At 69.5% G+C, this 54,635-nt stretch carries 60 protein-coding genes and 1 pseudogene (2 of these 61 only partly in view); 25 read left to right on the top strand and 36 right to left on the bottom strand.

Annotated elements, in window-relative coordinates; genetic code table 11:
* Positions 1-479 carry the 5' portion of a glutathione peroxidase gene (locus ACZ7L1_RS11485; RefSeq protein WP_471436218.1) on the bottom strand. Its footprint begins 34 nt before the window's first position, so 479 of the gene's 513 nt are visible here — the first part of the coding sequence; its start codon is at positions 477-479; the stop codon falls past the left edge of the window.
* Positions 480-524: 45 nt separating this feature from the next.
* The gene (locus ACZ7L1_RS11480; RefSeq protein ID WP_471436217.1) at positions 525-1,493 is read right to left on the bottom strand and encodes an ArsR/SmtB family transcription factor; all 969 of its coding nucleotides are present in this window, start codon (positions 1,491-1,493) and stop codon (positions 525-527) included.
* Positions 1,494-1,581: 88 nt separating this feature from the next.
* Here ACZ7L1_RS11480 and ACZ7L1_RS11475 point away from each other — a divergent pair, with 88 nt between their 5' ends.
* Positions 1,582-2,814 carry an MFS transporter gene (locus ACZ7L1_RS11475; protein ID WP_471436215.1) on the top strand — a complete coding sequence of 411 codons (1,233 nt, stop codon included), beginning with the start codon at positions 1,582-1,584 and terminating at the stop codon, positions 2,812-2,814.
* On the opposite strand, the gene ACZ7L1_RS11470 is transcribed toward ACZ7L1_RS11475, so the two are convergent.
* The 12 genes from ACZ7L1_RS11470 to ACZ7L1_RS11415 form a co-directional block, all read right to left on the bottom strand.
* Positions 2,759-2,941 (bottom strand): DUF397 domain-containing protein, encoded by a 183-nt coding sequence (locus ACZ7L1_RS11470; protein WP_471436213.1) that lies wholly within the window; start codon positions 2,939-2,941, stop codon positions 2,759-2,761. The two genes, ACZ7L1_RS11475 and ACZ7L1_RS11470, sit on opposite strands and share 56 nt — an antisense overlap.
* Positions 2,938-3,765, bottom strand: a complete 828-nt coding sequence (locus ACZ7L1_RS11465) for a Scr1 family TA system antitoxin-like transcriptional regulator (RefSeq protein ID WP_471436212.1) — start codon at positions 3,763-3,765, stop codon at positions 2,938-2,940. The genes ACZ7L1_RS11470 and ACZ7L1_RS11465 overlap by 4 nt, the downstream gene beginning before the upstream one ends.
* A 144-nt stretch (positions 3,766-3,909) precedes the next feature.
* Entirely contained in the window at positions 3,910-5,151 is a 1,242-nt protein-coding gene (locus ACZ7L1_RS11460; RefSeq protein ID WP_471436210.1) for a glycosyltransferase family 4 protein, read from the bottom strand.
* Positions 5,152-5,185: 34 nt separating this feature from the next.
* The gene (locus ACZ7L1_RS11455) at positions 5,186-6,499 is read right to left on the bottom strand and encodes a lipopolysaccharide biosynthesis protein (RefSeq protein ID WP_471436209.1); all 1,314 of its coding nucleotides are present in this window, start codon (positions 6,497-6,499) and stop codon (positions 5,186-5,188) included.
* Positions 6,486-7,328 (bottom strand): hypothetical protein, encoded by an 843-nt coding sequence (locus ACZ7L1_RS11450; RefSeq protein ID WP_471436208.1) that lies wholly within the window; start codon positions 7,326-7,328, stop codon positions 6,486-6,488. The genes ACZ7L1_RS11455 and ACZ7L1_RS11450 overlap by 14 nt, the downstream gene beginning before the upstream one ends.
* A complete protein-coding gene (locus ACZ7L1_RS11445) occupies positions 7,325-9,265 on the bottom strand; it encodes a hypothetical protein (protein ID WP_471436207.1) in 1,941 nt (646 codons plus the stop codon). Before ACZ7L1_RS11445 ends, ACZ7L1_RS11450 begins: the two co-directional genes overlap by 4 nt.
* Positions 9,262-10,383, bottom strand: a complete 1,122-nt coding sequence (locus tag ACZ7L1_RS11440; protein WP_471436206.1) for a glycosyltransferase family 4 protein — start codon at positions 10,381-10,383, stop codon at positions 9,262-9,264. The genes ACZ7L1_RS11445 and ACZ7L1_RS11440 overlap by 4 nt, the downstream gene beginning before the upstream one ends.
* Complete coding sequence (locus ACZ7L1_RS11435) at positions 10,380-11,546, bottom strand: glycosyltransferase (RefSeq protein ID WP_471436205.1); 1,167 nt, start codon at positions 11,544-11,546, stop codon at positions 10,380-10,382. Before ACZ7L1_RS11435 ends, ACZ7L1_RS11440 begins: the two co-directional genes overlap by 4 nt.
* Entirely contained in the window at positions 11,539-12,804 is a 1,266-nt protein-coding gene (locus tag ACZ7L1_RS11430) for a GNAT family N-acetyltransferase (protein WP_471436203.1), read from the bottom strand. The genes ACZ7L1_RS11435 and ACZ7L1_RS11430 overlap by 8 nt, the downstream gene beginning before the upstream one ends.
* Positions 12,805-12,836: 32 nt before the next feature.
* Complete coding sequence (locus tag ACZ7L1_RS11425) at positions 12,837-13,709, bottom strand: glycosyltransferase family 2 protein (RefSeq protein ID WP_471436202.1); 873 nt, start codon at positions 13,707-13,709, stop codon at positions 12,837-12,839.
* 193 nt (positions 13,710-13,902) lie between these two features.
* Positions 13,903-15,228, bottom strand: coding sequence for a UDP-glucose dehydrogenase family protein (locus ACZ7L1_RS11420; protein WP_471436405.1), 1,326 nt, complete (start codon positions 15,226-15,228; stop codon positions 13,903-13,905).
* An 841-nt stretch (positions 15,229-16,069) separates the two neighbouring features.
* The gene (locus ACZ7L1_RS11415; RefSeq protein ID WP_471436201.1) at positions 16,070-16,741 is read right to left on the bottom strand and encodes a nucleotidyl transferase AbiEii/AbiGii toxin family protein; all 672 of its coding nucleotides are present in this window, start codon (positions 16,739-16,741) and stop codon (positions 16,070-16,072) included.
* A gap of 215 nt (positions 16,742-16,956) precedes the next feature.
* Between ACZ7L1_RS11415 and ACZ7L1_RS11410 the strand changes: the two genes are divergently transcribed.
* From ACZ7L1_RS11410 to ACZ7L1_RS11400, 3 genes are all read left to right on the top strand, one after another.
* A complete protein-coding gene (locus tag ACZ7L1_RS11410; RefSeq protein ID WP_471436200.1) occupies positions 16,957-17,526 on the top strand; it encodes a DinB family protein in 570 nt (189 codons plus the stop codon).
* 291 nt (positions 17,527-17,817) lie between these two features.
* Complete coding sequence (locus ACZ7L1_RS11405) at positions 17,818-18,315, top strand: SigE family RNA polymerase sigma factor (RefSeq protein WP_471436198.1); 498 nt, start codon at positions 17,818-17,820, stop codon at positions 18,313-18,315.
* Between the two features lie 73 nt (positions 18,316-18,388).
* Positions 18,389-19,678 carry a hypothetical protein gene (locus ACZ7L1_RS11400; protein WP_471436197.1) on the top strand — a complete coding sequence of 430 codons (1,290 nt, stop codon included), beginning with the start codon at positions 18,389-18,391 and terminating at the stop codon, positions 19,676-19,678.
* Between the two features lie 57 nt (positions 19,679-19,735).
* Here ACZ7L1_RS11400 and ACZ7L1_RS11395 read toward each other — a convergent pair whose 3' ends face one another.
* The 4 genes from ACZ7L1_RS11395 to ACZ7L1_RS11380 all read right to left on the bottom strand — a co-directional run bounded on the left by ACZ7L1_RS11395 (position 19,736) and on the right by ACZ7L1_RS11380 (position 23,804).
* Positions 19,736-20,767 carry a LacI family DNA-binding transcriptional regulator gene (locus ACZ7L1_RS11395; RefSeq protein WP_471436196.1) on the bottom strand — a complete coding sequence of 344 codons (1,032 nt, stop codon included), beginning with the start codon at positions 20,765-20,767 and terminating at the stop codon, positions 19,736-19,738.
* A 69-nt stretch (positions 20,768-20,836) separates the two neighbouring features.
* Entirely contained in the window at positions 20,837-21,670 is an 834-nt protein-coding gene (locus tag ACZ7L1_RS11390; protein WP_471436195.1) for an ATP-binding cassette domain-containing protein, read from the bottom strand.
* On the bottom strand, positions 21,667-22,668 hold the full coding sequence (locus ACZ7L1_RS11385) for an ABC transporter permease (RefSeq protein ID WP_471436194.1): 1,002 nt from the start codon (positions 22,666-22,668) through the stop codon (positions 21,667-21,669). Before ACZ7L1_RS11385 ends, ACZ7L1_RS11390 begins: the two co-directional genes overlap by 4 nt.
* Before the next feature lie 110 nt (positions 22,669-22,778).
* Positions 22,779-23,804: a substrate-binding domain-containing protein gene (locus ACZ7L1_RS11380; protein WP_471436192.1), complete on the bottom strand. Its 1,026-nt coding sequence runs from the start codon at positions 23,802-23,804 to the stop codon at positions 22,779-22,781.
* A gap of 470 nt (positions 23,805-24,274) precedes the next feature.
* Between ACZ7L1_RS11380 and ACZ7L1_RS11375 the strand changes: the two genes are divergently transcribed.
* Both ACZ7L1_RS11375 and ACZ7L1_RS11370 read left to right on the top strand, forming a co-directional pair.
* A complete protein-coding gene (locus tag ACZ7L1_RS11375) occupies positions 24,275-24,568 on the top strand; it encodes a putative quinol monooxygenase (protein WP_471436191.1) in 294 nt (97 codons plus the stop codon).
* A 149-nt stretch (positions 24,569-24,717) separates the two neighbouring features.
* Entirely contained in the window at positions 24,718-25,071 is a 354-nt protein-coding gene (locus ACZ7L1_RS11370) for a VOC family protein (RefSeq protein ID WP_471436190.1), read from the top strand.
* Between the two features lie 369 nt (positions 25,072-25,440).
* On the opposite strand, the gene ACZ7L1_RS11365 is transcribed toward ACZ7L1_RS11370, so the two are convergent.
* Positions 25,441-26,823, bottom strand: a complete 1,383-nt coding sequence (locus ACZ7L1_RS11365) for a helix-turn-helix domain-containing protein (RefSeq protein WP_471436188.1) — start codon at positions 26,821-26,823, stop codon at positions 25,441-25,443.
* Positions 26,824-27,010: 187 nt separating this feature from the next.
* Between ACZ7L1_RS11365 and ACZ7L1_RS11360 the strand changes: the two genes are divergently transcribed.
* The 3 genes from ACZ7L1_RS11360 (at position 27,011) to ACZ7L1_RS11350 (ending at position 28,647) form a co-directional block, all read left to right on the top strand.
* Positions 27,011-27,781 (top strand): DUF4232 domain-containing protein, encoded by a 771-nt coding sequence (locus ACZ7L1_RS11360; protein WP_471436187.1) that lies wholly within the window; start codon positions 27,011-27,013, stop codon positions 27,779-27,781.
* Positions 27,782-27,866: 85 nt separating this feature from the next.
* Positions 27,867-27,998 carry a hypothetical protein gene (locus ACZ7L1_RS11355; protein ID WP_471436185.1) on the top strand — a complete coding sequence of 44 codons (132 nt, stop codon included), beginning with the start codon at positions 27,867-27,869 and terminating at the stop codon, positions 27,996-27,998.
* Positions 27,999-28,164: 166 nt separating this feature from the next.
* Positions 28,165-28,647: a DUF5994 family protein gene (locus ACZ7L1_RS11350; protein WP_471436183.1), complete on the top strand. Its 483-nt coding sequence runs from the start codon at positions 28,165-28,167 to the stop codon at positions 28,645-28,647.
* 53 nt (positions 28,648-28,700) lie between these two features.
* Here the strand turns inward: ACZ7L1_RS11350 and ACZ7L1_RS11345 are convergent, their stop codons facing one another.
* The 3 genes from ACZ7L1_RS11345 to ACZ7L1_RS11335 all read right to left on the bottom strand — a co-directional run bounded on the left by ACZ7L1_RS11345 (position 28,701) and on the right by ACZ7L1_RS11335 (position 31,406).
* Positions 28,701-29,894: a PP2C family protein-serine/threonine phosphatase gene (locus ACZ7L1_RS11345; protein ID WP_471436403.1), complete on the bottom strand. Its 1,194-nt coding sequence runs from the start codon at positions 29,892-29,894 to the stop codon at positions 28,701-28,703.
* Positions 29,895-30,032: 138 nt separating this feature from the next.
* Complete coding sequence (locus ACZ7L1_RS11340) at positions 30,033-30,545, bottom strand: DUF5994 family protein (RefSeq protein WP_471436182.1); 513 nt, start codon at positions 30,543-30,545, stop codon at positions 30,033-30,035.
* Between the two features lie 651 nt (positions 30,546-31,196).
* A complete protein-coding gene (locus ACZ7L1_RS11335) occupies positions 31,197-31,406 on the bottom strand; it encodes a hypothetical protein (RefSeq protein WP_471436180.1) in 210 nt (69 codons plus the stop codon).
* On the opposite strand from ACZ7L1_RS11335, the gene ACZ7L1_RS11330 reads away from it, so the two are divergent.
* Complete coding sequence (locus ACZ7L1_RS11330) at positions 31,397-31,774, top strand: hypothetical protein (RefSeq protein ID WP_471436178.1); 378 nt, start codon at positions 31,397-31,399, stop codon at positions 31,772-31,774. The two genes, ACZ7L1_RS11335 and ACZ7L1_RS11330, sit on opposite strands and share 10 nt — an antisense overlap.
* Before the next feature lie 101 nt (positions 31,775-31,875).
* The gene (locus ACZ7L1_RS11325; protein ID WP_471436176.1) at positions 31,876-33,546 is read left to right on the top strand and encodes a hypothetical protein; all 1,671 of its coding nucleotides are present in this window, start codon (positions 31,876-31,878) and stop codon (positions 33,544-33,546) included.
* Here the strand turns inward: ACZ7L1_RS11325 and ACZ7L1_RS11320 are convergent.
* Together ACZ7L1_RS11320 and ACZ7L1_RS11315 are read right to left on the bottom strand one after the other, a co-directional pair.
* Positions 33,536-34,156, bottom strand: a complete 621-nt coding sequence (locus ACZ7L1_RS11320) for a hypothetical protein (protein WP_471436174.1) — start codon at positions 34,154-34,156, stop codon at positions 33,536-33,538. The genes ACZ7L1_RS11325 and ACZ7L1_RS11320 overlap by 11 nt on opposite strands.
* A 464-nt stretch (positions 34,157-34,620) precedes the next feature.
* Positions 34,621-35,145, bottom strand: a complete 525-nt coding sequence (locus ACZ7L1_RS11315) for a hypothetical protein (protein ID WP_471436172.1) — start codon at positions 35,143-35,145, stop codon at positions 34,621-34,623.
* A gap of 1,009 nt (positions 35,146-36,154) precedes the next feature.
* Here ACZ7L1_RS11315 and ACZ7L1_RS11310 point away from each other — a divergent pair.
* The 12 genes and pseudogenes from ACZ7L1_RS11310 (at position 36,155) to ACZ7L1_RS11255 (ending at position 43,798) form a co-directional block, all read left to right on the top strand.
* Positions 36,155-37,696 carry a helix-turn-helix domain-containing protein gene (locus tag ACZ7L1_RS11310; RefSeq protein ID WP_471436171.1) on the top strand — a complete coding sequence of 514 codons (1,542 nt, stop codon included), beginning with the start codon at positions 36,155-36,157 and terminating at the stop codon, positions 37,694-37,696.
* A gap of 1 nt (position 37,697) precedes the next feature.
* A pseudogene (locus ACZ7L1_RS11305) lies at positions 37,698-38,222 on the top strand (transposase); the annotation flags it as partial.
* 401 nt (positions 38,223-38,623) lie between these two features.
* Positions 38,624-38,938 carry a hypothetical protein gene (locus ACZ7L1_RS11300; RefSeq protein WP_471436169.1) on the top strand — a complete coding sequence of 105 codons (315 nt, stop codon included), beginning with the start codon at positions 38,624-38,626 and terminating at the stop codon, positions 38,936-38,938.
* A 20-nt stretch (positions 38,939-38,958) separates the two neighbouring features.
* Positions 38,959-39,108, top strand: coding sequence for a hypothetical protein (locus ACZ7L1_RS11295; protein WP_471436168.1), 150 nt, complete (start codon positions 38,959-38,961; stop codon positions 39,106-39,108).
* The gene (locus ACZ7L1_RS11290; RefSeq protein ID WP_471436166.1) at positions 39,108-39,320 is read left to right on the top strand and encodes a hypothetical protein; all 213 of its coding nucleotides are present in this window, start codon (positions 39,108-39,110) and stop codon (positions 39,318-39,320) included. The genes ACZ7L1_RS11295 and ACZ7L1_RS11290 overlap by 1 nt, the downstream gene beginning before the upstream one ends.
* On the top strand, positions 39,317-39,679 hold the full coding sequence (locus tag ACZ7L1_RS11285; protein ID WP_471436163.1) for a DUF6907 domain-containing protein: 363 nt from the start codon (positions 39,317-39,319) through the stop codon (positions 39,677-39,679). The genes ACZ7L1_RS11290 and ACZ7L1_RS11285 overlap by 4 nt, the downstream gene beginning before the upstream one ends.
* Complete coding sequence (locus ACZ7L1_RS11280) at positions 39,676-39,876, top strand: hypothetical protein (RefSeq protein ID WP_471436162.1); 201 nt, start codon at positions 39,676-39,678, stop codon at positions 39,874-39,876. The genes ACZ7L1_RS11285 and ACZ7L1_RS11280 overlap by 4 nt, the downstream gene beginning before the upstream one ends.
* On the top strand, positions 39,873-40,820 hold the full coding sequence (locus ACZ7L1_RS11275) for a hypothetical protein (RefSeq protein WP_471436160.1): 948 nt from the start codon (positions 39,873-39,875) through the stop codon (positions 40,818-40,820). Before ACZ7L1_RS11280 ends, ACZ7L1_RS11275 begins: the two co-directional genes overlap by 4 nt.
* Positions 40,817-41,116 carry a hypothetical protein gene (locus ACZ7L1_RS11270; protein WP_471436159.1) on the top strand — a complete coding sequence of 100 codons (300 nt, stop codon included), beginning with the start codon at positions 40,817-40,819 and terminating at the stop codon, positions 41,114-41,116. The genes ACZ7L1_RS11275 and ACZ7L1_RS11270 overlap by 4 nt, the downstream gene beginning before the upstream one ends.
* Positions 41,117-41,132: 16 nt before the next feature.
* On the top strand, positions 41,133-41,291 hold the full coding sequence (locus tag ACZ7L1_RS11265) for a hypothetical protein (RefSeq protein WP_471436157.1): 159 nt from the start codon (positions 41,133-41,135) through the stop codon (positions 41,289-41,291).
* Positions 41,292-41,325: 34 nt separating this feature from the next.
* Positions 41,326-41,505 (top strand): DUF6257 family protein, encoded by a 180-nt coding sequence (locus tag ACZ7L1_RS11260; protein ID WP_471436155.1) that lies wholly within the window; start codon positions 41,326-41,328, stop codon positions 41,503-41,505.
* A gap of 88 nt (positions 41,506-41,593) precedes the next feature.
* Entirely contained in the window at positions 41,594-43,798 is a 2,205-nt protein-coding gene (locus ACZ7L1_RS11255) for an FtsK/SpoIIIE domain-containing protein (protein WP_471436153.1), read from the top strand.
* Between the two features lie 127 nt (positions 43,799-43,925).
* Here ACZ7L1_RS11255 and ACZ7L1_RS11250 read toward each other — a convergent pair whose 3' ends face one another.
* From ACZ7L1_RS11250 to ACZ7L1_RS11195, 12 genes are all read right to left on the bottom strand, one after another.
* Entirely contained in the window at positions 43,926-47,777 is a 3,852-nt protein-coding gene (locus ACZ7L1_RS11250) for a transglycosylase SLT domain-containing protein (RefSeq protein WP_471436151.1), read from the bottom strand.
* A 126-nt stretch (positions 47,778-47,903) separates the two neighbouring features.
* The gene (locus ACZ7L1_RS11245) at positions 47,904-48,389 is read right to left on the bottom strand and encodes a P27 family phage terminase small subunit (protein WP_471436149.1); all 486 of its coding nucleotides are present in this window, start codon (positions 48,387-48,389) and stop codon (positions 47,904-47,906) included.
* A 276-nt stretch (positions 48,390-48,665) separates the two neighbouring features.
* Entirely contained in the window at positions 48,666-49,349 is a 684-nt protein-coding gene (locus ACZ7L1_RS11240; protein WP_471436147.1) for a hypothetical protein, read from the bottom strand.
* A 10-nt stretch (positions 49,350-49,359) separates the two neighbouring features.
* Positions 49,360-49,548: a hypothetical protein gene (locus tag ACZ7L1_RS11235; RefSeq protein WP_471436146.1), complete on the bottom strand. Its 189-nt coding sequence runs from the start codon at positions 49,546-49,548 to the stop codon at positions 49,360-49,362.
* Positions 49,545-49,796, bottom strand: coding sequence for a hypothetical protein (locus ACZ7L1_RS11230; protein WP_471436144.1), 252 nt, complete (start codon positions 49,794-49,796; stop codon positions 49,545-49,547). Before ACZ7L1_RS11230 ends, ACZ7L1_RS11235 begins: the two co-directional genes overlap by 4 nt.
* Before the next feature lie 11 nt (positions 49,797-49,807).
* Positions 49,808-50,425, bottom strand: a complete 618-nt coding sequence (locus ACZ7L1_RS11225; protein WP_471436142.1) for a hypothetical protein — start codon at positions 50,423-50,425, stop codon at positions 49,808-49,810.
* Positions 50,422-50,592 (bottom strand): hypothetical protein, encoded by a 171-nt coding sequence (locus tag ACZ7L1_RS11220; RefSeq protein ID WP_471436140.1) that lies wholly within the window; start codon positions 50,590-50,592, stop codon positions 50,422-50,424. The genes ACZ7L1_RS11225 and ACZ7L1_RS11220 overlap by 4 nt, the downstream gene beginning before the upstream one ends.
* Positions 50,589-50,897 (bottom strand): hypothetical protein, encoded by a 309-nt coding sequence (locus ACZ7L1_RS11215; protein WP_471436139.1) that lies wholly within the window; start codon positions 50,895-50,897, stop codon positions 50,589-50,591. Before ACZ7L1_RS11215 ends, ACZ7L1_RS11220 begins: the two co-directional genes overlap by 4 nt.
* A complete protein-coding gene (locus ACZ7L1_RS11210) occupies positions 50,894-51,889 on the bottom strand; it encodes an AAA family ATPase (protein WP_471436137.1) in 996 nt (331 codons plus the stop codon). Before ACZ7L1_RS11210 ends, ACZ7L1_RS11215 begins: the two co-directional genes overlap by 4 nt.
* Positions 51,890-52,059: 170 nt before the next feature.
* The gene (locus ACZ7L1_RS11205) at positions 52,060-52,893 is read right to left on the bottom strand and encodes a bifunctional DNA primase/polymerase (RefSeq protein WP_471436135.1); all 834 of its coding nucleotides are present in this window, start codon (positions 52,891-52,893) and stop codon (positions 52,060-52,062) included.
* Positions 52,890-53,189 carry a hypothetical protein gene (locus tag ACZ7L1_RS11200; RefSeq protein WP_471436133.1) on the bottom strand — a complete coding sequence of 100 codons (300 nt, stop codon included), beginning with the start codon at positions 53,187-53,189 and terminating at the stop codon, positions 52,890-52,892. Before ACZ7L1_RS11200 ends, ACZ7L1_RS11205 begins: the two co-directional genes overlap by 4 nt.
* The gene (locus ACZ7L1_RS11195; RefSeq protein ID WP_471436131.1) at positions 53,186-53,422 is read right to left on the bottom strand and encodes a DNA-binding protein; all 237 of its coding nucleotides are present in this window, start codon (positions 53,420-53,422) and stop codon (positions 53,186-53,188) included. Before ACZ7L1_RS11195 ends, ACZ7L1_RS11200 begins: the two co-directional genes overlap by 4 nt.
* A 60-nt stretch (positions 53,423-53,482) precedes the next feature.
* On the opposite strand from ACZ7L1_RS11195, the gene ACZ7L1_RS11190 reads away from it, so the two are divergent.
* Positions 53,483-54,166 carry a helix-turn-helix domain-containing protein gene (locus ACZ7L1_RS11190; protein WP_471436129.1) on the top strand — a complete coding sequence of 228 codons (684 nt, stop codon included), beginning with the start codon at positions 53,483-53,485 and terminating at the stop codon, positions 54,164-54,166.
* Positions 54,147-54,635, top strand: partial view of a tyrosine-type recombinase/integrase gene (locus ACZ7L1_RS11185; protein WP_471436127.1) — the beginning only. 714 nt of this gene lie beyond the right edge of the window; the window shows 489 of its 1,203 coding nt (coding positions 1-489); the start codon lies at positions 54,147-54,149; the stop codon falls past the right edge of the window. The genes ACZ7L1_RS11190 and ACZ7L1_RS11185 overlap by 20 nt, the downstream gene beginning before the upstream one ends.

The following is a 54,635-nucleotide window of genomic DNA, read 5'->3' as shown; positions in this document are numbered from 1 at the left end:
TCGGCCGCCTCCGGCTCCGTCTGCGGCGAGAAGCGGGCGACGACCTTGCCGTCCTTCCCGATCAGGAACTTCTCGAAGTTCCAGCGGATGTCCCCGCTGTGCCCGTCGGCATCCGCGTGGCCGACCAGGCGCTCGTACAGCGGGTGCCGTCCCTCCCCGTTCACCTCGATCTTCTCCGTCATCGGGAAGGTCACGCCGTACGTCGCCGAGCAGAACTCCGCGATCTCCTCGGCGCTGCCGGGCTCCTGCCCGAGGAACTGGTTGCAGGGCACCCCGAGCACGGTGAAGCCCAGCGGCGCGTACCGCTCCTGCAGCCGCTCCAGACCCGCGTACTGCGGCGTCAGCCCGCACTTGGAGGCCACGTTCACCACGAGGACGGCCTTGCCCGCGTACTGGGACAGATCCGCGGAACCGCCCTGCAGAGCACCGATCCCGACATCGAGGACAGAGGCACCCGCACTGTTGTCAGTAGTCGTCATGGCCGGATGCTAACTCCGTCGCCCCGCCACCGGGTGACGCGCCCGTCACCCCCGCTGCGCTGTGACGAGCACCTCACCGGCGGCGGTACGCGAATACAGCACCGACCGTCCCGCACGCCGCCGCTCCACCAGCCGCCCGTCCAGCAGCACCTTGAGGTGGCGCCCGACCGAGCCGAGCCCCTGGCCGGTCACGGCGACCAACTGGCTGGTGCTCATCGGGGAGTCCAGCAAGACGAGCACGCGGGCCCGGGCGGGCCCGAGCAGCGCGCCGAGACTCCCCGGCACCACCGTGCGCCTCCCGTCCGCCAGCACGCCCGCGGCAGGGTAGACGAGGGCGTACCGGTCGGGCTCCTCCCAGGACACCCAGCCGGCCCGCTGCGGGGTGACGGGGACGAAGACGAGCTGGGCGCCGGTGATCTCGCGCGGCGGGTACTCGTGGAGGTTGACCTGGAGCCGGTTCCCGCCGAGCCAGCGGGTCCGGCCCGGCCGCAGGGTGTCCAGCGCGGCCGCCCAGCCGCCCCGGCTCAGCTGCGCGGTCCGGGCGACGACATCGGCCTCCAGGACGCGCCGCCGCCGGTCCCAGTACGGCCGTACGGTCTGCATCCACACGTGGGTGAGCAGGTCGGCCGCGCGTTCGGGCAGGTCGTCACGGTCGAGGGCGGCGGGGAGCGGTCCGCGCAGGGACACGGTCAGGTGGGCCCGGGCGTCGGCGGGGGAGGCGGAGCGCACCCGCTCCACGCCCTCCTCGAAGGTCTCCCCGTCCCTGGGCGTGGGCGTGAGGAAGTCGGCGATCCACTCCGGGCCGAGCCCGCTGCGGACGAGCAGCCCGGTGACGGGGTCGCCGGCCAGCCGCGCCCGGTACGCGGGGAGGTGGGCGTCCAGCCAGGCCCGTTCCCCGGGGTGGGAGGCGGTGCCGGCGTGCAGCAGCTTCAGAGCGGCGAACACCTCGGCGAGCGGCGAGAGCAGGAACCGGCTGCCGGCGAGGGTGTCGGCGCTGACGTACCAGAGGCCCATGGGCGCCTTCACACTCGGGATCGGCGGACGTTTCGCACGTACGCGAAACAATAACGACCACCCGGGACTCCCTGCCCACACTCCACGCATGCGCAGCTACGCCGACCTGTTCCGCACGCGCGAGTTCGCCCCACTGTTCCTGTCCACCGCCCTCCAGACGGCCGCCTCGACGCTCGGCGGCCTGGCCCTCGGCACGTTGGTCTACCGAGCCACCGACTCGCCCCTGCTGTCCGCGGTGAGCATGTTCGGCCCGCAACTCGCCCAGGTCGTGGGCGCGACGACCCTGCTGTCGGCGGCCGACCGGCTGCCCCCGCGCGCGACGACGGCGGGCATCGCGAGCGCCTTCGCGGTCGGCACGGCGGTGATGGCGACGCCCGGCCTTCCGGTGGGGGCGATCTTCGCGCTGATCCTCCTGCTCGGCCTGATCCAGTCGCTCGGCGGCGGAGTCCGCTGGGGCCTGCTCAACGAGATCCTCTCCAAGGACGGCTATCTCCTGGGCCGTTCGGCCTTCAACGTCGTGAACGGCCTGATGCAGATCACCGGTTACGCGACGGGTGGCCTCCTGCTGGCGGTGCTGTCCCCGCGCCCGACGCTGCTGACGGCGTCCGCGCTGTACCTGGCGGCGGCCGCGACGGCCCGCTTCGGTCTGACCCGCCGGGCGCCGCGCAGCTCGGGCCGCCCCTCCGTCGCGCAGACCTGGCGCACCAACGCGCTGCTGTGGTCGTCACCGGAGCGCCGCACGACCTACCTCCTGATGTGGATCCCCAACGGCCTGGTGGTGGGCTGCGAATCGCTCTACGTCTCCTACGCACCGCAGCACGCCGGCGCGCTGTTCGCGTGCGCGGCGTTCGGCATGTTCGTCGGTGACGTGACGACGGGCCGCCTGCTCCCGCCCGCGCTGCGCCGCCGCCTCGGCATCCCGTTCCTGCTGGTCCTCGCCACCCCGTACCTGCTGTTCGCCCTGCACCCCTCGGTGCCGGTGGCGGCGGCCTGTGCGGCCCTGGCGTCGGTCGGCTTCGCGGCGAGCCTGATCCAGCAGGAGCACCTGATGGCGCTGACCCCACCGGACCTGAGCGGTCACGCCCTCGGCCTGCACTCGGCGGGCATGCTCACCATGCAGGGGGTGAGCGCGACCCTGGCGGGAACGGCGGCTCAACTGACGTCACCGGGGCGGGCGATGGCGATGATGGCGGGGGCGTCCCTGACGGTGACGCTGACCCTGGCCGCGACTCACCGACGGCGCCCTTCCGTGCCTGAGGCCGAGGTCAGCTTCGACGAGCGAGAACCAGGAAGCCGGCCCAGGAGTCTCGGGGGACGGTGAGGGTGGGGCCGGAGGTGTGCTTGGAGTCGCGGATGTGGATGGCGTCGGGGGTGGGGGCGAACTCCAGGCAGGCGCCGCCCTGCTCGCTGCTGTAGCTGGACTTGAACCACTGAAGTTCGGTGTTCACGGCTCTCCTAGTCGCCGGTCCAACAGGTCCCTGGTCTCACGCGGGTTGAGTGCCTGTGTCCGCAGCATCGCATACTTGCGCTCCAGGACGGAGACCTCGTGAGGATCGGCGATCAACCAGCCACGGCGCTGCCCCTCGACGTAAGAGATGCGCTGATGGTCGGGTGTCTCGATGAGGATGAACGGTCCGGCGAGCCCGGCATGGAAGTCACGCCCGACGGGCATCACTTGCACCGTGATACCGGGCAGGTCGATCCACTTGCGCAGTTGCCGCACCTGCTCGCGGTAGACCTCGTCTCCGCCGAGCCGATCCATCAGGACGGACTCGGAGATGACAAAACTGATGCTGGGCGGAACCGGTCGCTGGAGGATCTCCTGTCGCTCGATGCGCGCCGCTACCCGCTGCTCGATCTCACCCTCGGTGAGCGCGGGAACCTCGTTGAGGAAGACCGCTCGGGCATACGCGGGAGTCTGCAGCAGCCCGGGCAACACCTGGTTGTCGTACCACGACAAGGCCAGCGCCTCGCGCTCGAGATCGATGAACTCCTCCGCCCACCGCGGAAACAGATCCACCTCGGGCATGTGAGCCACCGCGACCGCCAGCGCGCCTTTGGTGTCCAGCACGTCGTCCAACGTGTGGGCCAGGTCCTCCTTCAGCATGCGCCGACCCTGCTCGATGGAAGCAATGGTCTCCTCATCCACGAGGACCTCATGGGCGAGGGACCGTTGGGTGTGGCCGACCGCCTTCCGGAACGTGCCGAGGAGCCCCCCGACCATCTTCATGGCGGAGGCGTTCTTCCTGCGGCGGTTGCCATCGATGCCCATGCTGCAGAACTCCCCCTGCCCTCACCTAGGTTCGCCAGGCCCCCGCAGGCCCATGGTGGGCACCAAGCGTCACTGCCGTCCTGGGAACGCCGGGACGTCACCGGTGGTACGGGGGTACGGAGGGGGCGCGCAGGACGTCGGTCGTCAAAGGACTGCTCGTCGTGCTGTCAGAACGCGGTCGAAGACCTCGAGCACCTGTGGAGCGACGACTCCGACGGTGAAACGCCGCGCTCGTTGCCGGCCGGCATCGCCCATCCGGCGGCGACGTGCCGGATCGGCGAGCAGGGAGTCGATGGCCGCGGCCAGGGCGCCGGGGTCACGGGGAGGCACGAGCAAGCCGGTGACCTGGTCCTGGACGACATCACGCAGCCCCCCGGCGTCGGAGGCGACCACGGGTCGTCCGGCGAGCATCGCCTCCACGGCGACCTGGCCCATGGGTTCGTCCCAGGCGGACGGCACGACCGCCACGGCACAGTGCCGCCATGCCGACATCACCTGGGCGGAGGGAATGTCACGGGCGACGACGACGTCGTCGTCCAGGATCGGCGGCGTGTCCGCCCGGGGCGTGCCGATCAGCACGAGCGGGACCCGGTGCTTCAGCCGCCGGTGGGCGTCCAGCAGGATGTCGAGGCCTTTGTGCGGCCCGAGTGCGCCCACGAAGAGCAGGTACCCGTCGTCCTTCGGAAGGAAGTCCGGGCGGGCCGTGCGGACGGCGAGTTCGGCCATTCCGTCGGGCACCATACTTGGGACCACCTCGACCTCGGTGTCTGCCGGGAGTGCCGGGCGGGCGGCCTGTGCCACCGCCGAACTGACCGCGAGATAGGCGTCGGCTCTGCTGTGCAGCGGGCGGCTGGCCCTGAGTCCGGCAGCCAGCGCGACGCCCTTGAGCAGCCCGTAGTCGCGGCCGGCGCAGCCCAGGCACTTGGCCAGGGAAGGCCCACTGCAGCGACGCGAGTTGTACTGGTTGGTCTTCTTCGCGCATCCCAGCCCGTAGTCGTGCAGCGTGACGACGTGCCCTGGAGCGTCGGCCGCCGGGGAGTACAGCGGGAAGTAGGAGTACTGCAGCCAACTGTGGCTGTGCACGATGTCGGGACGTATGTCACGGACGATCCGGCGCAGTGCCGCCAACGCCCCTGGGTCGGGCGCGGTCGGGTGAAACGGCCGGGATGCGTCCGCGTACAGGGCGGTGGCCCGGCCGGTCCAGCTGCCGAGGCGGATCACTCGCACGCCGTCGATCCATTCCGCCTCGGGCCGGTCACCGATCCGGAGCGTGGCGACCGTGACGTCGTGGCCCAGTCGGACCATTTCCCTGGACAGCGTCTCCACGTGGCGTTCCAGGCCGCCGATGGTGGGACGGTAGAAGTCGGAGAGCTGCAGGATGCGCACGTGGGCCTCTCACTTGGTGCGTCGTGGTCGGTGGTCACGTCTGTGGCAGCAGACGGCGCCGGAGGACAAGGACGGTGAGGGCGCCTACGGTCTGGGCGCCCAGCCAGGCCAGTCCGGCGCCGAGGATGCCGAGACCGGGAGTGGCCAGCCAGGCGCCGACCAGGGCGACCACCGCAATGAGCAGGTTCAGTGCGGCGGCTCGGCCGAGCAGACCGCGCACCCGCAGTGTCGCCACCGTCGCGTTGCTCACCGTGTCGGGGAAGGCGGACAGCACGAGTGCGATGAGCATGGAGTAGCCGACGGTGTAGCCGGAGCCGAACAACGCGAGCACATCGCGTCCGATCAGGCACAGTGCGGCGGACGGCGGGACGAGTGCGGCCAGGGTGATCAGCGACGCTCGTCGGGCCAGTTGATGCAGCCTCGCACTCGCGTGACTGCCCTCGGCGAACAGGGCGGAGGACACCGCCGGACTGATCATGAAGACTGCGCTGCCGATCATCCAGGTCGTGTAGAAGTAGGCGTTCGCAGCGGCTCCCAGACGGGCCGTCACCGCCACCGGCAGCAGGTAGGTGGGCAGCAGCCCGCACACGCTGATCGCGTGGTGGCCCAGCGAAGGACGCAGCAGGCTGGTCAGCTCTCGGCCCATGGAGCGCAGCGGCACGCGGGCCAGCGGGTGCAGGCACCGGTGGCAGAGCGCGAGGCCCACCACGGTGCCTACCAGGCCGGAGGCCGCCCAGGTTGCCAGGATGGCCGCGGCGCCGACGGGCCGGGTGGCGGTGGCGAGCAGACCCAGACCGCCGAGCTTGGCGACGGCTGTGGAGGCATTGCGGGCCAGCATCAGGTCGCTGCGGCGCTCGGCGATGAAGACGTAGTCGAGCACCCCCGACCCGGTCCAGGCGGTGGCGCCCAGCACGAACCAGGCCGCGGTGTCCCAGCGGCCCGTGAGCACCCGCAGCGGGGTCACCACCGACCCCAATGGGACCAGGGCGGCCGATGCTACGACAAGGGTGACGAGCGCGGTGGCCAGCAGTGTCGCGATGACGGTGAGCCGCCACTGCTCGGGTGTGGCGCGCCCGGGCAGGCGGGCGATCAATCCGCTTCCGGCGCCGAGATGCACCGCCAACGAGATGATCACCAGCGCCGAGGTGGCCGCCGAGCCGAGTCCCACCTGCACCGTCGGCATCACACCTGCGGCCAGCACCCAGTAGCCGTAACCGAGTAGGGCGTTGACGACGCTGGTGGCCATGATGCCGCCGCTGTTACGGGCCAGCGACCGCATGGCCCTGGCCGGTGCGGCGTCCGAAGACGTGGGGGAGGGCCCGGTCGCGGAGGCCTCAGTGGCGGACACAGCTCGCCACGCCCTGCAGACGGAGGTAGACGTCGACGCTGCGCAACTCCTTGCCGCCCTGGGTGAGTCGAAGCAGGACCCGGTGTTCGCAGCCGCGGGGCACACGCACCTGGACGGAGGCGTCACCGCGGTCGGCTCCGGAGGCCACCACCGGAACCGGTGTGCCGACCGTCTTGCCGTCCATCTCAGTGGTCACCGACAGGTCCGCGGGCAGCGCCTTCGGCGCGGATGCCGCGACCGTCACGGGGATGGTCAGCCGCTGTCCGGCCTGCGCCGGTAGCACCCCGCTGATCCGCGTGTAGGAGCCGGCCAGCGAGAAGGACAGGTACGGCTGCTGCGCGGTGGTGGGAAGGTGAGCGACCACCAGGGACAGGAGCGCCGCGGAGGCCGTACCGGCCAAGCCGAACAGAGCGACCGGGCGTGCCGTCGCCGTCAGCGTGAGGGGGACGGGGTGTTCGTCCCGCCACTCTCGGAGGTTCAGGGGCAGCAGCAGGGCACTCACCCACAGCGGCAGTTGCGCCATGGGTATGTGGCCTGCGGCCAACTGGCACAGCAGCCCTGCGGCGATCAACGCCACGAGGCTCAGGGCGACGGACAGCGGGGCGGTGTATCGGCCCGCCGCCCGGCCGACTCCCAGTCCCGCCACGAGACTGCGGCCCGGCACCCACAACAGCGCCGGGGCGACCAGAATGGCGCGCAGCGGGCCGGCCGGGGCCAGCATGTGCCCGGCGACCGCGAGCGCCACAAGGGCGATCGGCAGACTCAGGTGGACGACGGCCGCTCCGGTCCGGCGCCGGACGTGCAGCGGCGTGTGCGGCGTTGCGTTCACCGGGCCTCCTCGGGAACGGTGTCGTGGATCGCGTCGAAGTCGAAGCGGTAGATCGAGTACGAGTTGCTGTCGTAGACCTTGGTCGTCCACGGGAGGCTGTCGTACCGAGCCAGTTTCTGGCGGGTGACGGGGTTGTCGTCACCGTGCGCGAACGGTTCGTCCGGCTCGAAGAACACCCCGATGGCGGGCAGCTCGGTCGCCATGCGCTTGTCGATGATCAAGTAGGTGTAGTCCGAGGAACTCAGCTCGTGTATCAGGTAGGCCGATGGCGGTGCCGAGTCGAAGTACAGGTCATAAGTCTGGAAGCCCTTGCCCGGCGCGGCGGGCAGTGCGTCGGCGTCCCTGACCAGGATGAGTCCGGTGTACCGGTCGGACACCACGTGTTTCCGGGGGCCGATGTTGCCGCGGAACCAGGTGGCGGTGCCCACCAGTTCCGCGGTGACGGACCTGGTGTCGGAGCCGAAGACGAACGGTCCAGGGAAGCGGTAGTCCGTGTCCAGGCCGGCTGCCACGTTGCCCACCAGGACGTCGCAGCCCACCAGCATGGCCGCGAGACACCCCGCCACGGCGGCGCGTCCATGGGCCCGCCGGACACGGTCGACAGCCGCCAGGACCACCGGTGTGACCAGTCCCGCCACCCCGATGTACGTGAACCCCCAGGTGCGGCGGGCGCCTTCGGCGCCGAACTGCACCAGGATGAACGGCAGGGAGGGGAAGTAGAGCAGGCCGAAAACGGTCAGCGCCCGGCGCATCGGCTGGGCCCGGCGATCGGCGATCGGCACCCGGCGCCACGACATGATCGCCACGACCGCCGCCAGGAAGACCAACGGTGGCACGCTGAACGCCGCAACCTTCTCGTACAGCGGTTCGGTGCTGGCGTGGAACAGCGTCCGGCTGCCGCTCTTGTCGGAGAACATGTGCAGTAGCTGGGAAGCTCCTCCGCCCAGGTAGGGGGAGAGGTAGGCGAAGGTGGCCGGTGCCGCCTCGACGAGCCAGACGACGGCCGCTCCCGCCACGGTGGCGGTCACCGCCGCAGTGACCGCCACCGTCGCCGACGACGTCCCGCCGCGGGCGGCGCAGACCAGGGTGACGGTCGTGATCAGCAGGAGCAGCACCCCGAGGATGACGGTCGTGAGGTGATGGGTCGGCACCGCACCGAGACCGGCCAGCACGGCTCCGGCCGCCCAGGCGGCCCGTTCCCTCCACCGGTCGCTGCGCTGGGCCCGCGCCAGACACGCCAGGCACCACAGGAACAACGGCATGGCCAGCGACTCGTAGGCGAACTCGGTGTCGAAGTACATGAAGCTGGAATTGAGACCGTAGACCAGCGCCACCACCGCACCGGCCCGAGCGGAGCCCAGCACCGTCTCGCCTAGGGCGTAGGCGCCGCAGACCGCCAGGACGTGTGCCGCGACCATGACGCACACCGCGCTCTGCCACACGGTCAGACCGGTGCTGTCACTGATCGTTGCGGTCAGGATGTGAAGTCCGGGAAAGTCGGCGACGATGCCGATCAGGTGGTTCGGCTGGAAGAGCCGACCACTGGTGGCGAGGTCGGCGGACTGCCGCCAGTGCGCGATCTCGTCGTGGAAGAGCGGCTGTCCGGGGTTGCGCAGCAGTTTCGGCAGGTAGGTGAAGACCGCGTAGGCCAGCATCCACGCGTACCGGGTCCCGGCGCCGGCGCGGCGGCTGACCGCGACCGCCGCAGTGGGCACGAAGACCACCAGGACACCGAGCCAGAAGACGGCGTAGTGCAGCGTGTCCGCGCTGTCGGTGGCGGACAGCGCGTAGGAGACAGCGATGAGGAGCGCGCCGACAGTGCCGGCGAGCCACAACACCGTCCAGCCGGCCGGCGAACCGCTGAACGTCGCCCAACGACGGGGCGAGCCACCCAGCGGCAGCGGACCGGCCAGGGTGGGAGCCGCCGTCTGCGTCATGCCGGCACCTTCGTTCCGGTCGCCCCGGCCTGTTCGTACACGTCGATCAGGCGCGCGGCGATCTCATCCCAGCCGGGAATCGTGACGCAGGCGGCGGCCGGCGAGGCGGCCAGCGCGTCGGTGAGAGCCGCCGCCGTCTCGGCGACCCCCGCCCTGAAGCCGACCAGGCGCACCCCGTCCGACGCTGCCCATGAGCGGTGCGCCGGGATGTCCGACAGCACCACCCGCGCCCCGGCGGCCAGCGCCTCCGCGGGGGCGAGCCCGTAGGCCTCGTGCTCCGACAGGCTGCACAGCACTCGTGCGGTCCGCAGCCAGCGGTGCAGCGTCTCGTCGTCGACGCGGCCCAGGAAACGGACGCGGTCGGCGAGCCCTGCGCGGGCCGCTACCGACTCCAGCCGCGATCGGTCCGGTCCGGTGCCGATCACCACGAGCTGCGGCTCTTGACCGGACGTCGGAAGCCCCGACCGGCCGAATGCTTCGATGAGCAGGTCGACACGCTTGTACGGCTCCAGACGTCCGACACTGATCACGGTCGGTGGCTCGTCGTCGAAAGGACGGGCCGCACGGATGGCCGCATGGTCCACGGCGTTGGGTATCACGGTGATCTTTCTTGCGACAGTGGGGAAATCGGCACCAAGAAGTTCCGCTTCCGGCCGGCTGACGCACAGCACCGCTCGGGAAGCCTCCAGCGCACGCCGTGCGACGGGCGTGTAGAGGTGGTGCAGCAGCACGCGCGCACGCGTGTGACCGGTGCCGTGGTAGTGGGGAGTGAACACGTACGGTGTGGAACTCCTCGAGACCCCGAGCGACAGCGCCGCCGCCACCCCCGTCAGCGCGTGGTAACTGTGCCCGTGCACGAGGTCGTAGCAGCCATGGACGCGTGCCAGATGGCGATACAGCAGCGGGGCGGTGCGGTAGGTGCCGGCTTGGTTGCTGGTGAACCGCCGGACCAGCACGCCGTCCTCGGTGGAGATGCGTGGGAGGTCCCGCCGCCGCTCCTGGGCCAGCACCTCCACCGACAGCCCCGCTCGCGCCAGGGCTCTGGCGGTGTGTCCCACGACGTTCTCGACGCCTCCGGGGGCCGGTGGGTAGCCCGGTGTGACGATCGCGATCTTCATGTTGCGCCTGCCTGCCGGTTGCCGTCCAGATGAGCGAGCACGGCCCGGGCGTTGCGGTCCCAGGAGTGCGGATCGGGGAAGTGCGCCCCGGCCATGGTCCGGGCCTTCACCAGTGCTTCGGCGAGCGCTTCCGCATCGGCAGGCGGGACGAACACGGCTCCCGGGTAGTCATCGGCGGCCTCCACCAGTCCGCCCACCGCACTGAGCACGACGGGAAGGCCGTTGCTCATCGCGATGTGCAGTGGCCCGCTGGCCGAGGACCGCAGGTAGGGCAGTACGAGTGCGTCGGCGTGGGCGAAGTGCTGCTTGGCCTCGGCGTCGGTGACGTATCGGTTGACCAGGGTGATGAGGTCCCGACGGGGCGATGCGGCGATCCTGCTGATCGGCTCCGTGCACCCTTCCCAGGTCTCGCCCACCACGGTGAGCCGGAATCCCGCAGCCTCCTCGTCGCTGAGCCGTTCGATGGCGTCGATGAGGTGCTCCAACCCCTTGTACGGGCGGATCAGGCCGAAGAACAGCAGCCGGAAGGTACCGTCCGGAGACGGTGTGCGTTCCACTGTGTAATGGTCGAACGGGCCGTGCGGCGCAACGGTCACCGGGCGCGCCGACAAGTCGAAGATGCCGCCGAGCAGTTGGCGGTCGTGCTCGGAGTGCACCACGAACGCGTCCGAGCGGCGCACCAGCGCACGCAGCAGTCGCCGCGTGTACGCGGCCACGAACGGCACACGGATCTCTCCGGTGTCCTGCACCTCGTGGAACTCCACCACGACCGTCGCGCCGACCGACCGGGCCACCAGGGCGAGCAGCAGATAGGTGTGCGCCACCGTCCCGGTCCACCATTGGAAGACGACGGCTTCCGGCCGGCTGCGGCGCAGGAGGCGTGCGGCGCCGAACAGGGAGGGCAGCCAGTACCAGTCGACTCCGTCGTATACCTCGACTCGGTCGTCGTAGTCGATCCCGGCGACTTTCTGGCCCACCCGAGCTCGCCCGGGGTAGAGGAAGCGCGGCAGCAGGCGCCGCATCAGGATCGCCGTCACCTCGGCGCGGTCGGCCAGTGCGCCGGCGAGCCGGCACGTGTAATGGCTCAGCCCGCCGGTGAAGTGCCAGCCGGAACCGATGACACACACCCGCCGGCCCGCCACGGGCGGCTGTGACTCAACCATGGCTGCTCCTCTGGAGTCCGGGGGCTGCGGGGATCTCGGTCACCCGGTCGGGGCCTGCGGTGCTACGCGGCTTCAGCACCCGGTGCCGCATCGACTCGCGCCGGACGGCAGCCATCTGTGCGGCCACGGCGTATCCGGTGTATGCGGCGCGCGAGCGAAGGCGCGGACCGCACAGCACGAACTCGGGATGCTGCTCGACCTGCTCGCTCCACCGCAGTTTTGCCACGTCCGGTCCGCAGGACAGGTTGAGTTCGACATGTCCGGCTGTAATGGCCCGTTCCGCCGCCGTCAGGTGCAGGAGTGTCACAGGGCTTGCCTGCCACCAGCGCGGGTCAACACCGCTGAGAGTCAGATAGCTGGCCCGCGGCGCCCGCAGGACGGCCTGCCCGGCCACCGGGACCCCTTCAACATCCAACGTGAGGATCTCCGCCTGTCCGGTGCGGGCCATCAGGGGCAGCACATCGGTGAGAAAGGCTGCCCGCTCCCCGGCTGCCATGACGTCGGGGTGCCGACGGCGACCGCTGAGCCCGGCGCGGGCAGCGTGCAGTCGGGCCAGCACGGGCAGTGCCTGCCGCACTTCGTCTTCCGTGGTGTGTGCTGTGACGCACCACTGCTGCCCGGTGCGGTCCAGCCGGTTGCGGGACCTGCGGATGCTCTCCTGAACGTTGCGCTTCAGCGCGCGGTGCAGCGACTGCTCGTCGCGCGGTAGTGGCAGGACCACAGAAGGGCGCGTCGTCTTGTGGATGATCAATGCTTTTCCCGAGAACTCGGGCGCCAGCCATTCCGGCTCGAACCAACCCTGCTGAGCGGACAGCGGGACATCACACCAGTCCCATGCGCGATACCGACGGCACCAGTGCTGCACGGCTGCCCGCAGCACCGAACGGCCCTCGGCCGATTCCGCCAGCAGGCCGGGCAGTTCGGTCAGACCCGCGTGGCGCCCGTTTCCGGCGAGGTGCAGCGTCCGCACTCCCGGAGCGAGGTGCTGGATGTAGGCCGGGATGACACCGATGAGCCGTGTACGCCGGAACACGGCCAGCACGTCCAGTTGTGACTCGTCGACGAAGTGCCGAGCCCAGGTCGACACCCAGTCGGGTGAGAGAAAGGGGTTGCGCTCCGCGCACCGCACGTACAACTCCCACCAGCGCGGCCTCAACTGCTCCAGCCCACTGAGCGTCGTGATACGAGAGAGAGTCAGCTGCGCGGTGTCCCGGCGCCGGCGTGGCCCGGCCGACCGGTTCGCCGTCTCGGATGCCACGAGGTCACGCCCCTTTGTCGTGCCGACCCTCATCAGACGGGCTCTGCGGAGACCGAATCGAGCAACCCGTTGTCCTCCGGAGGCGATGCGGTCAGGGACACACGCGCGGGCGTGCACCGGTACGCGGATCTGCGGTACTGCCGTGAGAAGCGCACCTTGCCCAGGATGAGCAGGCAGTCGATGCCGTCCTGCCAGGTGATCTTCTTCCCTTCGGCATGCGTCCGGCTGTGGTAGGTGATCGGGACCTCGAACGGGCGAATGCCGCGCCGGAGGATTTCGGCCGTCATCTCCGTGTCCAGCCCGAACCCGCCGGAGCGCAGGTCGAACGAGCGGAACAAGTCGATCGGTATCAGCTTCAGGCACGTGTGCATGTCCGCGAGGTGGGCGTCGAACAGCAGGTTCGCGGCCAGGGTTGTCATCTTGTTGCCCAGCGCATAGCGGTAGGACTGGTAGACGGTGTTGAAACCGAAGAGCCGGGCTCCGTACACGACTTCACACCGCTTCTGCAGCACAGGTCCGAGCAAGCGGGGAATGTCGTCCGGCGAGTACTCCAGATCCGCGTCGAACGGCAGGATGTGCGTCCCCGTCGCCAACTGGCTCGCCGTCAGCAGAGCCGCTCCTTTGCCGCGGTTCACAGGGTGCCGGTGCACCATGACGCGCGGGTCCTTGAGCTGGGCCAGCAGGTCAGGCGTACTGTCCCTGCTGCCGTCGTCGACAATGATCAACTCGATGTCGCACGGATATTCGATCGCGAGAACCTCACGAGTCACCTCTGCGATGGTGCGCTCCTCGTTGAACGCAGCCATGAGGATCGACAGCTTCATATCGCCACCCCCGACGGATTGCAGTGCATGATGGGTACCCTCTGCACCCACCACCGTGTAAGCCGCGGCCCGACCGAGCATCGATCGCCCCGCATATTCACTTCTTTTCTTGCCGGTTGGTCCTGTCCGCACAAAATTCGGCCGGAGCACGGCCGAAGGGACATCCCTTGCCGAAGCGATTCATGAACTGCCCCCGACGTGCAGCGACGATGGTTTTCGGAAAGGGCGGACGTTCGGCACATCGAGTTTGGCGATGCATCGGCGCGGTGCGGCGTCAGCGCGGTCGGCCGAGCGCGCGGTAGGTCCAGCCGGCGGCCGTCCAGCGCGTCGGGTCCAGGGTGTTGCGGCCGTCCAGGATGCGTTTTTCGGTGACGACAGAGGCCAGTGCCGCCGGGTCCAGATCCCGAAATTCGCGCCATTCCGTCAGGTGCAGGACGACATGGGCGCCGTCTGCGGCCGCCACGGCGGAATGCGCGTAATCCAGGGAGGGAAACGCCTTGCGGGCGTTATCCATCGCTTTGGGGTCGAAGACCGACACCTGGGCACCGTGCAGCTGGATCTGTGCCGCGACGTTGAGCGCGGGGGAATCGCGGATGTCGTCCGAGTCGGGCTTGAAGGCGGCCCCGAGGACCGCCACGCGCCGGCCGAGGAAGCTGCCGCCGCACTGCTCGCGGGCGAGCTCGACCATCCGGGAGCGGCGCCGCATGTTGATCGCGTCGACTTCGCGCAGGAAGGTCAGCGCCTGGTCGGCACCGATTTCTCCGGCACGCGCGATGAAGGCGCGGATGTCCTTCGGCAGGCAGCCGCCGCCGAACCCGAGGCCGGCGCCCAGGAACTTTCCTCCGATCCGCTCGTCGAAGGCCAGTGCCTTGGCCAGCTCGACGACGTCGGCGCCGACGCTCTCGCAGACCTCCGCCATGGCGTTGATGAACGAGATCTTGGTCGCGAGAAACGCGTTGGCTGCGGTCTTGACCAGCTCCGCGGTGGGAAAGTCGGTCACGAGGAAGGGCACGCCCCGGTCGATCAGCGCGGCGTACACCTCACGGAGCAGCGCCTCGGACCGTGCGGTGCGCACTCCGACGACCAGCCGGTCCGGGTGCAGCGTGTCGCGCACGGCGAAGCCTTCGCGGAGGAATTCCGGGTTCCAGGCGAGTTCCGCCTGTTCTCCCGCAGGGGCGAGCTGGGCCAGCCGCTTCGCCAGCCGCTCCGCGCTGCCGACCGGCACCGTCGACTTGCCCACGACCAGGGCCGGACGGGTGAGATGCGGGGCCAGCGTGTCGATTGCGGCATCGACATGGCGCATGTCCGCTGCTGTGCCGTGGCTTTTCTGCGGGGTGCCCACGCATACGAAATGCAGGTCTGCTAACGCCGCGATCTCTTCCCACGACGTGGTGAAACGCAGCCTCCCGGTGGATTCCGGCAGACCCACGACGTGTCTTCGCAACAGCTCGTCGAGGTCCGGTTCGTAGAGCGGTGCTCGGCCGGCTGACAATGTCGCAATTTTATCCGGATCTATGTCCAGACCCACTACGTCGAAACCGAGATCGGCCATACAGGCGGCGTGGGTCGCACCCAGATATCCGGTGCCGATCACGCCTATTGTAGAAATCACAGACCAACTCCCCCCTTGAACCGGTGACGACTGGAAAGCAGCAGTCGTCGGCCGGTTGGGTCACGTTTCGCGAGCGGAGGAGAAAAGCACCCCGCCGCGAAAGAAACCCCCTTGCAACCCCCCTGCTCGGCGCCGTCCCTTCAATACCGGGATGACGTGGCGACAACAATCACCACCGATGGTTCAAAGGTCAAGCGGTGTCTCGCTGGCCGAAGTTGGCCCCTAGGTGCCCGATATATCCGTGTTCATCCCTGGGGTATGGTGAGATATGGGTGGATTGCGTCAACTAGTTAGGTTGACAGGTTTGCGAAATTATGGAGATTGCGTGATGGAGTCGTGACGATACGGAGAGTATCGGTGGTGGGGTAGTGAAAAGGGCGCACTGAGGCGCAGGCCCGGCATGGCTCGCCCTCCGGTCACGCCCCCCGTCCCTGTCGGTCGGTGCGTGCGGTGGTGCACATTGCCACCTTTGTGCAGTTCGTCTAACTGGCGGTGACCAGCTGGGCTGCACCGTGGCCACTGGGTCATCGGTGTAACCCTCGGTATCTCACCCCTCGTCTTTGGTGACCGTCCAGTGAGTGAGACGGATGCCGGTGACGGTGGGTGAATAATTAACGGAGGAAGCGTTCACTGGGATGCCCGCCACCCTGGCCGGGTTGCCGAACTTCACACGGACGCCTCGCTTCCTCTGCACCCCGGCCAGACTGCTGCGCGGGCTGGGGCGGCCATTCGTGAGGCAATCCGCTCTCGCGTCCTCTGAGGCAGCCGGAGCGGAGACGCGGCGAAAGGGCAGTCAGCGCCTGCGAATGCGACGAGCAGTCGTCTCGCGTCACTCCTCCTGAGGCGGCTCCCCTTCCACGAGCCGTTCCGCGATGTCGTCCGCCCATTGCTGGGCCCAGCGGTGGACTTCGGTGATGGCGGTCTCGTCGAGGCCGTAGGCGGCGAACTGCGAGTCGTCGAGCCACTCCGCGCCGGTCAGACGGGCCTGCAGATCGGTGAGGTCGAAGGTGTCACCGGTGTGACGGCGGGCCAGTTCCTCGAGTTCCGGGTGGCTGAAGCGGTCGGAGGCGGCATGGACGTCGATGAGGTCGCGGGCGAAACCGCGGTCGGCCAGGGCCCGTACCTTCATCCCGACCACGTCTTCGAGGGAGACGGTCAGGCCGAACTCGGTGACGACGGGTGGATGCCAGAGCGCTTCCTTCAGCAGCTGCAGTGCACACTCCTCACCGGTGGACGGCTCGGTGACGCCGAGCCGCGCGGCCAGGGGGTCCGTCCCCAGTGGGCGCACGGCCCAGCCTCGTTCCTCCAGGCCGGCACTGACGGCGGATGCGATCTCCGCCATCGGGACGGCGCTCTCCGTGGCGACGTCCACGTCACGGCTGGGCCGGTCCACCAACCCGTGCGCCCGCACCGCGTCCCCACCGGCGAGCGCCAGGGCGTACGGCGCACCGACGGCGAGGACGTCGGCCAGCAGCCGTCGATGCGGTTCAGCGAGCTTCACGCAGTCTCAACCAGGGACAGTCGGGGGAGGGTACGCCCCGATTATGTCCGTCATTCCAGCCGGGAGCGGGTCGGCTTGGAGACGTGGCGTGTCCGGGCACGCCGCCCGCGTCGGTGGGCGACTCGCTCACAGCGACCGGCGCCTCATCCTGAGGCAACCATGACGTCACCTCGAAGCGAGAACTCAGTAGCGGGCTCGGGCCGTCACGGACCACCATGCGACGCATGAGTGACCAACCCGCGCGATGGACCCGGGCAACCGTCTACCCCGACATGTGGACCGATCCGGACGACGACCCCCGCAACAGCGAAGGCCCCAGCCCGGACGGCGAACTCCCGACGCTGCAGGACTTCCTGACGAACTTCCGCATGACCCTGCGGATGAAGTGCGAGGGCCTGGATGCGGAGCAACTGGCCCGTCGGTCGGTTCCGCCGTCGACGATGTCGCTGCTCGGCCTGGTTCGGCACCTCGCCGAGGTGGAACGGAACTGGCGCAACTGGATCAGCGACGGTGACCCGTTGCCGAAGCTGTACGGCGAACGTGACGCGGACTTCGACGGAGCTGTCGCCGTGCAGGCCGTGGTCGACGCTGCGTACGCCGATCTGGAGCGTGAGCAGGCCGCGACCGACGCCGCGCTGGCCGAGCACCCGGACCTGGGCGAGCGTCTGGGGAAGGACAGGATCGCGGTTCGAGAGCTGATGGTGCACAGGATCGAGGAGTACGCCCGGCACTGCGGGCACGCCGATCTGCTGCGCGAGTGCGTCGACGGAAGGGTGGGCCAGTGACGAGGGCCGTGGCTCGTACCCGGCCCCACCAGCTCCTCACCCGGCAGGCGCCCGCTTGAGCAGTGAGGCCGGCGTCACGGCCGAACGCTGGGGGCCGGCCACCTCCGTCGCGCTCACGGCGGCGGAGGTGCGCCCTCCGTGCACCCCGAGTCTCCGCAAGGCCCCCCTCCGAGCCCACGCGACCTGGCACGGCCCTCGCGCGACTGCGCCCTCGAATACCGTCCAGGTCCGTAACGCGCCACCACCCCCACCGCGTGTAAGAGGTGACGTCCGACCACGAAAGGACACACGGTGAGGGAAGCACCCGCGGACTACCTGGAGTTCGCAGCCGCCCGCAGCGGGCCTCTGTTCCGGACCGCCTGCCTGCTCACGGGCGACTGGCACCTCGCCGAGGACCTGGTTCAGGAGACCCTCGCCAAGATGTACCGCTCCTGGCGGCGGATCAGCCGGGTGGGCTCCCCGGTGGCCTACGCCGACACCGTGCTCGTGCGGACCTTCCTCTCCCAGCGCCGTCGCCGCAGCTCCACCGAGCGCCCCAGCGACCGGCTGCCCGACGCGGCCGGCCCGGCCCGGGACGCGGAGCTGCGGATAGCCCTGCTGGACGGTTTGGCCCGGATGACGGCCAAGGACCGTGCCGTGCTGGTGCTCCGCTACTGGGAGGACCGCTCGGTGGAGGAGACCGCACAGGTGCTCCAGCTGTCGCCGGGAGCCGTGCGCGCCCAGAGCATGCGCGCCCTGCAGCGGCTGCGCGGCCTGCTCGGCGACCAGTTGGCCGACCTGGCCGCATGACGAGCACGGCCCGGCGGTGCGGCGTTCTCCTCGCCCCGGGTCCGAACGACGCCTCAGACGAACGGAGACCCCCATGTCACCCAACGAGGACTTCGAGGAACGGCTGACCCGCGCCATGAGCCGCGCCACCAGCGAGTTCCCGCCCCACTCCGCCGACCTGGTGCGGCGTTCCGTCGCCCGGGGCCGACGGATGCGGCTGATCCGCGCCACCCAGATCGCCGCCGCCACGGCCGCCTTCGCGGTGGTCGCCACGGGCGGCACCCTGATGGTCACGAACGCCTTCGGCAGCGGGGGCGGCGGCTCACCCGAGCAGTTGAGGCCCGGCGGCCCCGCGCACTCCACCGAGCAGTCGCCCTCCCGGGCACCGGCGTCGATCAGCGCGGAGGAGATGGTCAGCACGCTGACGAGCCTGCTGCCGCCCGGCGGCACCGTCTCCGCAGCATCGGGCAGGGGCTCTGAGGGGGACGGGCCGGTCGTCTGGCCGTCCGCCAAACTGACCTACTCCACCGCCAACGGGTCCTCCGGCATCGACATCGCCATCGCGCGGCTCGATTCCGGCGCCGCCGCCGGCCAGCAGGGTCAGGGCGGCTGCCTTCCGGTGGAGGTGCGCCCGTACGACAAGTGCACCACCCAGAAGCTGCCGGGCGGCGCGGTGCTCAACACCACCGAGTCGTTCACCTATCCCAGCAGCGACACCGGGCAGAAGCGCTGGTACGTCGTGCTCACCACCCGCGACGGGGCCCAGCTGACGGTGCAGGAGTTCGGCGGTGGCGGGGAGAAGGGCTCGGCGTCCGGAGCCGACCCGCTGCTGTCGATCGCCCAGCTGACCTCCATCGTGCGCAGTCCCGCCTGGAACAAGGCGATCGCCGCGCTGCCGGCCCCGCAGGAGGCCCCCTCCGACATTCCCTCGACCGGCGACAAGCGGGTACCGGGCGCACGTCTGACCGAGGTGCTGAGGTCACACCTGCCCCGGGGCGGGACCGTGTCCGACGTGAATGCCGACGAAGCGCTGGTCCAGCTGGTCTACGACGACGGCCACGGGAAGAACATGGTGGAGGTCGACGTGCAGTACGACCAGACGAAAGACCTGGCCGGGCTCATGGGTTGCGCCGGGGTCTCCGGTGAGTGCGAGGCCGTCACCCTGGCCGACGGCACCAAGGTGAAGAAGGTCAAGGGGCATTCGGAGAAGGGTGGTTCGGCCGCGGTGTGGCTGGTCGACACTCTGCGGAAGGACGGTCGCCGGGTGGCGGTGCGTGAGGTCAACTCGTACGCCGAGAGCGCTCCGGTGACGCGACCGCAGCCGGCGCTGAGCATGGACCAGCTGGTGGCCGTAGCGCTCGACAAGAAGTTCTTCACCGGCTGAGAGGGGCACGCTCGGCCCCTGGGCGCCCCCGTCGGGCTCCTTCGGTCCGTCGAAGGGTCACGCCTCCCGCAGCGCGGGGGCGGGGCACTCGCCCGAGCCCCGGACGATCAGCCGGGTGGGGACGGTGATGGTGCGGGCGCGGGAGCGGTCGCCGTCGAGTCGTGCCAGGGCGGTGGCCGCGGCCGCCCTGCCGATTTCTTCCGGGTCCTGGGCGACTACGGTGAGGGCCGGCTTCAGTGCCTCGGCGAGCGGCAGGTCGTCGAAGGCGACGACCGCCACGTCCTTCCGTTTGCCGCGGGAGAGTTCGGCGACGATCCCCAGGGCGGCGAAGTTGTTGCCGGCGAACAGGGCCGTGGGCGGGTCCGCCAGGTCGAGCAGATGCGAGGTCGCGGTGGCGGCCGCCTGGGGGTCGTGCGCGCTGGTGACCAGGGCGCGGTCGTAGGCGAGGCCGGCTTCCCGCAGGGCCGAGCGGTATCCGGCCAGGCGTTCGCGGCGTGTGTACAGCTTGACGGGCAGGTCGCCGATGAAGCCGATGCGTCGGTGGCCGTGGGCGATCAGATGGGTGACGCCCTCGTGGGCGCCCGCACGGTTGGAGCTGACGACGCTGTCCGTGGCCAGGCCCGCCCCCGGACGGTCGACGAAGACCACGGGCAGCCCGGCGGCACGGTGGGCCTTGAGATGGGAGTGGTCGGCGCCGACGGACGGCACCACCATCAGGACGCTGACGCGCCGGGCGAGGAACTGGTCCGTCAACGCGTGCTCGCGGTCGGGATCGTCCGCGGAGGAACCCATCAGCAGCGTCAGACCGCGGTCGCGGACCGTGTCCTCTATGCCGCCGGCCACGGCCCCGAAGAACGGGTTGCCCAGGTCCGGGACGACCAGTCCGATGGTGGTGTCGGGTCCGCCGACGCGGATGTTGCGTGCCATGAGGTTCGGCTGGAAGCCGAGCCTGGCCACGGCGGCGAGCACCTGCTGCCTGGTCCGGTCCGAGACGGGTCCGTCCTCGTTGAAGACGCGGGAGACCGTCTTGGCGCTGACGCCGACTTCTCGGGCGACGTCGGCCAGGGTGGGTCGGCGGTTCGCTGCCATGGAGGACCGTTCCGTGTGGGTTCGTCGGTTCCGGCGGCTTCGCCGACCGGAACCGACGAGACTGTCAGGTCAGTTGGCTTGGACCCCGGCGGCCTTGGCCGCCTCCGAGTCCGCTACGACGGTAGCGCCGGCCTCATCGAGGGTGAGCGCGCCGGTCATGATGGCGACGACCTCCGCCATGGAGTAGTCGGAGGGTTTGATCAGCGCGGCCCGCTTGCCCAGCCGGTGGACGTGGATCCGGTCGGCGATCTCGAAGACATGGGGCATGTTGTGGCTGATCAGGACGACCGGCATGCCCTTGTCGCGGACGCGGCGGATGAGGTCCAGGACCTGGCCGGACTCCTTGACGCCGAGGGCGGCGGTGGGTTCGTCCATGACGACGACCGTACGGGCCCAGGCGACCGCCCGGGCGACGGCCACGGCCTGGCGCTGGCCGCCGGAGAGGGTCTCGACCGCCTGGGTGAGCGACCGCAGCCCGATCTTCAGGTCGGCCATGTGCTCGGCGGCCTCCTGGCGCATCCGCTTCTTGTCGAGCATGCGGAACGCGCTGCCGAGGAGACCGGGGCGGCGCAGTTCGCGGCCGAGGAACATGTTGGAGGCGATGTCCATGGAGGCGGCCACGGCGAGGTCCTGGTAGACGGTCTCGATGCCGTGGGCGCGTGCGCTCTGCGGACCGGAGAAGGCGACGGGTTCGCCGTTGAGGCGTATCTCGCCCGCGTCCGGGATCACCGCGCCGGTGAGGGCCTTGATGAGGCTGGTCTTGCCGGCGCCGTTGTCGCCGATGACCGCGAGGACCTCGCCGGGCAGCAGGTCGAAGTCGGCGCCGTCGATGGCGGTGACGTGGCCGTAGCGCTTGACCAGGCCGCGGGCCTGCAGAACGGGGGTGGGAGAGGTGGCGGTCATCGGGCCTTCTTCCGGGAGATCTGGTCGACGGTCACCGCGAGGATCACCAGGACTCCGGTGATCAGGGTCTGGTAGATGGAGGCGACGCCCATCAGCTGCAGGCCGTTGCGGAAGACGCCGACGATGAGGACGCCGATGAACGTGCCGAGCACCGACCCGCGTCCACCGAAGAGACTGGTGCCGCCGAGGACCACGGCGGTGATGCTGTCGAGGTTGTCGGTCTGCCCCGCCTGGGGGTCGCCGACTCCGGTGCGGGAGATCAGCAGCAGCGCCGCGATCCCGTACAGCAGGCCGGCCACCGTGTAGATGCCGACGGTCAGCCGGGAGTTGCGGATGCCGTTGAGCCGGGCGGCCTCGGAGCTGTTGCCGAGCGCGTAGACGTGCCGGCCCCACGCCGTGCCGCTCAGCGCGTAGGCGAGCAGCAGGAACAGCGCGATGGTGACCAGGGAGCCGTAGGTGATGTCGGTCTTGCCGAGCGGGAAGGTCTGCCCGAGGGCCGTCAGCGGTCCGGGCAGGCTGGTGACGGTCTGCTCCTCGGAGTAGATGTGGGTCAGTGCGAACGCCACGTTGAGCATGCCGAGGGTCACGATGAACGGCGGCAGCGGGATCTTCTGCACCAGCAGCCCGTTCACCAGGCCGAACCCGCCGCAGACGACCACGCCCAAAGCGATGGCGAGCAGGGGCGGCAGGGTGCCGGCGGCCGCCATCTTGGCGATCACGATGCTGCCGAACGCCATCACCGCTCCGCACGACAGGTCGATGCCCGCGGTGAGGATGATCAGGGTCTGTCCGATGGCGAGGGTGCCGACGACCATCACCTGCTGGACGATCAGGGAGAAGTTCCCCCCGGAGAGGAACTGATCAGTCGTCAGAGAGAAGAAGACACAGGCCAGAACCAGGGCGGCCAGCGGTCCGGTGGTCGGTGCCGTCAGCAGTCTGCGGGCTGTCGTCGGTCCTTTGAGCTCGGCGTACGGCGTGGTGGTGGACGTGGCGGTCATGCGAAGTCCTTGTCGGAAGACAAGGGGGCGGCCGTCCCACGGTCGGGGAGGTGTGGGGCCGGCCGCCCCGCTGAGGGAAGAGGCGGTGTCGAACGGTCCGCGGGGGCGGCTCAGCCCCAGCAGTTCTGCAGGCCGAACCCGGTGTCCTTGGAGGTGACGCCGGCCTGCGGCTTGTCGGTGATCAGGGTGACGCCGGTGTCGGTGTAGCCGGACGCCTTCGTGCCGTTCTTGGCGAACGTCGCGACGGCCTTGACGCCCTCCGCGGCCATCTTCAGCGGGTACTGCTGGGACGTCGCGGCGATCTTGCCGTCCTTGACCGCCTGGGTGCCGGTGCAGCCGCCGTCGACGGAGACGATCAGGACGTCCTTCTCCCGGCCCTTGGCCTTCAGCGCGGTGTACGCGCCGAGCGCCGCGGGTTCGTTGATGGTGTAGACGACGTTGATGTCGGGCGCCTTCTGCAGGCAGTTCTCCATGGCGGTCTGGCCCTTGGCCTGGTCGCCGCCGGTGTCCTGGGAGCAGACGACGTCCTTGTCGGCGGCGCCGAAGCCCTTCAGGAAGCCGTTGTGCCGCTGGACGCCGACGGAGACGCCCGGTGCGAGGTCGAGCGTGGCTATCTTGGCCGTCTTGCCCTTCATGGCCGACTTGGCGTATTCGCCGATCAGCTGGCCGGCGTTGAAGTTGTTGGTCGCGAAGAGGGCGTCGACCGCGCTCTGCGGCTCGGGCGGGGTGTCCAGGGCGATCACCAGGACGCCCTTGGCGCGGGCCTTCTGGATCGCGGGCACGATCGCCTTGGAGTCGCTCGGGGTGATCAGGATTCCCTTGACCCCGGAGGCGACCATGTTCTCGATGGCGGTGACCTGACCGGCGTTGTCCCCGTCGAACTTGCCCGCTGCGGTGACCAGTTGGGCGCCGTCCTCCTTGGCGGCCTTCTCCGCGCCCTCCTTCATCTTCACGAAGAACGGGTTGGTGTCGGTCTTGGTGATCAGACCGACCTTGACGCCCTTGCCCGAGCCGGAGCCCGCGCTCACCGAGCCGGAACCGGAGCCGGAACCGCAGGCCGTCAGGGTGAGGGCTGCGATGCCGGTGCACGCGGCGACTCTGAGGAGGGAGGGGGACAGACGAGTGGTGCGAGACATGAACGACTCCTGCGGGATTGCGGGCGGCGCGGCCGGCATCGAAACATGCCGTCCCGAGGTGTCATCGTTGACATATGTCATCGTTGACACTGCTTGCTTGCCGAGGATGATGGACTCCGCTCCGGGCAACGTCAATGCCTTGTGCTCGTCACAAATCGGCAACGTCCACGGCGGCCGCCGAACCCGTTGACGCGTGGGCCGTGTTGGCGCATCATCGTCGGGCCCCTTCGATGTCATCGATGACATAAGTCAGCGATGACAATGCCAGGGCGGCCTGTGCCGCACCCACTCCGGCTCCGGTGACGTGGGAGCGTCCGTGGCGTCCGTGGCTCCGTGGCCTCCATGGCCTCCACGGCCTCCGTGGCGTCCGCGCGCATGTCTGCCGTCTGCGGGTGGAGGGCGGCATGCTCCGAACCAGTGGCCCCAGGTGCCGTTGAACGGCCACACCGACGACGCGAGGACACGACACCGTGAAGAAGACCCTGTTCGCCGAGTTCACCGCCCGCGAGGGCGCGGAGGCCGAAGTGGCCGGCCTGCTGGGGGAGTACGCCCGGAAGGTACGCGAAGAGGACGGCAACCTCGCCTTCGACGTCTACACCAAGGCGTCCGCCCCGCGTGCCTTCTGGATCTTCGAGGTGTACCGGGACGAGGACGCCTTCCAGGCACACCTGAAGGCTCCGTACGGTGCCCCGTTCAACGCCGCCCTCGCCCCGCTGATCGAGGAGGACGCCTCCGCGCTGACGTTCCTGGACCCGCAGTCCTGACATCCCCCACCCCGTGGCTCGGTCGGCGCAGGGCAGGGTCGTCGGCAAAGCGGATGAGGCCGGCGACGGCGACTGCGGGCAGGCAGGACTGTGGCACGGCGACCTCGAGCGCCTGTTTCCGAAGCCCTGGCAGGGGCTAGGCTCGACGGATGACCTTGGAATGGGAACAGGTAATCGTCCACTCTGCGGATCCTGCGGCCCTGGGGCAGTGGTGGGCCGAGGCCCTTGGTTGGGTTGTCGTCCATTCCTCCGATGACGAGTTCGAGATCCGCCCGGAGCCGGATCGCCTGCCGGGCTTGGACTTCGTCCGGCTCGACGAGAGCAAGAAGGCCAAGAGCCGACTGCATCTCGACTTCAGGCCTGACGACCAGGAGGCCGAGGTGGCTCGTCTTGTGGCTCATGGCGCACAGCGCGTCGACATCGGCCAGGGTGACCAGTCGTGGGTTGTGTTGGCGGACCCCGAAGGTAACGAGTTCTGCGTCCTTGGCCAGCGGCGTCAGTAAATCCAGCCGTACACACCCCACGGCCAGGGTCCGAACGCACTCACTTGGGCCCGAGCCATCGGCTGGACGGCCCTTGCGGTCCAGGACGCTGGTCATGGGCTCTTCATAGGCCTTTGACTCGATCGGCTGTCGTTGCGGTGGTTGCTGTATTCCGCTTGTGTACAGCAACCACCGGCGGATGCTCGTGAACCGCTGTTTCAGCCGCAACCGCCGTGACCCCGGCGCGCTGTCAGGCGGACGGAAGGTCGATCGGACAAGGGGCTCACGGAGGCGCCATGGCGACCGGCCCCACCCACGGAGGGCTTTCCGCCCGCTGTCGACCGTGCCCGTCGGACCTCGTGGGTGAGCAGCTGCCCGGCCCGGATCCTGTCAGCTGTCCCGTTTGATCCACTCGCTGCCGCCCAGCGGGTAGTCGTAGCCCGGGCGGTTCGCGTCGGCGCTGGTGCGGAACGCGGTGCCGGCGTTGTCGATGTGGACGGTGCCGCGGCGGCCGCCGCTGGACCAGTCCAGGGTGAGGTCCCAGCGAACGTCGTGGGCCTTGGTGTGGGCGGTGACGTAGAAGACCTCCGGGTCGGACTCGCTGACCTTGTAGGGGAAGTCGCGCCGGCCGTTCTTGACGGTGACCGTGGGACTGCCGTCGTCGAGGTCGATGTCGAACGACTTCGTGTCGACACCGCCGCCGCAGCCGACGCCCATCGAGTAGTCGTTCCAGGCGAGCGGCGCACCCTTGGCGAGGATGCGTACGTGCAACGCCTCCAGGACGACGGTTTCCTCGCCGGTGCCCTGGACGGTGAGGGCGATCTCCTGCGCGTCCGAGGACACCGCCCCGTACGCGGCGGCCCAGCGCGGGGCGTCCTGCTCGTTCGCCGGCGGCCCCACCTGCTCGGGTTCGCTGTTGACGAGGAAATGCTGGCTGCAGGGGTCGTCGTAGACGTAGGGACGGGTGCCGACGGTGAGCGGGACGGCGCCGGTGGCGCTGCCGTCGTCGCGCTGGGCCCCGCCCTGCTTGCCGCCGTCCTTCGAGGTGCCGGATCCGGCACCCCCGGACGCGGTGGTGGCGGCGGAGGCCGATGCGGACGGCGTGTGCCCCTTCGCGCTCGGGGACGGGGAGGCGGACGGCTTCCCGGCGTCCACCGTGCCGGCGGTCGTGGGGGTGGTGGTGGCGGTGGTACCGGCCGCCTGCTGGTCGCCGGTGTCGCTCCCGCCGCCGAACGGACGCACGGTGAGCACGACGGCTCCCAGCACGGCGGCCACCGCGACGGAGGCGATCAGCGCGGTACGGCGACGACGTGGCGGGGCGAACTCGCGCGGTACGTCGACGACGACCTGCTCACCGTCCTCGCCGCCGCCGCCCCGTCCGTGCGGTGCCGGTGCTCCTGGATCTGCGGTATCGACAGTTTCCGCCGCATCGGTGGCATCAGCTGCAACGATGGCATCTGCCGAACCGGCTTCCCGCACCGAACCCGTCGCCGTGGCCTGCTCCGCCCTGCTCCCTCGCGCCGCGTCCGCCAGGATCCAGCGCCGGTGCAACTCCACCAGCTCGTCCGGCGTAGCCCGGCAGACCCTTGCGAGGCGCTCCACCGGTGCGTACTCGATGGGCACCGCTGTGCCGTTGCAGTAGCGGTGCAGCGTCGACGTGCTCATGTGCAGCCGCTTGGCAAGCGCCCCGTAGCTCAGTCCCGAGCGGTCCTTGAGTTCCCGCAGCAGCCGCGCGAACGCCTCCGTTCCGCCGGCCCCTGTTGCCCCCGACACCCGTTCCCCCATCCCCTCGTGTTCCAGTCCCGCGTTCCAGGGCCACTGCCTTCTCCCTGATCAGAGCGCGTTTCGCTGTTCCAGCGTCCCCAACTGACCGCTGTGCGTGGCGGTTGGGACAGAACGCCGCACAAGCTTCGGTCATCCAATCACCACCCCGACCCGAACACCGAAGGGGCACGGCCACATGTCCAACCTCCGCACCTCCCGCACTCGTCTCGTCGGCGCCGCCGCGACCGTCGTTCTCGCCGCGCTCTCCCTGACCGCGTGCAACGACGGCACAGGCGTCCGCAGCGAGGGCGCCTCGGCGGCCACCGCGCCGACCGAGAGCCCCTCCTCCGGCGCTTCTGCATCCGGAGCTTCGTCTTCCACCTCCAACTCCAACTCCACCTCCGGCTCCCACTCCTCCTCCGGCTCCCACTCCTCCTCCCCGGCGGCCAGGCCCGCCACGGGCACCACCAGGTCCACCCCCGGCACCACCGGGCCTGCCGCGAACACCTCTGCGTCGAAGGCGCCCGTCTCGTCCGGCAAGCCCGTCACCTGCGAGGGGTCCAACACCAAGACGGTGGCGGCCCCGCTGAACCGTCCCGTGAACCACATGCTGCTCACGGTGACCAACACCGGTAGCAAGAGCTGCTTCCTCTACGGCTACCCCGCCGTCCGTTTCGGCGAGGCCCAGGCCGTGCCTCCGGTCATCCAGGACTCGCAGCCGCAGGCAGTCGTCACGCTCGAGCCGGGCCAGTCCGGCTACGCCTCGGTGAACCTGTCCGCCACCGACGGCAGCGGCTCGAACGGCCACATGGTGAACTCGCTGACCGTCTATTTCCGCGGCCGCTCCGGCAACGAGAGCGTCGGCGCGGGCGCTCACCCGTCGCTGCCCGCGAGGGGCATCTACGTCGATGACTCGCTCAAGGTCACGTACTGGCAGCAGTCGATGGACGACGCCATCAACTGGTGACGCCGACCTGGTGTCGCCGACCTGGTGACGCCGAGCACGCACTCGAAGAGACAGCCCACAGACCCGAGCAGGCAGGTGACCCACCATGCGCAGCACCCACAGGATCTCCCGCTTCGTGACCGCCTACGTCGGTGCCGCATTCCAGGTGATCGTCCTGGGCGGCGCAGGCCACCTGCCGGAGGAGGCGGGAGTCCGCCGGCGCCGCCCCACGGTCTGAACACGCCGACCGTAAGGGGCGCGCAGCGGATCACGCCGGACAGCAACGTGGTGGCCTGGTCGGCTCGCAGCCGGAAAGCCCCCGGCGCCCGGCGACGCGGGGAGTAGCGTGGTAGGGGCGAGGCGAGTCCCGTGTTCGCACCGGCTCCCGAAGACTGGTGGTCGTCATGATCAGCTCCTGTACACCCTCTCCTTCCCGGCACCTGCCCACTGGCGTCCATGAGTCCGTACGACCGGGGTGCGCTCTGCTCCGGCTGGAGACGACCGAGTCGCGTGAAGGCGTCCTCGACGGTGCGTGGTGGCCGCGGTCGCGCGACATCGGAGCCGAGTTGCCCGCGCTGCTGAGCGCCCTCACCAGGCGCCTCGGCCCCGTGACCCGCGTCGGGCTGGACACCGTGGCCTGGGGAGAGCTCCCGACGCGGATTGTCGTCGGCGACCGGGTGGTGCACATCGACTCGTTCCCGGTGGGTGACGACACGGTAATGATCACCCGAGGCGACCAGGACCTCTTCTCGCTGATGGTGGTCCCGCCGAACACGACACCCGAGGCCGCTCACGCTGCGATGGCCCAGGCCGTCCGGGCCGACAACGTAACCGCGGCGGAGCAGATCCTCATCGACACCGGAAGCCGGCAGGTTCTGTCGGACTGACAGGCCGTCCCTCGGCCGAGGCCGGCGAATGGCGGCGGACGACAGTGGTGAGGTCAGCCGCGCCACTCCACCATGAGCAGCGTCGCGTCGTCCGTGGTGCGTCCGCCCCGCGCCCGCTTGAGGGTGTGGGACAGGGATCGCGTCACCGCCCGGACCCCGCGGCCGGTCCTCTCCAGATGGTTCACACAGTTGATCAGCTGTTCCTCCCCGAACTCCTCCCCACCGGTCCTGTGCTCCTCGACCAGTCCATCGGTGAAGCAGAGGACGCGGTCCCCGCGTTCCAGCCACAGTTCGCTGATCCGTGGCTCCGCACCACCCAGGCCGACGGGGAGGGTCGTCGGGGCCGCCAGGCGGCCCGCGACGCGGTGGTTGCGGACGAGGATCGGCGGCGAGTGCCCGGCATTGACCCACTGGACCCGTCCTGTCGTCGTGTCCAGCTGCATCATCTGCGCGGTGGCGAAGTGCTCGGGACCGAACTGCTCCGCCACCGCGCGGTCCATGAAGTCGTAGATCTCCGACAGCCCGATGCCGGCGCGGCGGGCGTGGCGGTAGGCGCCGATGGCCACGGTGGCCATCGTGGCCGCGCCCAAACCGTGCCCCATCGCGTCGATCATGACCACGTGGAGGACGTCCCCGTTCAGGGCGTAGTCGAAGCTGTCACCCGCCACGTCATAGGCGGGTTCCAGGATCCCGGCCACGGCGACCCGGGGCATGATCATCGCCAGCGGCGGCAGCAGGGACCACTGGATCTCCGCGGCGACGCTCATCGGTTCATCGCGTCGGGAGCGGAAGAACAGGTCGGAGTAGCCGTGCTTGGTCACCAGGAGGTCGGCCACCAGGCCGGAGATCCTGTGCAGCAGGCGGCGGTCGTGGTCGTCGACGCTGTCCAGCGTCACTGCCATGACCCCCACCTGGTCACCGCCGTCCAGCAGCGGCAGGTGGACCCGCACGCCGTCGCCATCGGACACCTCGACGGAAACCGCGTCGAGGAAGCAGCGGCCCGCGTCGGAGTCGTCGATCACCTGCGGCTCCCCGTCCGCGAAGCCCTCCCCGGGCAGGGGCACGAGCATCAGCTGGCCGTAGTCCTGCAGCAGCACCTGCGGACGGCGGCCCTCCAATTGCTCCATCACGTCGGCGACCAGGGGCCCGATGAGATGGGGAGGAAGCTCGTGCGCGCGGTCGAGAATCGCTCCCAGCAGCGCTTCCCCGAAGCTCTCGGAGCGGTCCGCGCGCCGTCCGGGCATCATCTGTTCACCCGCCATGATCCGCGCGTATCGGTTGCGGCGGGGTGGGAGGACGAGGAGATCGCTCGTGCCATGGCTCCACCAGGACATCGACGACCGGACCGGCCGGCCGGTCACCTGGGCCCGACCGCGTCGGGCCTCTCACCTGAGTCCGGGGCCTCCTTCCGACTCCCATGTGGCTTCTCCGCCGAGGCCGTTTTCGGCGAGTGCCAGGATGCGCGGAGCCGACAGCGGGTTTTCGGGGTCGGCGGCGGCGGTCAGCAGGCGGGTGGCTGCTCCGGCCGGCTCGTCGGGTGGGATGACCAGCAGTTCCCAGCGTCCCGTGGTGCTGCAGTCCAGGGTGATGGCATGCGCCTCGGCGGCGAGGTCGCTCTGGACCACCTCGATCACGTGGCCGGGCGCCATCACCTTCCGCGGGGCATCGGGCCAGGACTCCGGGTCCACGGTGACCCGGGTGACGGTTCCGACAGCCGGGTCCAACGAGCCGACCAGCGAGGGCAGCTCCAGTTCCAGCGCGTCGCAGCGCGGCCACCATGCTCCATCCAGCGGGCCGTGGCTGACGCCCGGCGTGAGGCTCAGCCGGGGCAAGGGCATCCGGTAGGTATGCGCGTCCCCTGGTTGTGTGCCTTCGGCGCGCTTCGTGATGGCGTCCATCGTGCGATCCCGTCCCGGGTGGCCTTCGGCTGCCCGAGTCTGTCACTCGCCGGGCACGGCCTCGCCGTGATCGTGCGGCCGAAAAGCTCTCGGCAAGTGCCAGCGTACTCCCGGCCGTGGCGGGCGGCGCGTGCCTAACGCAGCCAAGACGAGCTTGCGTGGAGTTGCTTCGACCGCGGCGGACATGACGCCGACCCGTCTCCGCGCCGACCGCTGGGGCGGCGGGATTCGTCCGGCGTTGACGTCGGGGAGAGGGACGCGTCTGCACCTCACCCTCGACCTCGCGCGGGGTGCCGGCCCACTCCGCTCCTGGCGGGAGGCCAGCAGACCGCCCGTCGACCGGACGCAGCCGGGCGAGACCGCGCCACGTGTGTGACCGCCGGGTTCTGGCCTGCGCCCGCCGGACCGGCCAGCGCCCGCCGAATCCCAGGCCGTGGCGGGTCTCCCGCCCACACCAGCCCGGGAGCTCATGACGACCATCCCATCGCTCCACCGTCATCCGTCCGGCTGCGGCTGGGAGCGGAGCCTCGCCCCGGCCGCTCGGCCCCCCGGCTTGTCGACGGGCCTGGTGGCCGCGGTCGTACGACCTGACTGACCAAGATCACAGCTCCGTCGCGTACGTGTCCTGGTACGCCGCCCTCCCTCCGAACTTCACCCGCGCCGCTCCGGATCGGCCACCACCTGCGTGAGGATCTCGTCGTTGACCGGGCCGCGAACAGCAGCGGCCGGGTCCTTGAGCGTGCAGAACGCCCACAGCTCGAACGAGCCCTCCCCAGCCGTTCCGAAGCGATACGGCACCGCTTTCGCGCGCGGTACGATGCCGCTCCGCCGTGCGCTGTTTGGAGACTTCCGTGTCAGCAACCAAGGTCCGCTTACCAGGACTGTCCCGGTCCGATGCCCTCGAACTGGGCGAGTTCGTCGACAGCGGGGCGATCGCGTTCCACCACGAGCCCGTGCCGGAGGGGAGCTTCGGCGATCTCGGCGTGGTGACCGTTGTGGTGGCCGCTTCCGCCTACACGCTCAAGGGGATGGTCAGCTATCTGCTGTACCGCCACCGGGGCACGTCGTTCGAGGAGGTCGTCGAGATCGAGCATCCCGACGGCCGGATCGAGCGGAGGACTCTGAAGTGGCGGGACACGTCAAGCGAGTCCATCGACTCCGCATTGGCGAAGGAGCTCGCCTCCGCCACAGGCATTCCCTGGGACAAGATGGTCGGTGACGAGAACTGAGCGGGCACTTCGCCTCGGCGCTGAGCGGGCGCAGTTTCATCAATCCGATCACCAACCAGACCGCCATCTCGTCCTTCCGGGCGGGCAAGCACGTCCAGGGCTTGATCGAGCGGCACCTCTCGCCCGACTGCCTGCCGGCCTTCCTGCACGAGGCGACCCACCACTGGTGCTTCATGAACACTGTCGGCATGGCAGTGAGCCTGCTGCACCAGCGCGCGCTGACCGATGCGGCGGCCTACCGCAGCGGGCGTCGGCGCGACAAGGATGTCGCGCGCCGGATCACCGGCGCCATGATGCGGTACGAGGCCTTCATCGCGCTCCAGCGCCCGCTCGCCGAGGGACTGGCACTGTTCGCCGAGTTCGACCTGTCGTCGTTCGGCACGCTGCCCCGGCTGTGCCCGGTGTTGGCCCGGGTCGCCGACTACTTCGGCCCGGGCGCGATCGCGTCCTTCGAACCGGAGGAGCACCAGGACGCGGTGACCCGCAACGTGCTCGACGTCATCCTCGGCTCGACGCGTCGGCAGCGGCAGGTCGTGACCCGCCGCTGTGATGTCCTCGTCCGGCCGGCCGATCCCGAGGACGGCGGTTACCTGCCCGGCTACCTGCTGGTGAAGGCGCTGTGGAGCGCCTGCATCGGAGTCGACGCCCGCCTTGGCGACCCCGAGCTGTTCTTCTCCTACGCCATCGAGTACTTGTACACCGACCTCGGGTTGATCGCCCACCTGCTCGACGAGGACGACAGCCAACGCGCGGTCGACAAGATGATCGAGTACTTCGTGCGGCGGGTGATCGACTTCGGCCGCGCGGACCACGCCGCGAACCTCGATGAGTTCCTCGCGAGCCACCGGGACCGCAAGATGTACACGGAGTTTGACGCATGGGCGCGCCACGGCAACAGGCGGTGGGACGTCGATGACGCCACCGCCGACCTGGGGGCGGACCGGCTCATCGCGCTGCATGACGAAACGCTCGAACACGCTCCGGACGAGGACCTCGTCCGGAACATCGCGCTGATGTTCCAGCGCTCGGTGCTGTCACTCGGCCGCCACCCGGTCACGGTCACCGTCGACGAGCGCGACCGGTTCACCGTCACCGACGGCGAGCAGTCGGTCATGAGCGGCACGTACGCGTCCGGACTGCCCGTCGGAACGATGGTCGACGGCCATGTCGACGTCTCCATCGACGCCCACACCGGTTGCGCCGCGATCGTTCTGTCGATCGGCGACGACGCGCCCGCGTACTGGTTCTCCGACGACGCGAGTGAGGACTGGCGGCACTCCTTCCAGGTCGCGCGGGCCGCCCTGTCCCGGGCGGAAGGTGAGGGCGAGGAGCTGCTCACCCTGCTGCGCGACGTCGCCAAGGAGGCGTCCGGCGTGATCTATCCCCTAGAGATCGCGCGGGATCGTGCCACCGGCGCCACCAAGGTGTTCACCCGGCTGGCGGCCGCGGTGCTCAACGCGGCGATGGCGAACCGCACTCCCGATCTCGATGCGGTGGCCAGGTCCGCCGCGATCCTGGGGCCTGCCGGGCTGGCCGGCGTGTTCGACCGGATCCGCTATGTCCGCGCGCTGGCCTGGGGGGGCCTGGTCATGTCCACCGGCGCACTGCCAGACGTGGACACCGCGCGCCGGCTGTTCGAGGAAGACCGAGACGTCCACCGCGTCGCCGAGACGTTCGACGAGGCGATGGACCTGATCCGCCGCACCGGCGTCGACAAGCTCGGCAACCCGCTCTACACCGTCCGCGACGGACGGCCGGTGTTCATTCTGTAGGCCAGTCCAGGTCGAGCAGGGACCTGGTGGCGCCAAAACGGAACCCGGTCGCGGCGATGGCCTCCAGCCGGTCGTCCAGCACCGCGTGATCCGACTGAGCGGCCAGCAGCCCGTGGATTCGGGTCGAACGCTCGGCCGCCTCCACCCCCTCCCCGATCGCGGAGGCCGCTCCCCTGATCACCCGGGTCAGGGCGTCTTTCAGGTCGCTCTCGCTTCCGCGCGGACTCACGACCGTGGCGACACAACCGCTCTTCACACCGTCAACAGGGTCGGTGACCAACGTGATCCCGAGATCGGAGAGATCGCCATTCTGCCCGTTGGCCACCATGTGCGCGAAGGACGTCCAGTGCTTCACCAACTCCTCGGCCAGATGCTCCTCGGTTCCTTCCCGCATCGCGGCCAACGTCGAGTCGAACGCGTTGCCGCAGCAGGCCAACAACAGGGACATCGACGACGTCATCTTGGCCTGGTAAAGCACAAACGCGGGCAGACCGGGACGCAGCCGCCATTCGATCTCGTTGAGTCCACCGGGCCGCTCCCGCAACCACAGCGGCCCGGCGAATCGCTCAGCGGACGGCGGACCCGAGACATGATCAGCGAACAGACGCACTACAGCACCTTCCTGAGGATTCACCGGCACTGCGCGACGTTCGTCATACCGGGTCCTCGAATGTAGCGGGGCGTGCTTCTCCCCGGCTCCCGGCGGGTGGCTGCACACCTTTGCGCATCGGCGAGCCAGCGCGCCCCCGGCGCGCGCCGGGGGCGCGAGGCGACGACTTCGTACGCCGGCACGAGCCGACCGCAGGCCTGCCGGCCGGCTAGACCTACCGCTCCATCGAGTTCGCGGCGCGTATGGGCGGCACCACTGCTGGCGAGGTTGTTGCTCGGCTCGTGAGAACCGCTGGACGTAGTGGCACGCCTGTGGCACGACCCCTGAAACGCCGAAGGGCCAGCTCGGGAGGAAACCCCTCCTGAGCTGGCCCTTCATCGTGTGCCCCCGGCAGGATTCGAATTGGGTATGGTCTCGTCCGTCGTGAGGTTGACCATGACAGACCGGGCGGAGCGGCTCCGCTGTCAGCGGTTGCTCGTGGTGCCGATGTCGACGATGTGGTTGTACCGCTCCACCAGCACGAAAAGCTTGATCTTCTGCGTCGTCTCCCCGCTGCCAAAGGTCAGGGTGACGACGACCTCATGGCCGTTACCCACGGCGCCGTTGTCGGTCACCGTCCACTTCCGCGGGACGTTTTGGGCACGCAGGACACCGTCCGCCCCGTGCTTCTTCTCCCAGGCCGCCAGTCGCTTGGCGAAGTCGGGCGTCAGGTAGTGCTTGCGGAGCACCATTTCCAGCGTGGCGTCCGGGTCCGTGTAGTCGCCGATCGCGTCGATGTACGCGCCGTAGAAGTCGGCGACCCGGGTCACCACTTGGCCACTCGTGCCGCTGACCGACTGCGGTGCGGCGGCGGACGACTCTGCGGGGGCATGGACGGATGCCTGTGCCGACACCTGTGTCGACACACCGAGTCCGACAGCCAGGACGAGGCCGGCGGCGACGGCCGCGCGGCGGCCCGGACGGCGGTGTGCGGGGGACTTCCTGTTCATGTGCATCTTCCTTTTCTGGTCCATACGTGGTTGCTCGCGGCCCGGTGTCTTCGTGCCGGGGCCGTCGTGTGGCTATCGCCTTTTGGGGTCAGCGAGCGCTGCCCCGGAGTCATGAACATCTGCTGCTGCGCGGACCCATTCCCTCCTGCCGCGGCTCGGGGCGCGATCGACGACACCAAGTCCTGCTGAATCGCGCCGTGACCCTGTCAGCGGTCGATTGGCCGCCCTCCCCACCCCCGTGGCGGAGGGCGGCCTCGGTCATGCGGTCAGCGGAGCTTGTCTACGGCCCGTGATGGCCGTCTTCTTGGAGGCCTTCACCGGCGCATGCCGGAAGTCGCCAGACGGGTGTCAAAGACGCCCCAGGAGGTCACCGTGTGCAGGTCGTAGCCGTGCCCGCTGTCCTCGACAGGCAGCGTGCCGTAGTCCTTCAGCGTGGCCTCGGTGTCCGGGTCCGCCTTCTCGATGCGTGCGCACAGGACTTGATGTCGTTGCTCAGCCGCGAGAAGCGTCCCTTCGCCACGGCCGTCCCGGACAACTGCACTCTGACCTGACGGGCGGTCGCTCCTGTCGAGTTCGGTACGGAGCTCCCGGTACCAGGTCCGGGCCGTCGCCGCCCAGCGCCATGCGTAGACAGCGGTCCCGTTCCACCGCCTCCGGTACGCAGGCGGTGACCTTGCCGACCGTTCAGGACGAGCTTGGATACGACGGGAGATGGGCCGCCGTGAGGAAGCCGACGCCTTGGCCGCGACGTTTGCCGGTGTGGCGAGCGTCGAGCCGAGGGCGAGCCCGTGACGGCGAGTGCGAGGGGCGGGCCTGCTCGGGTGCGCTGGGGCATGGGTGTCCCCCGTGGATGAGTGGATGAGTGTCATTTGTCGCCCGTCGCCGACTGGTCGGTCCGGTCCTGGTCGGTGCGACACCAAGAGCATCAGCCGTCACGACGACTCCGCGCAACGCCGGACGCCCGCCCGGCGAGGGTGGAACCATCCCAGCCCATCTGACGTGCAGGTATATGGACCGCCTGAGATACGGGAACACGTGGGAGGTTGGGGGAGCGGTGTCGACCGAGGACGACGTCGAGCAGTTCGCGGCGCTGCTGCGCCGGCTGAAGGACCGCACGGACCGGAGCTACAGCTCTCTGGCCCGCCGTCTCCGCATGAACACCTCCACGCTGCACCGCTACTGCGCGGGACAGGCGGTCCCGCAGGACTACGCCCCGGTGGAGCGGTTGGCTGCCTTCTGTGGAGCAACACCGGAGGAACGCCTCGATCTGCACCGCCTGTGGCTGCTCGCGGTGACGGCACGACAGAGGCCGAGGGCGGGTGAGGAGGCAGCGGAGCCGACAAAGACCGAAGGGGCACTGAAGCCGACAGAGGACGAGCGGGCTTCGGGTCCGGACAGCCGGACAGCGGGGCGTGCGGGTGGCAGCACGCGCAGTGTGGGTGGCAGCACGCGCAGTGTGGGTGGCGGCGCCGACGGCATCGGTGGTGACGGGGACGGCACGAGCGGTTCACCACCGCGACTCGATGCGGGCGCCCCCGACGCCGCACCGGCTGCTCCCGACGCTCCCGGACCGGGCAGTTGCGAGTCGACGGCCCAGTGCGATGCGGTCCGCTCAACTGGACGGCCCTGGTACCGCCGTCGCCGTACCGTCGTCGGCACAGCCGCGGCGACCGTACTGCTGGTGACGCTGGGCAGTATGTCGGCGCTGTCGGCCGACCGGTCTCACGACAACTCCGCCAAGGCCCCCGGTCAGTCCCGTACGACAGGAACCGGTACGTCACACCCCCCGTCGGCCACTGCGGCCAGCCCCTCCCGCAGCCGTTCTTCGGCCTCGCCTTCCACAGGAGTACGGGCTTCAGGGAGCCCCGAGTCGAAGGACGGATCGTCGGCTGAGACGAAGAGCGACGCCCCCGTGCCAACCGGTGTGCCGCTCGCGTGGACCGCCGACTCGCAGATCTGGGACGGCGGTTGCGGGCACGACTACATCATCGGGAAGGAGCCGGCCCAGGTGCCCCCGCCGCCGGTAGAGCAGGACGCCGGAGTGTGGGCAGCGACGCAGCAGGCGGTACCTGGGCGGCAGACGATGGTGCAGATCTCGGTGCAGGGGAAGTCGTCCACGGCCGTGGTCCTCGCTGCCCTCCGGGTACGTATCGTCAGCCGCGGCACCCCGGTCACCGGCAACGCGTACGCCATGGGCCAGGGCTGCGGCAGTGATCTGCCGCCCCGCAACTTCTCCGTGAACCTGGACGTCGACCGCCCGATCGCCCATGCGCGCCCCGGCAACGACAGCGGAAAGCCCGTCCCCGCGGTTCAGTTCCCCTACCGCGTCTCCGCCGAGGACCCGGAGGTGCTGCAGGTCACCGCGACGACCGAGGCCTACGACTGCAACTGGTACCTGGAACTGGACTGGTCATCCCAGGGCCGCACCGGCACGGTCCGCATCGACGACCACGGGCACCCGTTCCGCACCAGCAGCATCAAGGGCCTGCCCCACTACTGGTACGGCACGAACGACCACGGTGTGCGTCAGTGGGTACCCACCGACTCTTGACGCGATCCGCAAGGTCATGCTCGGCGCCGCCTACCAGCGCTGTCGTGTCCATTTCCTGCGGAACGTCTTCGCGGTGATCCCCAAGGACGCGGCCGAAATGGTCGCGGCGACCATCCGCACGATCTTCGCTCAGCCCGCCAAGGCGGCGGTCCGCACTCAGCTCGACACCGTCGCCGAGATGCTCGGCAAGCAGTTCCCCAAGGTGAAGCAGATGCTCCTGGAAGCGAAGGACGACCTGACCGCCTTCGCGGCCTTCCCGGACCGACATTGGAAGAAGAGCCAGTCAACCAGCCCACTGGAACGGATCAACCGCGAGGTCAAGCGTCGGACCGACGTCGTCCAGGTCTTCCCCAACGACGAAGCGCTCCTGCGGCTGGTCACCGCCGTGCTCTTCGAGATGCACGACGAATGGATCGCCTTCCCCCGCCGCTACCTGCCCGAAGGCAGCATGGACGAAATCTACGTCGGCGAGTGCCCCGACAGCGCTCCCGCGCTCCCCAACACCACCAACGCAACGGACGACTGATCGGCTACACCACGAGAAGGGACATGACCGGCCAGCCCGGGAGGAAACCCCTCCTGAGCTGGCCCTTTCTTCTGTGCCCCCGGCAGGATTCGAACCTGCGACACCCGCTTTAGGAGTCCGTTACTGGGGCTGCTGTGACCAGCCATCGATGCCCGGCAGCCTTCTGACCTGCGAGTTTCTCATCGTTGGGTATCGGATGGTATCGGCTCGCATCGGGTTCTGATGTGTACGGCATGTGTACGAGAATCCTCGGCAGAGGTGTTGCACGATAGACGCACCCGCGTCTAAGGTGATGCCATCGCTTCGAAAACGAAGCGGCCCCAACCCGGTGCGCTAACACCGTGAAGGGGCCTGACGGATCTACCTGACGCAACAGGAGAACCGCTGTGACACAGCTTGCCATGACCAAGCCGTCTGTCGAGCACCTGATGGACGCCCCGCTGCAGGAGCTGATCGACGAGCTGCACATAAAGCTCGCCGTCGCCCGCATCACCGACCCGACGTTCACCGGATACGCCTACGTCGACCGCGACCAGGTCGTCATCTCCCTCCCGCCGAACCGGTCGGAGCTGGAACACGACTGCATGGCGCGCTTCCTGATCGGCTCGGCGTTCCAGGTCGACGACATGCCGCCGCTGCCCGAGCCGTTCCAGGTCACCGACGTGACCATGGAGGCCAACGCGTGGCGCCCCTCGCAGGCCGGCGGTGCCGCATGATGACGGCCGACGCTCCCCGGATGCCCGCCGAGTTCGGCGACGACCTGCTCCGCGCGATCCACCGCGAGACGACCTGGTCGGTGCCGGACGCCGAGCGCACCACGTGCCCGATTCACCTCGACTGGCGGTCGAACTGCATCGACCTGCACGTCCGGAAGGCGGGCCGGTGATGGCATACGACGCGCTGCACGGCCCGGACGAGCCGTCCTCGGAGTTCGCGTCCCTCGACGTCGAGATCGCCGTCACCCGGAAGATCCTCGACGAGACCGCGGGCCTGAACATCCACTCCGACGACGACATGCGGTCCGCGGCGTTCGCCCTGAACTGCCGCGTGCGCGCCCTGCTCGCCGCGATCGAAGCCGAGCGGGGTGAGGGCCGATGACCCGCAGGATCGTCATCGACACCGTCGACGAGGGCCCGATTGAGCTCGACTGCCCGGACTGGTGCATCGGCCACGCCGACGAGCCGGTCGGCTACAAGGTGGACGTCACCCACAAGGGCCGCACCGTGGCGGCCTCGGTGACGACGCCCTGGGGCGCGGTCGAGTTCCTGAAGGCCCGCATCAGCTGGGCGCCGTTCGGTGAGCTGCAGCCGGAGCCGTTCCCGGTGGTGGACGTCGAGGAGTTCCCGCCGATGGGTCCCGTGCAGCTGCGTGAGCTGGCCGCCGAGACCGCCCTGCACGCCGGCCGTTTGTACTCGCTGTCGAACCAGCTGGATCGGCTGCGGAGGAACGGCTCGTGACCTCCCGCTGGCCGATCCGCCGGCCGACCGAGCGCGCCGCGCTCCGTGCGGTGTGCCGGTCGGCCCGGCCCCTTCCCCCTGTTCCTGCCCTGATGGCCGCCCTGGTCGACGCCGTCGACCGCCGCGACCGGGAGGGCACTTGCCTTGCCGCGCACCGTGTGGTGCGCGCTGCTGCCCCGAAGGAGTTGGGCGAATGAGCAACCTGAAGAAGGTGGCGCCGTGGGTGCTGCCGTCCGTCCTCACCGCGATTGCGGTGGCGTGGGTCATCGACGCGATCGGCGGGATCCTCGCCGGCCAGGCGGCGGCGCCGTTCGCGTACAGCGTCGCCGTCCTGTTCGACGCGGTGTGGCTGTACGCCCTGGCGCAGGAGACCGCGCACCGCCGGCAGGGCTCCAGTGCCCGCCTGCCGAAGGCGATCGGCTGGGTGTTCCTGCCGCTGACGGTTGCCGTGCTGGCCGCGCGGGGCCTGCTGGCCGGTGACGTCCTGGCCGCTGTGGTCGGCGCGCTGATCCCCGTCCTGGCCAAGGTGACGTTGGTGATGGCCATCGACCGGGACCGCACGCGGATCAGTGCCCGTGCTCAGGCCGCCATCGACCGGACCCGTGCCACGACCCGTGACCGCATCGCCGTGTCCCGGGCTGTGGCCGCGGCACGGGCCGACGAGACGAAGGCCGCAGCGGACATCCTGAAGGCGACCCGCGAGGCCGAGGCGGAAGCCGTCACCGTCACCCACGACGCGTATGAGCAGTACGCGAACGTCATCGACCAGCACCCCCTTCCGGAGGCTGTCGGCGAGCTGCCGGGGCTGATCTCTGATGGGGACCTCGAGGCCCTGCTGTCGGGGGGTGTGCCGGACGGCATTCCCGCACTTGGCACGGGGGGTTTCGGCCCTTCCGGCACGCCCTCCGGCACGGGTGGCGGCACGCCCGCCCTGAGCGAGGCGAAGGCCGCCAATGAGAAGGCGGTCGCGCTGCTCGCCGCGCAGCTGTACGCGACGAACCCGCCGCCCTCGAAGCGGAAGTTCCGGGAGGCCATGCGTGCCGAGATGAACGCCCGCGGCCTGACCGGGTCGTGGGACACGATCGACGCCCTGTACGACCGGGAGAAGGCCCTTGCCGGGCCGGGCGGGGGCCAGCCGTGAGCGCCATCGAGAAGGCCGCCCGCGAGGCGGTCGAGGCCGCCGACAACACCGAGATCGTGCGGCAGGTCGCCGCGATCCTCGCCGCTCAGCAGCTGCTCAACCAGCAGCCGCCGCAGCAGCCGGCGCCGCGGCAGGAGTTCGACTCGAAGAAGTGGCTGACCATCGGCGGCCTCGCCATCGCCGGGGGCCTGGTCGCCTCGTTGTTTGCGGTCGCGGTCGCCATCGGCGCCGTGTCCGTCGCCATCCTCGCCCTGGTCCTGCGTGGACTGTGGGCCGACTTCCAGAAGAACCGCTGACCAGGAGGGACCGACCATGCAGCAGCACAAGACCAAGATCGAACCCGAGTACCGATCCGCGATCAAGATCTACGTGTACAGCCTCCGCTGCTCGTGCGGCCACTACGAGTACGCCCACCGGAGCCGCGGAGCCGCCGAAGCCGCCAGCCGGAAGCACCAGCAACAGCAGCGCTGACCAGCTGCCTGTCCGCAAACAAGCAGGAGGAACCATGCCCGACGACATCACCGCCGCTGACCTCACCCTCGGCGAGAAGGCCCGTATCGGGGTCCTGATCGCCCGCGCCGCGAAGCGGGGCGTTGCCGGACCCAACGTCGACATCAGCGACATCAAGCGGCGTATCGAGCGGATCGAGAACCAGGCCCGCCGCCGTAAGCAGGCCAACAAGTAGCCGCGCCCCGGGGCGGCCGCCATGCTGCCAGGCTCGCCGGCCGCCCCGGGCCTCCCAACCCTCCGCAGAGAGAAGGAAGGTCCCCATCATGACCGAAGCCCTGATCGGCGCCGTCAACGGGCACGCGAAGCCGCAGGTGTCGCTGCTGAAGTTCGCGCCCGAGCAGCCGGCCGCCCCCGACGTCGAGCAGCAGGCCGCCGTCGTCGAGGCGGTCGACCGGTCCGACAACCCGCTCGCCGACTGGCTCACCGTGCCCGACGTGCCGATCCTGCCCGCCTGGGCCCGGTCGGCGGCGTCCCTGAAGGCCAACACCGCAGCGCTCGGCAGGCTGTGCGTGTGGCACGCCCGCTACCACGCTCTGCGGGTGCCGAAGTACGCGCTGCGCATGGCGTGGCTGGCCACCAAGGGCCTGTGGCGTGCCGTGCGGGGCCTGTGGCCCACCCTCACCGCCCACGACCGCAGCGCGGCCGTGAAAGCCCTGCGCGCCCAGGTCCGCGAGCACCCCGAGGACGTCGAGATGGCCGTGCGGTACGCGCTTCTGCACCGCGAGCGCACCGTGGCCCGCCGCTCACGGTTCGGGGCAGCCGCTACGGCCGTCGCCGCGACCGCGGTCGGCTGGTACCTGGCGCCGCCGCTGCTGCAGGCCGCCATCGCCGCCGCCGTCACCGTGCCGCTCGCCTACCTGGGACGGGGCGAGGACGCGAAGCTGCTCGACAACCCGACGCCGCCGCTGCGCGTCGACATGTCCGCGCAGCAGCTCAACGACGCTCTCAGGGCTGTTGGCCTGCTCAAGCAGGGGAAGGGCGACGACGAAGGGCCGCGCATCACCTGCGTCATGGGTCCCGTCCGTGACGGTCGCGGTTGGGCCGTCGTGTTCGACCTGCCCCGGGGCGGCGGGAAGACCGCTGCTGACGTGCTGGCCAAGCGCACGGCGATCGCCGCCGAGCTCGGCGTCGACGAGATCCAGGTCATCGCCGCCCGTGTCCGTGCAGCTGGCGGAGGGCACGCCGGCCGGGTGTCGCTGTGGGTTGCCGACGACGACCCGTACCTCGGCGACCCGGTGCCGTCTCCGCTGGTCAAGCTGGAGCGCTTCAGCGTGTGGGAGCCGATCCCGTTCGGGCAGGACGCCCGCGGTACCCGGATCACCGTGCCGGTCATGTGGCAGTCGCTGTTCTTCGGCGGCCTGCCCCGCCGGGGCAAGACGTTCACGCAGCGGCTGATGACCGCGGCGGGGCTGCTGGACCCTTTCGTCAGGCACTACATCGCGGACGGCAAGGGCGGCGCCGACTGGATGCCGATGAAGGCGGTCGCGCACCGGCTCGTGATGGGCGCCGAGGATGACGCCGTCGACGCGCTGAAGGCGATGCTGAAGGAGCTGCTGGCGGAGATGGAGCGCCGCTTCGTCCTGCTGCGCGGCCTGCCCGTCTCCATCTGCCCCGAGGGCAAGCTCACCCCGGCGATCGTGGAGAAGTACAACCTGCCGGTCATCTTCGTCACCATCGACGAGCTGCAGGAGTACTTCACCGCGATGGAGCGCGACGACCGTGAGCAGGTCATCAACGACCTGTGCCGCATCGCCCGCCGCGGCCCGGCTGCCGGGTTCATCAGCAACTTTGCCTCCCAGCGCCCCGACGCCGACAGCGTGCCCACCAAGCTGCGCGAGATCATCACCCTGCGGTACTGCACGCAGGTCGTCGACCAGACCTCCAGCGACATGGTGCTGGGCAAGGGCAAGGCCGCCCAGGGCGCCGACGCCTCGGTGCTGTCCGAGGACCACAAGGGCACGGGCGTGCTGGTCACGGGCCCTGCCTCGTTCGTGACGGTGCGGGCCGACTTCCTCGACGGGCCCGGATTCTCCGAGCTGTGCCAGCGCGGCCGTGCCCTGCGCGTCAAGCACGGGCAACTCACCGGCGACGCGGCCGGCGACGTCACCGCGGCCGCCGACTCCGCGGGCGTCACGATCGCCCCAGTGCTGTCCGACTGCCTCGACGTGATGCGGCACACCGACCGGATGCACACCGTCGACCTGCTCGACCGGCTCGTCAACGTCGACGAGGACCGCTACGGCGACTGGGACGCCGAGCGCCTGGCCGCCGAGCTCGAGGCGGCGGGCGTCGACCGCACCACCAAGCAGGTCAAGGTCGGCGGGAAGAACCTCGCCGGCTACCGCAGGAGCGACCTCGAGGCCGCCGTGCCCGCCGAACTCCTGCTCGCCGCACGCCGGGTAGAGCCGTCCCCCTCTACGAACCCCGCTACGGATGCCCCTTCCGTCGACACCGGGGAGGGCACCTGATGTAGAGGGGGCCCGCTACCTGGGTAGTGACCTTGGTAGAGGCCCCCGACCTGCGAAGTAGTGCCCGTAGAGGGGCACAGGGCCCCCGTCCGAACATGCGGACGGGGGCCTTTTTTGCTGCCCTCCCTCAGCTGGCGCTGATGACGCTGATGAGCTGCTGCTGGGAGTCGCGGACCTCGGCGCGGGTGATGTCGCGGATCTGCTCGTTGCCGACCCACACGTTCACCGTCATGCCATCGAGGCTGCCGCCCGTGGCCGCCGACGCCATCGTGTTCCACTGCGCGTCCGTCAGGACAGCCTCAGGCTTGCCCGTCAGGTTGACCGCGGTGGTCAGCCCGGGCTGGAGCCAGCCGCCGGAGTCGTAGCCGGCGGGCGGCCGGTTGGCGTTTGCCTGCTGAACGTTGCTGATGTTGTGGTAGTTGGCAACTATGTAGCGGATCGCCGCCGCGACATTCGCTATGGGATCAAGGATCCCCCTGCTCCTCAGCGACGCGGGCACGTAGGCGTTGAACGTCGACGGGATCGTCTGGGCCAGCCCCTGTGAGGGATGGCCAGCGGCAGCGTTGGAGTCCCACAGGTTGATCGCCCGCGGGTTCCAGCCGCTCTCCCTCGCGATGAGGGTGTTGAGGCCGGCCTGCCACTGCGGCAGCGTGCCCGGCGGGGGGACGCCCGCGGCGGCGAGCGCCTGGTTGATGATGGCCAGGCGCTGGCCGTTGGGGATCGTGCCGCCGATGTCGCCGCCACCGCCGCCGAACGACACCAGATCCTTGAGGCCGTCGAGGATCGCTTTCGGCAGTGCGAGCGCTAGCTTGCCCCAGGCCGAGTTCTTGATGTCCTGCAGTGGGCCAAGGAGTTTACCCATCAGCCCTTCAAGGGCTTTGCTCGGGTCTTTCAGGAAGCTGGCGGCGGAGGAGAAGAAGCCGCCAACCTTGCTGCCGATGCTCTTCAGGCCGCCGAGGACGTCACCGATGATGCCGCCTCCGGCGAGGAGCTGCGTGCCGGCCGCCTGCCACAGCGACAGGGCTCGCCCCCTGTACTTGGGGTCCGTCGGGATGACGAACTCCGGGTGAGCGGGGTTGCCCTCGCCGACGATCGCGGTCGGGGAGTTGAACACGCCCGGCTGTACGGGCAACATGCCGCCCTGGGCGAGCATGGGCAGTGTGTCCAGTTTCGGCAGGCCGGGAATCCAGTCGCCGATCTTCTTCCAGACCTCGACGATGCCCCGGTTCCAGACGGTTTGGATCACGAAGTTGATCGGCGCCTTCGTCAGATCCTTGATCTTGTCCCAGGCCTTGCCGATCGCGTCCTTCGCGTCTCCGAACGCGTCACCGACCTTGCCGATCGCCGCCTTCAGGAGATCGAACGCGGGACGGATGTTCTTCTGCCAGACAGTGTTGATGATGCTCGCGATCGTGGTGAACACCGGGTGCACCACGTTGTCGTTGAGCCAGCGGAACGCGGGCCCGACATGCTCGGTGATCCACGTGATCAGGGTCGCCAGAATGCCGATCACCGAAGTGATGGCGCCGATGAAGCCCACGTCGAACGTCGTGATCAGCTTCAGGATCGGCGGCAGCACCACCGCCAGGATCTTGATCGCGAAGGTGAGGGCCAGCGCCGTGATCTGTACGAGCGCCGGCAGGATCGGCAGCAGCGCGACCAGCAGCTGCATGCCCGCGCCGATCAGCTGCGTGAGTGACGGCATCAGCGCCGCCAGCACCTGCGTTGCCAGCTGCACGACCAGGCCAACGATCTGCACGAACACCGGGATCAGCGGCGTGATCGCCTTCATCACCGTGCCGATCCACAGCTGCGCCAGCTGCGCGAACACCCCGGCGAGCATCCCCACGACGCCAATCAGCGGCGTGATCAGCGGGCCGAGGGCGCCGAAGACCTGCCCGAACATATCCCCGAGCATCCCGATGTACGGGATCAGCGCCTGAATGATCGTGTTGAGCGGGCCGACCAGGACGTCGACGAGCTGCACGACGATCCCGATGATCGGCTTCAGTACCGGCATCAGCGCGTTGACGATGGCGGCGATGAGCTCGCCGATCGGCTGCAGCAGCGGCACCAGCGCCGTCACGATCTGCCCGATCGCGTCCCCGATGACGCCGATCACCGGACCCAGGGCGGTGATGATGGGCATCAGAGCCTGCCCGAGGGCCGTCACGACCTGCTGCAGGACCGGGCCCAACGTCTGCGCCAACTGCGCAACGACCGGCGCCAGAGCGGCGATCAGCGGCGCCGCGGCCTGCAGGATCGAGCCGATCACCGGGGCCAGCGCGCCCACGATCTGCGCGATCGACTGGAAGGTCTGCCGCAGGGCCGCCTGAATCTGCGGCATGTCGGTGACCTTGCGGATCTGGTCGAACAGGGCGCCGACCACGCTCAGCGCCTGGCCGCCCGCACTGCCCGCGGCCTGCAGGATGTTCGACACCGCGCCGGCCGCGTCGCCGAGGATGCTTCCCAGCTGGCTGATGAGCTGAAAGGCCGTGTCGATGGCCTGCTTCATCCCGCCCGACGTGAACGACTTCGACAGCCCGTCCGTGAAGTGCGTGATCGCCCCGGCGAAGCCCTGCAGCAGCTGGTTGAACGCCGGTTGAGCGGCGACCGTCAACTGCCCGAACGCCGTGATGAGCTGCCGCGGCGTGTCCTTGAAGACGCGCAGGTTGTCGTTCGCGCCCTTCAGGATCTGGTCGAGCATCCCCGACTTGGCCATGTCCGTGATGGCGCCGGCCGCACTCTTGGCGATGCTGTTCCAGATGCCGCCCGTCTCCGTCAGCCGCTTCTGCAGGATCGGGATCGTCGCCCCCGCCAGCGTCCGTACCGTGCCGTCGAGGCCCTGAAAGAGGGCGTTCTGCACGGACAGCCGCATGTGATCCCACGCGGGCGCCAGCGCCTGGATCGTGCGCACGAACGACTGCGCGTTCGGCGCCAGCTTCGCCATCGCCTGATCCAGCTTCGACGTCTGCGCCGCCGCGGCCTGCTGGGCTTCCGCCACGGCCTGCGCCGCCTCGGCGACCTGCCGCTGAGCGTCCGCGACCTGCCGGGCGCCATCCTGCTGCGCCTGCGCGACACCAGCCTGCGCATCCGCCAGCGCCCGCTCCTTGTCGGCAACCGACCGGTTCGCGTCGGCAATCTTCTGCTTCGCGTCGACGACCTGCTGCGACCCCTCGACACCAGCCTTGTTCGCCTTGGCCGTGTCGTCCTGCAGCCGCTTCGTCTCCGTGCGCTGCTCCTGCAAGTTCAGCGTCGCCCGGTCATAGGCGAGCTGCAGCTTTGCGAGCTCCTCCGGGGTCGTACCCGGGTTGGCGCGGGCCACCGCCAGCGCCTTCTGCGCGTCCGTCAACCGGATCGCCGCATCCCGCTCGTCGAGCTGCGACTCCTTCAACCGGTTGTTCATGTCCTGCAGCGCCCGAGCCGCTTCCTGCCGCGCGCTGTTGAGATCCGCCTGCACCTGGCGCGCGTTCCGCTGCGCGTCCGTGAGATCCCGCTCCGCGCCCTCGACCTGCTTCTGCGCATCCGCGATCGACCGAGCCGCCTGGACACGGGCGTCTGCAAGGCCCCTCTGAGCGTTCGCCAGGCTCCGCTGGGCCGATTCCACAGCGTGCGTCGCCGAGGCCGCCCTGTTGGCGTCCGCAGTGCTGCTGGAGAACGCCGCCTTGAACGCGTCGCCCACGCCCGACAGCCCCAGCTTCAGGGCGCCCGCGGCCGTGCCAGCAGTCGCCAGAGCCGGGGCCAGAGCAGCGATCGCCGCACCAGCCGGGGCGATCCCCGCGACCAGCGACGTAGCGAACCCGCCGAGGATGCCCCGCATCCCGCCCGTGAGGGCCGCACCGAACGCCTTGCTGAACGCGCCGCCACCGGACCGGCCGGCCCCCGACGCGCGAGCATTGATAGAGCGACTCCAGTCGCCCTCGAACTCAGGCCGGATACTGACGTACCCGCGCCCGACCAGAACACCACCAGCCGCCACAACGACCCCTAACTTCGGTACAATGAAGGGGTGTTGACCTGCGGTTTTCGTCCGGCCAGACGGGTTTCGGGTCAGCCTCTACGGCAAGGGCCGCGCCTGCACGCGCGGCCTTTTCCATGACTGGAATCAGTCCCAGATGTCGTCGTCTTCGTCGTCCGGCTCAGGGGCCGTGATGCGCTGCGCCGAGGCCGGCGTCAGCCCCAGCTCGCCGATGAGCGACCGGAAGTGCTGGCGGTGCTGGTTGACGATCGTCACCCACGGATTCCGGGCCTTGCCGTGCGCGCCCTGGATGACGTGGCCCTCGAGGGCCAGCGCACGCACACCCATCTTGATCGTGGCCCAAGTGACGCACAGGTCCGTGACCGTCTCCCGCTGGGCGTCGACCAGGCCGGCCGAGTAGGTCAGAGCGGGAACGATCCGCCCCCACAGCTCCGCGGCCGTCTTCCTCGCCCGTGCGACCTCCGTATCGGAGCCGGGCAGCAGGTCCGTCCACTTCGGCTCGACGGGATCCCTGGGCGGGAAGCGGACACCCTGCTTGTTGCGGTCCGCGCGGAACGTGCCCTCACGCACGGCCTGCATGTACGGCTTCGGCTTACGACCGGGAACGGCCATCGGCCCCACCTCCATTCAAGAGCGGAATAGGTTTTGCTTGATCAGCCATCGGTGCCGGGGCTCTCCACGGCGGTCCCCCGCGCGGGCGCGAGGGTGGCGCGCCCCACCCCCGGGCCTTGATCGTCTTGGCTCCGGGCGGGCCGAGCCGTGTTGCTCGGCCCGCTCCGGTCGGCGCTGGGCGGATCGCTGCGAGAGGAAGGGACTCGCTCCTCGCCCATCGCTCCCGCGTGCGGCTGGCCTACACATGCGGCCGCAGCGGGTGACGTTGACGCCGGATCATGCGGCCGTGGGCCCGGTGTCGCCGGGGTCGGCCATGCTCTGGATGTCCTTGGCGCTCATGCCGCGCAGTTCCTCGGGCGTGCCGAGGCTGCCGAGGAAGCCGTGCGTCAGGGCGCCGCCGGTGGTGTTCTGCCGCACGTAGATCTCGCCGGCCTGCTGGTACCGCTCGGCGTCGGTGGGCCTGGTGGACAGGTAGGCGCCGAGGACGTTGTCCCAGTCCATGTCGTGGGCGCGCTTGGCGATGGCTCGGGCGAGCACCTTGTCGCCTGCCTGCTCGGCGTCGGCCAGGGCGCGGGCGGCGTCGCCGGCCTTCTTGAGTCGGCCGGCTCGGTCCTGCGCGTCTCGCACGGTGCCGTCGACGGCAGCACGGTCTGCGCTGCCGATGGCCGAGGCGCGCACGTCGTCGAATCCCCACAGCTGGCGCTCCAGTTTGGCGAACGTCTCGCGGTCGGCCTGCAGCTGCTCCTGCTGCACCTTGCGCAGTGCGGCCTGCGTCGTGGCGTACAGCTTGGCGATCTCGACCTGCCGGGCGGTGGGGTGCATGTTGCGCTGGCCGCGGAGCTGCTGCAGCCCCTGCTTGTAGTAGGCGCGGATCTCGTTGGCCTTGTCCTGACCGCGGGTGGGCTTGGGCTGCTGGCCGCGGATCAGGGTGTTCATCTGCTGTCCGAGCTTGGTGGGCATGGGGTTCTCCTTACGGGTTGAGCTGGTGGTCGAGTTCGGCGTCGCGTATCTGCTGGCGCAGGGCGGGGTCGGTTTCGGGGGTGGGCTTTCCGGCGAGGACGCCGGGCACCGTGTAGTTCTCCTCGGGCGTCTGGTCGGTGCCGGGCCCGGCCTTGCCGCGGGCCTGGATCTCGTCGAGGGTCTGGGGCTGGTCGGTCATGTGGTGGTCTCCGTGGGTTCGTCGAGTTCGAGGAGTGAGCGTTGGGCGCGGGCGCCGTCGACGACGGCGGGCCAGTCGGCGGGGTTGATGAGGTTGCGGAAGAAGGCGACGGTGGCGGCGAGGGCGCGGCTGGTGGCGTCGCGGACCTGGTCGTCGGGCAGCTCGTTGACGAGCCGGGCGTGTTCTTCGTGGTCTTCGCAGATGGCGGCGAGGCCGATGTCGGTGACGATCTGCTGGTGGGGGCTCATGTGCCGATCTCCTATGTGAGCCGGTAGCGGCCGAAGCAGTCGAATTCCGCCCACTTGCTGCCGGTGGTCGGCAGCGCCGGGTTGAAGTCGGCGAGCTGGATGGTGCCCGACGTGGCGATCGTCATCACGCCGAAGTAGCCCTGCGCGACCTGCACAGCGCAACGCACCTGAGCGGCAGGGCACGCTTCGGCGGGCAGGGTGGCGACGGTGGTGCCGGAGGTGAGGGTGCCGGACATGGCTGCCAGACCGCACAGGGATGCTGTGCCGTCCCCCCAAATCCGGTAGGCGGGCGTGTAGTAGGGAGAGCCGAACGGAGCCCAGCCCGAGGCTAGGGAGAGCGGCGTCCACGCCCGCGCAGTGGGTGTGAGCCGGCCGCGGACGATCCAGTTGCCGCTGCTGGACTGGTCGATGACGACGACGTCACCGACGGCAGGATTGGGGTAGCTCTCCATGCAGCGGGCTTTGATGCCGTCTGCGGTGGTGATGGTGCCGTCGGTGCCGACGGTCGCAACGGTGGCGAGCCGCCAGTCCGCGCCGCGCACCGACGGGGTTCGCTCCCCGGCCCGCTTGGCCTGCTCTTTGAGCGCCCACGCGAGGTCGCGGTGCACGCTGTGGCTGCTCTTGCTCATTCGTCGTCCTCCTCGGCGGCCCAGCGGGCGAGCTTGGCGGTGTGCCTGGCCTGCAGGCCGTAGCCGCGCGCTTCGTCCAGCTCCGCGCGCTGCTGGCGCCGCTTGGCCCGCTTCAGCCGGGCCGCGGCAAGGCGGGCCTGTATCTGCTCGTCGACGTGGGAGGTCACGGCTGTACCCCGGCACTGGCAAGGAACTCGGCCCGCTTGGCGGGGTCCTGCATCTCGCGAGCGCTTGCCACCCACACTTCGTGCATCCGGGCGGCGTCGCCCTGGTGCTCGGCGCACAGGGTGATCCGGTAGGTGCTGGACTCGGTGGGTCGCTGCTGGTCGATGGTGTTGCGGACGGCGATGACGCCGGGCTTGCCGCAGCTGCCGTGCTCGGCGCAGCACTCGCCGGTGCCGACCTGGATGGTCTGCACGGTGTACGTGGTGTCGCGGTCGTCGCCCAGCTTGATGACGGTGGTCGTGGTCATGCGGCGTTCTCCGTTTCCGTGCCGAAGATGGGTTCGTTGGCGCGGTAGACGCCGCGCTTGACCTTGGTGAGGTCGCCGCGCTCTTCGAGGCGGCTGAGGTACTGGTAGGAGTCGCGGCCGAACTTCTCGACGACGTCCTTGGCTCGACAGCCGTCCGGGTGCTCACGGACGAACTGCAGGATGGAGACGGATACGTCGCCCAGCCCAGCGGAGTCCTGCCGCTGTTGAGCGGCGGCGGCGGCCTCGTCGAGGCTGGTCCCGTCGAGCCGCCACAGGCCGTCTTCCATGAACAGCCCGTACTCAGCTTCGGGCACGTCACGGCCGGTGACCATCAGCAGGGCCTCTTGGGCCTGCCGCTTGCGGGCGAGGACGACGATCGTGTCCGCGGCGCCGGCCAGACCGTTCGTGCCGGACACGGACTCGACGAAGTCCTCGGTGGCCGCCTTTCGGTCGTGGTGCAGGGCCGTGATGGATAGGCCCGGCTTGCTGTCTGCGATCCGCTTGAGTCGTCCTGCGACCCGATAGTCCCGCTGGTAAGAAGACTCGCCGGGCATTGCCTGCGGCATGACCTTGCCGAGGGTGTCGACGACGACCAGAGCGGTGTCCGGGTACAGGTGCAGGAACGCCTCGATGGTCTGGCAGACGAACCCGGGCTCGATGACGGTCTGGTAGTGGAACGTCGACGGGATCGGCTGGTCTCCGAGGATGGTCCGGCACCGGTCCTGCATGCGCCTGTCGCCGTCCTCGAGGGCGAGGTAGAAGACGCGGCGCGGCTTGCCCATTCCGATGGCTCCAAGAGCATGGCTGCCGTTCGCGACGGCCAGCAGGATGCCCAGAGCGAGCCAGCTCTTACCGGCCTTTGGCGGGCCGATCAGCAGCGAGAACCCTTCGGGAAGCAGGCCGTCGACCGCGTACCTGAGCGGCGGGAACTCCTGCCCGTCCAGCCACGATCCGTCCCGCATGGGGCCGAGAAGCCGCTTCAGCGTCTCCATATCCGGACCGGTGTCAGAAGTGTCAGAACCGTCAGAACCGGTGTTCTGTCGCTGGTCAGAGGCCTGCTCGTTTTCTGACAGCCGTTCTGACAGTGTCAGAAGAACGGGGGAGCCGTTGACCTGCGGTTCTGACACTTCTGACGGTTCTGACACTGTTCCGTGGTGGAGAGTCATGCGGACACCCCCACGGTTCGGAAGGCGGAAGCGATCGTGTTGCGGGCTTCCGCCTCGGCGAGACCTGCATGAACGGCCGCGTCCAAGAGGGCATCTTCCGCGCCCTCGGCGCCGGCCTCAGCTGCACGGCAGGCGGCCCAGAAGAGACGGTTGTTGCGGTCGCCCTGGGCGCTGTCGGCGACGAACTTGACCAGACCCTGCAGGCTGCGGGACTCGGGACGGGAACCCGGCCGCACGTGACAATTTCTTGTCACCTGCCGGTGGGGCTTGGTGAGGAGTGCCCGTAGGAGCCAGGCCGGGGCCATGACGGGCGGACGCTCGGGGTCGTCCAGCTCGTACACGACGCCCGTCGCGTGCAGGGCGCCGGGGCCGACGACGTAGGCGTTTCCCGCACGGACGTCGCCGTCGAACTGGCCCTGCAGTGCGCCGAGGCCGTTGCCGAGCTTCAGGGACGGCCATGCCCACACGTAGTCGTGGTAGCCCTTGGCGGTGCGGACGCGCATGGTGGCCGGCCACCGCTCACCGCGGGCGCCTGCTACATCCTCGATGGCTCCGGGCCGGTCGCTGTCGATGACGAGCAGCTGGGCGCCCTCGGGTCCCGAGCAGGCGCCTACGGCTACGGCGGGGTTCCGCAGTCCGCGGGCGAACGTCTCGCGCACCTTCCGCTCGTCGAGTGTCCAGCCGCGTGTGAATGCCACGGCGGGGTGCTTGCCACGGGAGCCGTCGCACGTCTTGTGCAGGCCCGTGCAGCGGGGCGTTGCGGGGTGGTCGCAGGGGAAGACGGCGAACCCGTGCCGGATGAGCCACAGCGCTCCGTCGAGGGGAGTCATGCCGCTCCCTTCATGCGCTTGGTCTGGAGTCGGTACACGGCGCCGCAGGGGGCGGTGACGAGCCCGAGGTGTACGTGTCGGTGGTGGCGGTCGCAGCCGGGACAACGCCCCATGAACTCGACGCGTCCGCGGGTGGCGAGGGCGAGCGGCCGCACGATGGGCGGCTCACCGCTCCCCGGAAACAGGGCGTCGCTCTGGGGCGATGCCTGCGGTACGGTGGCAGCAGCTTCGCCGCCCGCGAGGTTTTCCTGAGAAGGCGCCGGTCCGAACGGCGCCTTCTCTGCGTTTGTGGTCATGCCGCGCGCTGACCTCCGGCCTTGACGGTGAGCGAGTCGAGCCAGGCCTCAATGGCGCTGCGCCGGTAGAAGACGCGGCCAGCCCGCCCCGGAGCGGTCTTGATGTAGTCGGGTCCCTCCGCACGCCACCGCAGGTCCGCAAGGGCCTGTGTGTTGCGGAAGACCCGGGGGTACTGCTCGCACACCTCAGCCGGACTCAGGACGTCGTCCGTGATCCGAGTGGTGTTCGGCATTGCGTCTCCTTAGGTCGCATCCGTTGCACGTTAGACACGATCGCATCTATGGTGATGCACATGAACGCGATGGTAACCCAAACCAGCCGATACGCAAGAGGCTTGCTGCCGCATAGGCTTGCGGACATGAGCGATCAGCAGTACGGACGGCGGGCCGTCGAGGTTGGCCCCACTGGCATGACCGTGGCCGAGAACCTGGCCCGACTCCGTAAGGTCCGCGGGTACAGCACGCGGCAGCTGGCCGCCGAGATGGAGCGCAAGGGCCGCCCCATCTCCCCCTCGGGCATCACACGGATGGAGAAGGGCGACCGGGTCGTCACCGTCGATGACCTGACCGCCTTCGCTGCTGTCTTCGGCGTCTCTCCGGTGTCGCTGCTGCTGCCGCTCACCACAAGCGCAGAGACACCCGTCGAGATCACCGGTGCTGGAACGGTCGACGCCCTACGGGCATGGGAATGGGGCATCGGCCGAATCCCGCTGCGGACCACTCCCGAGCACGAGCGCACGCAGCTAGCCGAACATCGGCTGTACGGCCAGCCGCAATGGCTGCAGGACCACGTCCGCTACAGCGTGCTGGCCGGCCCGGTGAAGATGCAGCCCACCGCTGAGGCGCAGGCTGTGATGCAGAACCTGAAGGATCGATACCGCGAGGAGACCGGGAAAGAGCTCGACCCGAACGACCTGCTGAGGCTCATGTTCGGCTCCTCCATGGAGGGGGGTGAAGGTGCCCAGGGTCTGGATTGAGGACCGCGCCAACCACGCCGACTACCAGGAGGCGATGGAGAAGTGGCAGGCCGCGAAGAAGCAAGGCGGCAAGAGGCAGCCTCCGGGCCGGTGGCGGGTGCGGTGGTACGGCCCGGACGGCAAGCCGAAAGCGAAGACGTTCCGCACCGTGCCGCAGGCCGAGGCGGAGCAACAGGCCCTGCTGCAGAAGCTGGATAAGGGGTCGTACCGCGACCCCCAGTCGGCGAAAGCAGCCGTGCGCCTGGTCGCCGACGAGTGGCACGGGTCGCTGCGGAAGCAAGGCCGGCGCACGAAGGACGACTACCGCGAGCTGCTCGACCTGTACGTCGTCCCGAAGTGGGGTGACTGGCAGGTCGGCGCGGTCCGGTGGGCTGACGTCGACCAGTGGGTGACCGAGTTGTGCAACACGCCCGGCAAGCGGGGGGCGACGCTGGGGCCGGATCGCATCAAAAAGACCTACTACGTGCTC

The sequence above is a fragment of the Streptomyces sp. NPDC107546 genome (genome assembly GCF_055639175.1).
The sequence above is the reverse complement of the archived record's forward strand: the minus strand, read 5'-3'. Positions and strand labels throughout refer to the sequence as shown.

Excerpts from the sequence above, each read along its gene's own strand:
- ACZ7L1_RS11480 (WP_471436217.1), bottom strand. The coding sequence starts at position 1,493 with ATGGGCCTCTGGTACGTCAGCGCCGACACCCTCGCCGGCAGCCGGTTC.
- ACZ7L1_RS11475 (WP_471436215.1), top strand. The coding sequence starts at position 1,582 with ATGCGCAGCTACGCCGACCTGTTCCGCACGCGCGAGTTCGCCCCACTG.
- ACZ7L1_RS11465 (WP_471436212.1), bottom strand. The coding sequence starts at position 3,765 with ATGGGCATCGATGGCAACCGCCGCAGGAAGAACGCCTCCGCCATGAAG.
- ACZ7L1_RS11445 (WP_471436207.1), bottom strand. The coding sequence starts at position 9,265 with ATGACGCAGACGGCGGCTCCCACCCTGGCCGGTCCGCTGCCGCTGGGT.
- ACZ7L1_RS11440 (WP_471436206.1), bottom strand. The coding sequence starts at position 10,383 with ATGAAGATCGCGATCGTCACACCGGGCTACCCACCGGCCCCCGGAGGC.
- ACZ7L1_RS11435 (WP_471436205.1), bottom strand. The coding sequence starts at position 11,546 with ATGGTTGAGTCACAGCCGCCCGTGGCGGGCCGGCGGGTGTGTGTCATC.
- ACZ7L1_RS11425 (WP_471436202.1), bottom strand. The coding sequence starts at position 13,709 with ATGCTCGGTCGGGCCGCGGCTTACACGGTGGTGGGTGCAGAGGGTACC.
- ACZ7L1_RS11410 (WP_471436200.1), top strand. The coding sequence starts at position 16,957 with ATGCGACGCATGAGTGACCAACCCGCGCGATGGACCCGGGCAACCGTC.
- ACZ7L1_RS11400 (WP_471436197.1), top strand. The coding sequence starts at position 18,389 with ATGTCACCCAACGAGGACTTCGAGGAACGGCTGACCCGCGCCATGAGC.
- ACZ7L1_RS11395 (WP_471436196.1), bottom strand. The coding sequence starts at position 20,767 with ATGGCAGCGAACCGCCGACCCACCCTGGCCGACGTCGCCCGAGAAGTC.
- ACZ7L1_RS11390 (WP_471436195.1), bottom strand. The coding sequence starts at position 21,670 with ATGACCGCCACCTCTCCCACCCCCGTTCTGCAGGCCCGCGGCCTGGTC.
- ACZ7L1_RS11385 (WP_471436194.1), bottom strand. The coding sequence starts at position 22,668 with ATGACCGCCACGTCCACCACCACGCCGTACGCCGAGCTCAAAGGACCG.
- ACZ7L1_RS11380 (WP_471436192.1), bottom strand. The coding sequence starts at position 23,804 with ATGTCTCGCACCACTCGTCTGTCCCCCTCCCTCCTCAGAGTCGCCGCG.
- ACZ7L1_RS11370 (WP_471436190.1), top strand. The coding sequence starts at position 24,718 with ATGACCTTGGAATGGGAACAGGTAATCGTCCACTCTGCGGATCCTGCG.
- ACZ7L1_RS11360 (WP_471436187.1), top strand. The coding sequence starts at position 27,011 with ATGTCCAACCTCCGCACCTCCCGCACTCGTCTCGTCGGCGCCGCCGCG.
- ACZ7L1_RS11355 (WP_471436185.1), top strand. The coding sequence starts at position 27,867 with ATGCGCAGCACCCACAGGATCTCCCGCTTCGTGACCGCCTACGTCGGT.
- ACZ7L1_RS11350 (WP_471436183.1), top strand. The coding sequence starts at position 28,165 with ATGATCAGCTCCTGTACACCCTCTCCTTCCCGGCACCTGCCCACTGGC.
- ACZ7L1_RS11345 (WP_471436403.1), bottom strand. The coding sequence starts at position 29,894 with ATGATGCCCGGACGGCGCGCGGACCGCTCCGAGAGCTTCGGGGAAGCG.
- ACZ7L1_RS11340 (WP_471436182.1), bottom strand. The coding sequence starts at position 30,545 with ATGGACGCCATCACGAAGCGCGCCGAAGGCACACAACCAGGGGACGCG.
- ACZ7L1_RS11315 (WP_471436172.1), bottom strand. The coding sequence starts at position 35,145 with ATGAACAGGAAGTCCCCCGCACACCGCCGTCCGGGCCGCCGCGCGGCC.
- ACZ7L1_RS11310 (WP_471436171.1), top strand. The coding sequence starts at position 36,155 with ATGGACCGCCTGAGATACGGGAACACGTGGGAGGTTGGGGGAGCGGTG.
- ACZ7L1_RS11300 (WP_471436169.1), top strand. The coding sequence starts at position 38,624 with ATGACCAAGCCGTCTGTCGAGCACCTGATGGACGCCCCGCTGCAGGAG.
- ACZ7L1_RS11295 (WP_471436168.1), top strand. The coding sequence starts at position 38,959 with ATGCCCGCCGAGTTCGGCGACGACCTGCTCCGCGCGATCCACCGCGAG.
- ACZ7L1_RS11290 (WP_471436166.1), top strand. The coding sequence starts at position 39,108 with ATGGCATACGACGCGCTGCACGGCCCGGACGAGCCGTCCTCGGAGTTC.
- ACZ7L1_RS11285 (WP_471436163.1), top strand. The coding sequence starts at position 39,317 with ATGACCCGCAGGATCGTCATCGACACCGTCGACGAGGGCCCGATTGAG.
- ACZ7L1_RS11275 (WP_471436160.1), top strand. The coding sequence starts at position 39,873 with ATGAGCAACCTGAAGAAGGTGGCGCCGTGGGTGCTGCCGTCCGTCCTC.
- ACZ7L1_RS11265 (WP_471436157.1), top strand. The coding sequence starts at position 41,133 with ATGCAGCAGCACAAGACCAAGATCGAACCCGAGTACCGATCCGCGATC.
- ACZ7L1_RS11260 (WP_471436155.1), top strand. The coding sequence starts at position 41,326 with ATGCCCGACGACATCACCGCCGCTGACCTCACCCTCGGCGAGAAGGCC.
- ACZ7L1_RS11255 (WP_471436153.1), top strand. The coding sequence starts at position 41,594 with ATGACCGAAGCCCTGATCGGCGCCGTCAACGGGCACGCGAAGCCGCAG.
- ACZ7L1_RS11245 (WP_471436149.1), bottom strand. The coding sequence starts at position 48,389 with ATGGCCGTTCCCGGTCGTAAGCCGAAGCCGTACATGCAGGCCGTGCGT.
- ACZ7L1_RS11240 (WP_471436147.1), bottom strand. The coding sequence starts at position 49,349 with ATGCCCACCAAGCTCGGACAGCAGATGAACACCCTGATCCGCGGCCAG.
- ACZ7L1_RS11235 (WP_471436146.1), bottom strand. The coding sequence starts at position 49,548 with ATGACCGACCAGCCCCAGACCCTCGACGAGATCCAGGCCCGCGGCAAG.
- ACZ7L1_RS11230 (WP_471436144.1), bottom strand. The coding sequence starts at position 49,796 with ATGAGCCCCCACCAGCAGATCGTCACCGACATCGGCCTCGCCGCCATC.
- ACZ7L1_RS11225 (WP_471436142.1), bottom strand. The coding sequence starts at position 50,425 with ATGAGCAAGAGCAGCCACAGCGTGCACCGCGACCTCGCGTGGGCGCTC.
- ACZ7L1_RS11215 (WP_471436139.1), bottom strand. The coding sequence starts at position 50,897 with ATGACCACGACCACCGTCATCAAGCTGGGCGACGACCGCGACACCACG.
- ACZ7L1_RS11210 (WP_471436137.1), bottom strand. The coding sequence starts at position 51,889 with ATGGAGACGCTGAAGCGGCTTCTCGGCCCCATGCGGGACGGATCGTGG.
- ACZ7L1_RS11205 (WP_471436135.1), bottom strand. The coding sequence starts at position 52,893 with ATGACTCCCCTCGACGGAGCGCTGTGGCTCATCCGGCACGGGTTCGCC.
- ACZ7L1_RS11200 (WP_471436133.1), bottom strand. The coding sequence starts at position 53,189 with ATGACCACAAACGCAGAGAAGGCGCCGTTCGGACCGGCGCCTTCTCAG.
- ACZ7L1_RS11195 (WP_471436131.1), bottom strand. The coding sequence starts at position 53,422 with ATGCCGAACACCACTCGGATCACGGACGACGTCCTGAGTCCGGCTGAG.
- ACZ7L1_RS11190 (WP_471436129.1), top strand. The coding sequence starts at position 53,483 with ATGAACGCGATGGTAACCCAAACCAGCCGATACGCAAGAGGCTTGCTG.